General features: G+C 41.5%; 60 protein-coding genes (1 of these 60 running past the window's edge). 40 read left to right on the top strand and 20 right to left on the bottom strand.

The genetic code is table 11. From position 1 onward, the window contains the following. Positions 1-184, bottom strand: partial view of a polysaccharide deacetylase family protein gene (locus tag CWC14_RS03780; protein ID WP_076922641.1) — the start only. The gene continues 842 nt to the left of window position 1, outside the view; only the first 184 of its 1,026 coding nucleotides appear in the window; its start codon is at positions 182-184; the stop codon falls past the left edge of the window. On the opposite strand from CWC14_RS03780, the gene dinF reads away from it, so the two are divergent. Continuing rightward, on the top strand, positions 164-1,498 hold the full coding sequence (gene dinF / locus CWC14_RS03775) for an MATE family efflux transporter DinF (protein ID WP_076916068.1): 1,335 nt from the start codon (positions 164-166) through the stop codon (positions 1,496-1,498). The genes CWC14_RS03780 and dinF overlap by 21 nt on opposite strands. A gap of 4 nt (positions 1,499-1,502) precedes the next feature. On the opposite strand, the gene CWC14_RS03770 is transcribed toward dinF, so the two are convergent. Continuing rightward, on the bottom strand, positions 1,503-1,772 hold the full coding sequence (locus tag CWC14_RS03770) for a hypothetical protein (RefSeq protein ID WP_016900082.1): 270 nt from the start codon (positions 1,770-1,772) through the stop codon (positions 1,503-1,505). A gap of 13 nt (positions 1,773-1,785) precedes the next feature. After that, positions 1,786-2,361 carry a Fe-S biogenesis protein NfuA gene (nfuA, locus tag CWC14_RS03765; RefSeq protein WP_076922643.1) on the bottom strand — a complete coding sequence of 192 codons (576 nt, stop codon included), beginning with the start codon at positions 2,359-2,361 and terminating at the stop codon, positions 1,786-1,788. A 146-nt stretch (positions 2,362-2,507) separates the two neighbouring features. Here nfuA and CWC14_RS03760 point away from each other — a divergent pair, with 146 nt between their 5' ends. Further along, positions 2,508-5,057, top strand: a complete 2,550-nt coding sequence (locus CWC14_RS03760; protein ID WP_171036822.1) for a M14 metallopeptidase family protein — start codon at positions 2,508-2,510, stop codon at positions 5,055-5,057. Positions 5,058-5,059: 2 nt separating this feature from the next. Here CWC14_RS03760 and CWC14_RS03755 read toward each other — a convergent pair whose 3' ends face one another. Continuing rightward, positions 5,060-5,737 (bottom strand): ComF family protein, encoded by a 678-nt coding sequence (locus tag CWC14_RS03755; RefSeq protein ID WP_138561362.1) that lies wholly within the window; start codon positions 5,735-5,737, stop codon positions 5,060-5,062. A gap of 74 nt (positions 5,738-5,811) precedes the next feature. Here CWC14_RS03755 and bioH point away from each other — a divergent pair, with 74 nt between their 5' ends. The 3 genes from bioH (at position 5,812) to CWC14_RS03740 (ending at position 7,814) form a co-directional block, all read left to right on the top strand. After that, positions 5,812-6,549 (top strand): pimeloyl-ACP methyl ester esterase BioH, encoded by a 738-nt coding sequence (gene bioH, locus CWC14_RS03750; RefSeq protein WP_138561360.1) that lies wholly within the window; start codon positions 5,812-5,814, stop codon positions 6,547-6,549. Between the two features lie 92 nt (positions 6,550-6,641). After that, complete coding sequence (locus tag CWC14_RS03745) at positions 6,642-6,950, top strand: hypothetical protein (RefSeq protein ID WP_008112879.1); 309 nt, start codon at positions 6,642-6,644, stop codon at positions 6,948-6,950. Between the two features lie 6 nt (positions 6,951-6,956). Further along, positions 6,957-7,814: a putative metalloprotease CJM1_0395 family protein gene (locus CWC14_RS03740; protein WP_138561358.1), complete on the top strand. Its 858-nt coding sequence runs from the start codon at positions 6,957-6,959 to the stop codon at positions 7,812-7,814. Between the two features lie 60 nt (positions 7,815-7,874). Here the strand turns inward: CWC14_RS03740 and CWC14_RS03735 are convergent, their stop codons facing one another. From CWC14_RS03735 to greB, 4 genes are all read right to left on the bottom strand, one after another. Further along, positions 7,875-10,199: a Tex family protein gene (locus tag CWC14_RS03735; protein ID WP_138561356.1), complete on the bottom strand. Its 2,325-nt coding sequence runs from the start codon at positions 10,197-10,199 to the stop codon at positions 7,875-7,877. A 156-nt stretch (positions 10,200-10,355) separates the two neighbouring features. Next, a complete protein-coding gene (locus tag CWC14_RS03730) occupies positions 10,356-10,934 on the bottom strand; it encodes a CBS domain-containing protein (protein WP_138561354.1) in 579 nt (192 codons plus the stop codon). A gap of 55 nt (positions 10,935-10,989) precedes the next feature. Then, the gene (locus CWC14_RS03725) at positions 10,990-11,295 is read right to left on the bottom strand and encodes a hypothetical protein (RefSeq protein WP_013466113.1); all 306 of its coding nucleotides are present in this window, start codon (positions 11,293-11,295) and stop codon (positions 10,990-10,992) included. Between the two features lie 124 nt (positions 11,296-11,419). Beyond that, a complete protein-coding gene (gene greB, locus CWC14_RS03720) occupies positions 11,420-11,893 on the bottom strand; it encodes a transcription elongation factor GreB (protein WP_024602196.1) in 474 nt (157 codons plus the stop codon). A gap of 183 nt (positions 11,894-12,076) precedes the next feature. On the opposite strand from greB, the gene ompR reads away from it, so the two are divergent. Continuing rightward, positions 12,077-12,796, top strand: coding sequence for an osmolarity response regulator transcription factor OmpR (gene ompR / locus CWC14_RS03715; RefSeq protein ID WP_016899332.1), 720 nt, complete (start codon positions 12,077-12,079; stop codon positions 12,794-12,796). 5 nt (positions 12,797-12,801) lie between these two features. After that, entirely contained in the window at positions 12,802-14,115 is a 1,314-nt protein-coding gene (gene envZ, locus CWC14_RS03710) for a two-component system sensor histidine kinase EnvZ (protein ID WP_138561352.1), read from the top strand. Between the two features lie 41 nt (positions 14,116-14,156). On the opposite strand, the gene CWC14_RS03705 is transcribed toward envZ, so the two are convergent. Together CWC14_RS03705 and speE are read right to left on the bottom strand one after the other, a co-directional pair. After that, complete coding sequence (locus CWC14_RS03705) at positions 14,157-16,199, bottom strand: glycoside hydrolase family 97 protein (RefSeq protein ID WP_138561350.1); 2,043 nt, start codon at positions 16,197-16,199, stop codon at positions 14,157-14,159. A 139-nt stretch (positions 16,200-16,338) separates the two neighbouring features. Then, the gene (gene speE, locus CWC14_RS03700; RefSeq protein WP_076922748.1) at positions 16,339-17,202 is read right to left on the bottom strand and encodes a polyamine aminopropyltransferase; all 864 of its coding nucleotides are present in this window, start codon (positions 17,200-17,202) and stop codon (positions 16,339-16,341) included. Between the two features lie 199 nt (positions 17,203-17,401). Between speE and speA the strand changes: the two genes are divergently transcribed. From speA to CWC14_RS03680, 4 genes are read left to right on the top strand one after another with little or no spacing between them, the layout of a single operon-like run. Next, a complete protein-coding gene (gene speA / locus CWC14_RS03695) occupies positions 17,402-19,282 on the top strand; it encodes a biosynthetic arginine decarboxylase (protein WP_028834838.1) in 1,881 nt (626 codons plus the stop codon). Between the two features lie 60 nt (positions 19,283-19,342). Next, on the top strand, positions 19,343-20,215 hold the full coding sequence (yihG, locus tag CWC14_RS03690; RefSeq protein WP_138561348.1) for a 1-acylglycerol-3-phosphate O-acyltransferase, YihG family: 873 nt from the start codon (positions 19,343-19,345) through the stop codon (positions 20,213-20,215). Between the two features lie 18 nt (positions 20,216-20,233). After that, the gene (yihG, locus tag CWC14_RS03685) at positions 20,234-21,154 is read left to right on the top strand and encodes a 1-acylglycerol-3-phosphate O-acyltransferase, YihG family (protein WP_138561346.1); all 921 of its coding nucleotides are present in this window, start codon (positions 20,234-20,236) and stop codon (positions 21,152-21,154) included. Next, entirely contained in the window at positions 21,151-22,410 is a 1,260-nt protein-coding gene (locus CWC14_RS03680) for a mechanosensitive ion channel family protein (protein WP_138561344.1), read from the top strand. The genes yihG (CWC14_RS03685) and CWC14_RS03680 overlap by 4 nt, the downstream gene beginning before the upstream one ends. Here CWC14_RS03680 and chrA read toward each other — a convergent pair. Continuing rightward, on the bottom strand, positions 22,370-23,521 hold the full coding sequence (gene chrA / locus CWC14_RS03675; protein WP_138561342.1) for a chromate efflux transporter: 1,152 nt from the start codon (positions 23,519-23,521) through the stop codon (positions 22,370-22,372). The two genes, CWC14_RS03680 and chrA, sit on opposite strands and share 41 nt — an antisense overlap. Positions 23,522-23,705: 184 nt before the next feature. Between chrA and CWC14_RS03670 the strand changes: the two genes are divergently transcribed. Continuing rightward, positions 23,706-24,338, top strand: coding sequence for a YiaD family glycine zipper/OmpA-like lipoprotein (locus CWC14_RS03670; RefSeq protein ID WP_138561340.1), 633 nt, complete (start codon positions 23,706-23,708; stop codon positions 24,336-24,338). A gap of 95 nt (positions 24,339-24,433) precedes the next feature. Then, positions 24,434-25,099 carry a hypothetical protein gene (locus tag CWC14_RS03665; RefSeq protein ID WP_138561338.1) on the top strand — a complete coding sequence of 222 codons (666 nt, stop codon included), beginning with the start codon at positions 24,434-24,436 and terminating at the stop codon, positions 25,097-25,099. A 14-nt stretch (positions 25,100-25,113) separates the two neighbouring features. On the opposite strand, the gene CWC14_RS03660 is transcribed toward CWC14_RS03665, so the two are convergent. Continuing rightward, positions 25,114-26,892: an ABC transporter transmembrane domain-containing protein gene (locus CWC14_RS03660; RefSeq protein WP_138561336.1), complete on the bottom strand. Its 1,779-nt coding sequence runs from the start codon at positions 26,890-26,892 to the stop codon at positions 25,114-25,116. An 88-nt stretch (positions 26,893-26,980) separates the two neighbouring features. Between CWC14_RS03660 and CWC14_RS03655 the strand changes: the two genes are divergently transcribed. The 6 genes from CWC14_RS03655 (at position 26,981) to CWC14_RS03630 (ending at position 36,063) form a co-directional block, all read left to right on the top strand. Then, positions 26,981-27,379, top strand: coding sequence for a DUF3224 domain-containing protein (locus tag CWC14_RS03655; RefSeq protein ID WP_064662881.1), 399 nt, complete (start codon positions 26,981-26,983; stop codon positions 27,377-27,379). Positions 27,380-27,393: 14 nt separating this feature from the next. Beyond that, positions 27,394-27,576: a hypothetical protein gene (locus CWC14_RS03650; protein WP_008467291.1), complete on the top strand. Its 183-nt coding sequence runs from the start codon at positions 27,394-27,396 to the stop codon at positions 27,574-27,576. Positions 27,577-27,585: 9 nt separating this feature from the next. Continuing rightward, complete coding sequence (locus CWC14_RS03645) at positions 27,586-28,203, top strand: LysE family translocator (RefSeq protein ID WP_008467290.1); 618 nt, start codon at positions 27,586-27,588, stop codon at positions 28,201-28,203. 302 nt (positions 28,204-28,505) lie between these two features. Continuing rightward, entirely contained in the window at positions 28,506-31,385 is a 2,880-nt protein-coding gene (locus tag CWC14_RS03640; RefSeq protein WP_008467286.1) for a TonB-dependent receptor, read from the top strand. Between the two features lie 20 nt (positions 31,386-31,405). Continuing rightward, positions 31,406-35,410, top strand: a complete 4,005-nt coding sequence (locus CWC14_RS03635; protein WP_138561334.1) for an alpha-1,6-glucosidase domain-containing protein — start codon at positions 31,406-31,408, stop codon at positions 35,408-35,410. 110 nt (positions 35,411-35,520) lie between these two features. After that, positions 35,521-36,063, top strand: coding sequence for a PH domain-containing protein (locus CWC14_RS03630; RefSeq protein ID WP_008467282.1), 543 nt, complete (start codon positions 35,521-35,523; stop codon positions 36,061-36,063). 101 nt (positions 36,064-36,164) lie between these two features. Here the strand turns inward: CWC14_RS03630 and CWC14_RS03625 are convergent, their stop codons facing one another. From CWC14_RS03625 to CWC14_RS03615, 3 genes are all read right to left on the bottom strand, one after another. Further along, entirely contained in the window at positions 36,165-37,064 is a 900-nt protein-coding gene (locus CWC14_RS03625) for a hypothetical protein (protein ID WP_138561332.1), read from the bottom strand. Between the two features lie 159 nt (positions 37,065-37,223). Next, positions 37,224-37,568, bottom strand: coding sequence for a rhodanese-like domain-containing protein (locus CWC14_RS03620; protein ID WP_008467278.1), 345 nt, complete (start codon positions 37,566-37,568; stop codon positions 37,224-37,226). A 5-nt stretch (positions 37,569-37,573) separates the two neighbouring features. Beyond that, positions 37,574-37,762: a YgaP family membrane protein gene (locus tag CWC14_RS03615; RefSeq protein WP_008467276.1), complete on the bottom strand. Its 189-nt coding sequence runs from the start codon at positions 37,760-37,762 to the stop codon at positions 37,574-37,576. Positions 37,763-37,893: 131 nt separating this feature from the next. Between CWC14_RS03615 and CWC14_RS03610 the strand changes: the two genes are divergently transcribed. The 3 genes from CWC14_RS03610 to CWC14_RS03600 are packed head-to-tail and all read left to right on the top strand — an operon-like array spanning position 37,894 to position 42,537. Beyond that, positions 37,894-38,196, top strand: coding sequence for an ArsR/SmtB family transcription factor (locus CWC14_RS03610; RefSeq protein ID WP_008467273.1), 303 nt, complete (start codon positions 37,894-37,896; stop codon positions 38,194-38,196). A 5-nt stretch (positions 38,197-38,201) separates the two neighbouring features. After that, positions 38,202-41,477, top strand: coding sequence for an efflux RND transporter permease subunit (locus CWC14_RS03605; protein ID WP_138561330.1), 3,276 nt, complete (start codon positions 38,202-38,204; stop codon positions 41,475-41,477). Continuing rightward, a complete protein-coding gene (locus tag CWC14_RS03600; protein ID WP_008115415.1) occupies positions 41,467-42,537 on the top strand; it encodes an efflux RND transporter periplasmic adaptor subunit in 1,071 nt (356 codons plus the stop codon). The genes CWC14_RS03605 and CWC14_RS03600 overlap by 11 nt, the downstream gene beginning before the upstream one ends. Here the strand turns inward: CWC14_RS03600 and CWC14_RS03595 are convergent. The 5 genes from CWC14_RS03595 to CWC14_RS03575 form a co-directional block, all read right to left on the bottom strand. Beyond that, the gene (locus CWC14_RS03595; protein WP_138561328.1) at positions 42,534-43,211 is read right to left on the bottom strand and encodes a nitroreductase family protein; all 678 of its coding nucleotides are present in this window, start codon (positions 43,209-43,211) and stop codon (positions 42,534-42,536) included. The two genes, CWC14_RS03600 and CWC14_RS03595, sit on opposite strands and share 4 nt — an antisense overlap. A 258-nt stretch (positions 43,212-43,469) precedes the next feature. Next, the gene (locus CWC14_RS03590; RefSeq protein ID WP_138561326.1) at positions 43,470-44,147 is read right to left on the bottom strand and encodes a TorF family putative porin; all 678 of its coding nucleotides are present in this window, start codon (positions 44,145-44,147) and stop codon (positions 43,470-43,472) included. 371 nt (positions 44,148-44,518) lie between these two features. Further along, a complete protein-coding gene (locus tag CWC14_RS03585; protein WP_138561324.1) occupies positions 44,519-45,682 on the bottom strand; it encodes a hypothetical protein in 1,164 nt (387 codons plus the stop codon). A gap of 150 nt (positions 45,683-45,832) precedes the next feature. Continuing rightward, complete coding sequence (locus CWC14_RS03580; RefSeq protein WP_016710191.1) at positions 45,833-46,033, bottom strand: helix-turn-helix transcriptional regulator; 201 nt, start codon at positions 46,031-46,033, stop codon at positions 45,833-45,835. A gap of 8 nt (positions 46,034-46,041) precedes the next feature. Beyond that, positions 46,042-46,461 carry a hypothetical protein gene (locus CWC14_RS03575; RefSeq protein WP_016710192.1) on the bottom strand — a complete coding sequence of 140 codons (420 nt, stop codon included), beginning with the start codon at positions 46,459-46,461 and terminating at the stop codon, positions 46,042-46,044. A 237-nt stretch (positions 46,462-46,698) separates the two neighbouring features. Here CWC14_RS03575 and CWC14_RS03570 point away from each other — a divergent pair, with 237 nt between their 5' ends. The 18 genes from CWC14_RS03570 (at position 46,699) to rplQ (ending at position 57,408) form a co-directional block, all read left to right on the top strand. After that, positions 46,699-48,657: an AsmA family protein gene (locus tag CWC14_RS03570; RefSeq protein ID WP_138561322.1), complete on the top strand. Its 1,959-nt coding sequence runs from the start codon at positions 46,699-46,701 to the stop codon at positions 48,655-48,657. 273 nt (positions 48,658-48,930) lie between these two features. Next, positions 48,931-49,299 carry a 50S ribosomal protein L14 gene (rplN, locus tag CWC14_RS03565; RefSeq protein WP_008115397.1) on the top strand — a complete coding sequence of 123 codons (369 nt, stop codon included), beginning with the start codon at positions 48,931-48,933 and terminating at the stop codon, positions 49,297-49,299. Between the two features lie 10 nt (positions 49,300-49,309). Beyond that, entirely contained in the window at positions 49,310-49,624 is a 315-nt protein-coding gene (gene rplX, locus CWC14_RS03560; RefSeq protein WP_004589210.1) for a 50S ribosomal protein L24, read from the top strand. Positions 49,625-49,640: 16 nt separating this feature from the next. Continuing rightward, complete coding sequence (gene rplE, locus CWC14_RS03555) at positions 49,641-50,180, top strand: 50S ribosomal protein L5 (protein WP_010392500.1); 540 nt, start codon at positions 49,641-49,643, stop codon at positions 50,178-50,180. A gap of 10 nt (positions 50,181-50,190) precedes the next feature. Next, positions 50,191-50,496, top strand: a complete 306-nt coding sequence (gene rpsN / locus CWC14_RS03550) for a 30S ribosomal protein S14 (protein ID WP_006794245.1) — start codon at positions 50,191-50,193, stop codon at positions 50,494-50,496. Between the two features lie 21 nt (positions 50,497-50,517). Beyond that, on the top strand, positions 50,518-50,910 hold the full coding sequence (rpsH, locus tag CWC14_RS03545) for a 30S ribosomal protein S8 (RefSeq protein ID WP_016899320.1): 393 nt from the start codon (positions 50,518-50,520) through the stop codon (positions 50,908-50,910). 13 nt (positions 50,911-50,923) lie between these two features. After that, entirely contained in the window at positions 50,924-51,457 is a 534-nt protein-coding gene (gene rplF / locus CWC14_RS03540; protein WP_138561320.1) for a 50S ribosomal protein L6, read from the top strand. A 9-nt stretch (positions 51,458-51,466) separates the two neighbouring features. Further along, a complete protein-coding gene (gene rplR / locus CWC14_RS03535; protein WP_008115388.1) occupies positions 51,467-51,817 on the top strand; it encodes a 50S ribosomal protein L18 in 351 nt (116 codons plus the stop codon). Positions 51,818-51,826: 9 nt separating this feature from the next. Beyond that, entirely contained in the window at positions 51,827-52,333 is a 507-nt protein-coding gene (gene rpsE, locus CWC14_RS03530) for a 30S ribosomal protein S5 (RefSeq protein WP_008115387.1), read from the top strand. A 3-nt stretch (positions 52,334-52,336) separates the two neighbouring features. Further along, entirely contained in the window at positions 52,337-52,519 is a 183-nt protein-coding gene (gene rpmD / locus CWC14_RS03525; RefSeq protein ID WP_008115384.1) for a 50S ribosomal protein L30, read from the top strand. Between the two features lie 4 nt (positions 52,520-52,523). Next, entirely contained in the window at positions 52,524-52,958 is a 435-nt protein-coding gene (gene rplO / locus CWC14_RS03520; RefSeq protein ID WP_013466073.1) for a 50S ribosomal protein L15, read from the top strand. A gap of 10 nt (positions 52,959-52,968) precedes the next feature. After that, positions 52,969-54,297: a preprotein translocase subunit SecY gene (gene secY, locus CWC14_RS03515; protein ID WP_008115380.1), complete on the top strand. Its 1,329-nt coding sequence runs from the start codon at positions 52,969-52,971 to the stop codon at positions 54,295-54,297. Positions 54,298-54,319: 22 nt separating this feature from the next. Then, a complete protein-coding gene (rpmJ, locus tag CWC14_RS03510; protein ID WP_002959476.1) occupies positions 54,320-54,433 on the top strand; it encodes a 50S ribosomal protein L36 in 114 nt (37 codons plus the stop codon). Between the two features lie 125 nt (positions 54,434-54,558). Beyond that, positions 54,559-54,915: a 30S ribosomal protein S13 gene (gene rpsM, locus CWC14_RS03505; RefSeq protein WP_008115377.1), complete on the top strand. Its 357-nt coding sequence runs from the start codon at positions 54,559-54,561 to the stop codon at positions 54,913-54,915. Between the two features lie 12 nt (positions 54,916-54,927). Further along, positions 54,928-55,314, top strand: a complete 387-nt coding sequence (gene rpsK / locus CWC14_RS03500; RefSeq protein ID WP_002959471.1) for a 30S ribosomal protein S11 — start codon at positions 54,928-54,930, stop codon at positions 55,312-55,314. Positions 55,315-55,335: 21 nt separating this feature from the next. Then, positions 55,336-55,956: a 30S ribosomal protein S4 gene (gene rpsD / locus CWC14_RS03495; RefSeq protein WP_002959461.1), complete on the top strand. Its 621-nt coding sequence runs from the start codon at positions 55,336-55,338 to the stop codon at positions 55,954-55,956. A gap of 24 nt (positions 55,957-55,980) precedes the next feature. Beyond that, complete coding sequence (locus tag CWC14_RS03490; RefSeq protein WP_008115371.1) at positions 55,981-56,967, top strand: DNA-directed RNA polymerase subunit alpha; 987 nt, start codon at positions 55,981-55,983, stop codon at positions 56,965-56,967. Between the two features lie 39 nt (positions 56,968-57,006). Continuing rightward, positions 57,007-57,408 carry a 50S ribosomal protein L17 gene (gene rplQ, locus CWC14_RS03485; protein WP_013466072.1) on the top strand — a complete coding sequence of 134 codons (402 nt, stop codon included), beginning with the start codon at positions 57,007-57,009 and terminating at the stop codon, positions 57,406-57,408. Positions 57,409-57,671: the final 263 nt, after the last annotated feature.

The following is a 57,671-nucleotide window of genomic DNA, read 5'->3' as shown; positions in this document are numbered from 1 at the left end:
GAATAACGTTAAAGTTATGCTCTTTTAAATAATTTAAGTGTTTAGTAAAAGTGTTGGCGCTTACACTGGTCACCGCGGGAAGGGTTTCACTGACGTGATGATACTGTAGAATAACCGCTGCTTGCGCACGTAAAGAACCACAAATCAGGAACAATAATACTAAATGAAACAATTTCTTATACATAATAAAGCACACCATAAAAGCTTGTTGTTGTTAGCCGGTCCAATGATATTATCAAATATTACTGTGCCGTTGTTAGGAATTGTTGATACGGCAGTGATTGGTCACCTGGGGAGTGCGCATTATTTAGCGGGAATTGCCTTAGGTTCTACCGTGATCTCCATTTTATTTTGGCTTGCTGGTTTTTTAAGAATGAGCACCACTGGGCTGGTGGCACAGGCTTACGGTAAAAATGATTTAACTCAGCTGGCAGCTTTACTCAAACGCAGTTTGTTATTGGCCAGCAGCGTAGCTCTAATTCTGATTTTATTATCCCCCCTTATAAAACACGCCATTGCGTATTTATCTGCTGCCAATAGTGATGTGCTCAATGAGGCCTATCGGTATTTTAGTATTCGTATTTTTAGCGCCCCAGCAGCGCTATGTAACTTAGTATTATTAGGCTGGATGCTCGGCGTTCATTATGGGCGAGGGCCATTTTATTTATTGTTAGTCACTAATATTACCAATATTGTACTCGACATTTATTTTGTAGTTTATCTTGATTGGGCGGTTGCAGGGGCGGCTTGGGCATCATTAATAGCGGATTACACGGCTTTAATTTTTGCTTTGCTGTTAGTGGTTCAGCTAGCTAAAAAACAGGGCATAAGTTTAGCGGTTGCAAATTGGTTTAGCATAGAAAAAATGGCAGGATTATTAAGTTTAAATCGCGATATTTTTATTCGCTCTTTAGTGTTGCAGTTATGCTTTAGCTTTATGACCTTTTATGCTGCACGTATAGGTGAAACTACATTAGCAGCCAATGCGGTACTACTCAACTTTTTAATGTTGGTCAGCTTTGCGCTTGATGGAATTGCCTATGCAAGCGAGGCAAAAGTAGGCCAAGCGAAAGGTCAACAAAGTGTTGAAAAGATAAGGCTATGGGTAAAAATAAGCGTATTTTGGGGCATGTTGTTTGGCATTTTGTATAGTGTATTTTTTATATTATTTGGCAGCTCCATTATAAAGCTGTTGACTAATGTACCTGAGGTTATTGAAGAAGCTACTCATTACTTACCGTGGGTAATTGTGCTGCCAATTTTAGCGATGAGTTGTTTTTTGTTTGATGGTATATTCGTTGGTTTAACACGTGCTAAAGCAATGCGAAATAGTATGCTGTTATCGGCGACAATAGGTTTTTTTGGGGTGTTTTGGCTATTTAAGGAATGGCAAAATAATGGCTTATGGTTGGCAATGAGTTGCTTTATGTTAATGCGGGGTGTAACACTTATAATTAAATATCAGCAGCTAAAAACTAATAATCAATTACTTGATTAAACCGTTATTTCCACAGATCGGGGTCGTTATTTTTGGCAGGGATGTTTTTCAATACTTGTGAAAAACGATTGGCAAAAATACCCGCGTAGCCCCAAAATGCAAAAAACAATGCCGGCGCTAAAATTACTATGCCAATGACTTGTAAACTATAATGACTGTAATAACCCAAAGTGATAAATATCACGGCCAGCACAAACAGTGCTAGGCCGCGAAAAAAGCGCTTTAGACTCAACTTAGGGTCGCTCCCTAAGCGGTAAATGAGTGGCTTTAGCATATTGGGTTAATACTTAGTAATAAGAGTGCTCGCCAGCTTCGTGATCGGTTATGTCAGCCACACCGGTGATCTCATCAAACTTAGCAATCATTTCTTTTTCAATGCCTTCTTTTAGTGTGACATCAATCATAGAGCAACCATTACAACCACCACCAAATTGAAGCACAGCAACACCAGCAGCGGTGATCTCTACTAAGCTTACTTGACCGCCATGATTTGCAAGTTGTGGGTTAACTTCTGTTTCTAACATGTGTTGAACGCGTTCACTTAAACTAGCGTCTTCACCTAACTTACGTGCTTTAGCATTAGGCGCTTTTAGAGTTAGCTGCGTGCCCATTTTGTCAGTAACAAAATCAATTTCAGCTTCGGCTAAAAAAGGCGCGCTTTCGGCATCAACAACAGCGTCAAAACCGTTAAAGTTTAGGCGAATATCGCTCTCTTCTACCGCGTCTTCTGGACAATAAGAAACACCACATTCAGCTTGTGATGTACCAGGATTAACAACAAACACACGAATATTCGTTTGTTGAGATTGATCTGCTAATAGCTTAGCAAAATGCGCTTGCGCTGTTTCGGAAATTGAAATCATAAAACCGTCTATACTTGACTAAATTACTCGGATACTGCATATCATACTCCGCTCATCGTGTTGCGGCTAGTGTTGAGCGTAAAAAGTTGGCATCTATTTTAAGCAATGGTAGCGTGCAATTAATAAACATTTTTAGAGTTATTTATATGCGGTTTATATTTACAGTAATGGTGATACTAGCCAGTTTTTCAAGTGCGGCAAAGCCCCTGTCATATTATTTTGAGCAACAGGTTGAATTTGATCCCAGCATTCCAACACCTGAAAAAGTACTTGGTTATCAAGTGGGTGAATGGCATGTAAGGCATGATCAGCTTGTACGCTATATGGAAATTTTAGCTCAAAAAAGCGATCGAGTTAATTTTGAAGTAATAGGTCGTACCCACGAGCAGCGCCCACTAGTTATGCTCACTATTACCGCAGCTAACAAACTAAAAAATATAGAACAAACTCGCCAAGCACACTTAGCTCGTCTAAATAACTCAAACAATAAATTAGCAGAGCAGCCAAGCGTTGTGTGGATGGGTTATAGCGTTCATGGTAACGAATCGTCAGGGAGTAATGCAGCTTTACTAGTGGCTTATTATTTAGCAGCTGCGCAAGGTGATGAAATAAATGAGCTACTTAACAACACGGTGATTTTACTCGACCCGTCGCTTAACCCAGACGGCTTAGCACGTTTTGCTAATTGGGCTAATAGTAATCGTGGAATGAACTTATCGTCAGATCCGCAAACGCGTGAGCATGTAGAGAGCTGGCCAAGTAGCCGTACCAATCATTACTGGTTTGATTTAAATCGTGATTGGCTTTTACTGCAGCACCCTGAGTCGCGAGCGCGTATAGCCAAGTTTCATTATTGGAAACCTAATATTTTAACTGACTTTCATGAAATGGGACCAAACAGTAGCTACTTTTTTCAACCAGGGATCCCAAGTCGTAAACACCCCATTACCCCTGAAGAAAATGTGAGCCTAACCAAAGCAATTGCAAATTATCATGCAAAAACTTTAGATGAAAACAACGCACTGTATTTTACAGAAGAAAGCTTTGATGACTTTTATTATGGCAAAGGTTCAACTTACCCTGATGTAAATGGTGGTGTCGGTATTTTATTTGAACAAGCAAGTTCTCGTGGCCATATTCAAGAAACGATCAATGGCCCGCTAACTTTTGCGTTTACGATTAAAAACCAACTTTTAACGACTTTATCAACGTTTAAAGCAGCGATTGATAACCGCCAAGCTCTACTTGAGTATCAGGCTAACTTTTATAACAAAGCGGTTGAGCTTGCCAAAGATGAAGACTATCAAGGTTATATTGTTCAAGGTGGGGAAGACAAAACACGTACTAACGATTTTTTAAGCATACTTAAACAGCACCAAATTAATGCTTATCCAGTTAAAGAGGGACTAAAAGCTGAAGGTAAAAACTTTACCGCTAATAGCTATTTTGTGCCGCTTGCGCAACCACAATACCGATTAGTTAAAGCTATTTTTAGTGAACAGCAAAACTTTGCCGATAACACTTTTTACGATGTATCAGGTTGGACATTAGCGCATGCGTTTAATTTACCATTTGCTAAAGTAAACAGCCGCTGGGGATTAGAGGTTGATACTACGGCTTGGCAAAAAGCAAAACAGCCTGTTTTAACGCCGCTAACTAAAAGCTATGCCTATGGATTTGCTTGGGACGACATGCTTGCCCCAAAAATGCTCAATAGTCTGTTACAGCAAGGTATTAAAGCACGTGTTGCATTAAAACCATTAACCGCAACATCAACGAGTAATGAGATAAATTTTGATGCTGGCAGTATTATTATCCCTGCAGGACTGCAAACAGAGACTGATTGGGTGGCAAAGCTAAATCAAGCACAAAGCCAATTTGATATTGAAATTAAGCCAATTACCACAGGCTTAACCAGTAAAGGTGCCGACTTAGGCTCGCGCTCTATGGCGGTTGTTTCTGCGCCTAAGGTGTTATTAGTTGGCGGTAAAGGGGTTAGCCAATATGAAGCAGGTGAAGTGTGGTATTACCTAGATCGCTTTGTAGGCGTAGCGCCTACCATTGTTGAAATGAACCGTTTAGCGTCTTTAGAGCTCAGTAATTACAGCCATATTGTTTTGGCGCATGGCGATTATTCGACGTTATCTGATACCGACAAAGTGGCAATTAAAAGCTGGGTGAGAAAAGGCGGCGTTATTTGGGGTCATAAAGGCGGGGCAAAGTTCTTAGCTGATCAGCAGTTATTAAAAGCAAACTACTTATCACGTAAAGATGTTGCCAGCGCATTTGATACTCAAGGTTTAAAATATGCAGACAAAGACCATCTAGCGGGTCGCCAGCGTATTGCAGGCGCTATATTTAATACTGATGTAGATACAACGCACCCACTGACGTTTTCATTTAAGCGTGACACACTACCCGTATTTAAAAACAGTACCTGGTTACTTGAAGCCTCTCAAGCGCCGTTTGTAAATATACTCACCTATACACAACAGCCGTTACTTGCTGGTTTTACTGATGCAGTTAATGTAGAGCAAGTGGCCGGCGGTGCTGCGCTAGTGGCTCACTCTTATGGTCGAGGTAGTGTGATTGCGATGACAGACAACCCTGTATTTAGAGGTTACTGGTATGGCACCAGCCGATTATTAAGTAACGCTTTATTTTTCGGTCATACCTTTCGTGTCAGTGGTAACTAAATCTAAAGTGGCGTTAAACAGGTCGTAAAAGCCCAGACTTGTTTAGCGCCCGCTTCTTTTAGCGACAAGGTGGCTGCATTGAGTGTTGCACCTGTGGTCATAATATCATCAATAATGACCACCGTTTTACCCTCTAAATTGGTAGTACATGAAAAAGCCTGCTGTAAATTTTTTATCCGCTTTGTTTTGCTCAGTTGTGACTGTGCCGAGGTGTTTTTATTGCGTATTAAAACATTATTCAAGACCTTAAAGGATGACAAACAAGGCTGCCATACTTGGGTAACCTGATTAAATCCTCGACTAAAAAAACGCGACTTGTGCAAAGGTAAAATAATAAATACAGCAGCAGCTAAATGCTGTTTATTAGTAAAAATAGTAAGTTGTTTTTTGATGACTTGCTGCAGTGCTTTTTTATAATGGATTTGATTATTAAATTTAAGCTGCTTTAACCATAAATCAAAAGGGGGCTGGTAAAAAGCACAGGCAAACAGCTTTTCAAAGTTGCAGTTAGGAAACATTTCTACAATATCAGGGCGGTAAAATAAATTGTCATGCTCGGCCAAATCTAGCAATGGCAAGTCATCTAAACAAAATTGACACAGTCCCAGTGAGCTGTGTATCTGATTCTGACACAACACGCAATACGAGGGAAACAGCCAATCAGTTAGGCTAAGTTTCATTCGCTGATTCTCCTCATTACAAACTCCCCCTAAAACGCTATCATAGATTTAAGTTTGGTTAAGGTTAGGCAAATATGCAAAATGAATGTGTGTTGTTACATGGTTGGGGAATGAGCCGAGGTGTGTGGCAGTTAATAAAACCAGAATTAGAGTTTTTATATTCAGGTAAAGTGCGTTGTTTGGATTTACCCGGTTATGGTGATCATAACGCCTCTTTAAGTCCATATACATTACACGATGCTGCAAAGCAGGTGAGTGAGCAGTTAACACCGCAATCGGTACTAATGGGGTGGTCTTTAGGTGGGTTGTTTGCTATTTATATTGCCAAACATTGGCCAGAAAAAGTATCAAAAGTCATTTTAGTTGCCTCAACGCCCTTTTTTGCAGAGCAATTGCCATGGGCTGGCATTAAGCCTAAAGTATTAAAACAGTTCAAAGAGCAGTTGTTGCAAGAGCGTTCAAAAACGATAGAGCGCTTTTTGGCAATTCAGGCAATGGGCAGTGAGTCGGCTCGCGATGATGTAAAACAGTTAAAGCAGTTATTGAGTCAGTCACCGCCTCCGAATAACGAGGCTTTAAGTGCAGGGCTAGACATACTGCAAAATGAAGATTTACGCGAATTATTTGCTCAATGTCCAGTGACTATTCGCGGCATTTTTGGACGCTTAGACTCTCTCGTTCCTTATCGGGCCATTGAGAAAATGGTGGTACTTAATGCTGACTTTGAGTACGAAGTGATAGACAAAGCATCGCATGCGCCTTTTATTTCTCATAAAAGTGAATTTTTATCTGCCGTTAAATCAATGCTTTGAAGCAAAGCCATGAATACAGCGGTTTAAAGCTTTATTTTGCGTGATTTTTGAGCGATAATTAGACAATATTTATTTGGTGGAGGTTTATTATTATGCCGATTGGATCTGTATTTAATAGCGGTGTTGAAGGGTTTAATAGAGCCAGCCAAGGTATTGAAAAGGCCAGCGCTGAGATTAACCGTGCCAGCATAGAGCAGCAAGATGATTCTCAATTAGCGCAGCAACGTCAATTAACGGCTGCTCGCCCTGAAGAAGCCGTAACCGCGCCGGTATCTCAACCTGCACGAATTGATGATGCATTAGTAAACTTAAAAGTTGAAGAGTTTAATGCCAAGGCTAACACGCAATCAATTCAAACTGCAGATGATGTACTAGGCACTTTAGTTGATATTAAAGTGTAATTCCTCATGAATATCGTCACGCCGTTTCCGTCTATCAATATAAACACTGCAAATGTTTATACGGAGACTGCTCGGCGTGACAACCAGCTACGTGAAGTCATTCCCCCAGCCGCTGCAAACACCGCCGGTAGTACTGAAAACAAAGCTCAAAGTGATGCAGAAAAAGCCAAACTACCTGGTAACAGCGATAGTTCAACTTATACTGCAAGCGGCAAAATTGCAGACAACAAAACTATTGAACAACGCGAAGGCAATGCTGATAGTGATCAAGATGATGCCGAGCAAGAAAAACAGCAAGCTGCCGAAGAAGTTAGTGAGCAAGAAGAGCTTCAACTTGAGCAAGAACAGCAACAAATTAAAGAGCTCAAAGCTCGCGATACCGAAGTGCGAACCCACGAGCAAGCGCATGCCGCTGTTGGTGGACAATATGCCGGTTCACCCAGTTACGAATACCAAAGAGGCCCCGATGGCACTAATTATGCCGTAGGTGGTGAAGTACCGATTGATGTTGGGGTTATCAATGGCGATCCGCAAGCAACCATCGATAAAATGCAAACGGTACTTGCTGCTGCACTAGCGCCAGCAGAACCCTCAGGTGCCGACAGAGCGATTGCGGCAGACGCCACACAGAAAATGGCTGCCGCACAAGCTGAGTTAGCTTCAGCTGATGACGAAGACAGCAGCGAAGATAAAAGCAGAGTCAGTGCCTCGTTTTCTAATAGTGAAAGTTCAGAAGTAAAAACCGCTAAAAGCGAAGAACAATCGCGTGATATTGAAGTTGAAGCGCGTGCAGGACGCATTGCTAGCTTTTATCAACTGGCCACATCCCCCGCGATTCAGAGCGAATTTTCATCGCAAATTTAGCTGATTAAAAATAAAAAAACCGCCTAGGCGGTTTTTTTATTTTTAAATATATCGTTTAAATTACTTTTTCACTTTTGCGTTAGCAAAGGCGTCAGCAAAGGCATTCCCCATCATCGCATTGCCTGTATCGCGTTTAGGTTTAGGCGCTCGTGCTTGGTTGGTATTATTGCTGCGAGGCTTTTGCGGTGCCGCAGCAGCTGCTTTATTGCTGGTGTCTATGTCGTCATCTAGGCGCATAGTAAAACTAATGCGTTTACGGGCAGCATCGACTTCAACCACTTTTACTTTAACAATGTCACCTGCTTTAACCACTTCTCGTGGGTCTGAAATAAACTTATTAGTAATAGCTGAAATATGTACGAGTCCATCTTGATGAACACCCACATCAACAAATGCACCAAAATTAGCAACGTTAGAAACCACACCTTCTAAAATCATACCAGGCTTAAGGTCACTAATTTTTTCAACACCGGCTTTAAACTCCGCGGTTTTGAATTCAGGACGTGGATCGCGACCTGGTTTATCAAGCTCGCTAATAATGTCAGTCACGGTTGGTAAGCCAAATTTATCGTCAATATAGTCGTTTGCAGCGAGTTTACTTAAAAATTCACTGTTACCAATTAAGTTATTTACGTCTACCTGATTATGTTCACAAATACGCTTAACGATAGGGTATGCTTCAGGGTGAACTGATGAGTTATCTAGCGGATCGCTGCCATTATTAATGCGTAAAAACCCAGCCGCTTGTTCGAATGCTTTTGGCCCTAAGCGTTCTACTTTTTTCAACTGACTACGTTTTGTAAATGACCCATTCGTGTCACGGTAGTTTACAATGTTTTGAGCCAACGTTTTGTTTAAGCCAGAAACACGTGCAAGCAAAGGCACTGAGGCCATATTTAAATCAACCCCCACACTGTTTACACAGTCTTCTACTACAGAAATTAGGCTTTGCCCAAGTTGGCTTTGTGATACATCGTGTTGATATTGGCCTACACCGATAGACTTAGGCTCTATTTTAACTAGTTCAGCTAATGGATCTTGGAGGCGACGTGCAATAGATACTGCACCGCGTAAAGATACATCTAAATCTGGGAACTCATTAGCGGCAAATTCAGACGCAGAATACACCGAAGCGCCGGCTTCACTGACCATAATTTTATTCAGTTTAAGCTCGGCATTGGCTTTGATAAGTTCGCCAACCAGTTTATCTGATTCGCGAGAAGCAGTGCCGTTACCAATCGCAATAAGCTCAACTTTATGTTGGCGACATAATTGCTCGAGCGTACGCAGTGATTTATCCCAATGATTTTGGGGTGCATGTGGGAAGATTGTTTGTGTAGCGAGCAGTTTTCCTGTGCTATCGACTACCGCAATTTTACAACCAGTACGCAAGCCAGGATCTAAACCAAGTGTCGTGCGAGGGCCTGCAGGCGCTGCCATTAATAAATCTTTTAAATTTTTAGCAAATACGTCAATGGCACCGGTTTCGGCTTTTTCACGCATTGCGGCTAAAAACTCGTTTTCTAAGTGTAGCCCAAGCTTAATTTTCCATGCCCACTGCACCACAGTTAATAACCATGCACTAGCAGGTTTGTTTTTAATATCTAGGCGGTAATGATCACTGATCATTTGGGCACATAACTGGGCTGGATTTTCAGCACTTGGCTCAGGATTAATCGTTAACTGTAAAATGCCTTCATTACGTGCTCTTAGCATGGCTAACGCACGGTGCGAGGGCACTTTTTTTAACGGTTCTTGATGCTCAAAGTAGTCTCGGTATTTAGCCCCCGCTTGCTCTTGGCCATCAATAAGTTTACTTTCAATCGCTCCATTTTGACTAATATGACTTCTAAATTTAGCGAGTAATTTAGCGTCTTCAGCAAAGCGCTCCATCAAAATAAACTTAGCACCATCAAGCGCTGCTTTAGTATCAATAATGGCTTTTTCGGCATTAATAAATTTTGCAGCCTCAGCGTCTGGGTCAAGCATTGGATCGTTAAATAACGCATCAGCTAGTGGTTCTAAACCAGCTTCAATAGCTATTTGACCTTTAGTGCGGCGCTTTGCTTTATAAGGCAAATATAAGTCTTCTAGTTCGGTTTTACTTTGTGCAGCTTTAATATCAGCCGCTAATTCAGCACTAAGCTTATTTTGTGATTCTATCGTCGACAGGATAAAGCCACGACGCTCTTCAAGTTCACGTAAATAAGATAAACGTTGTTCTAGAAGGCGTAGTTGGGTGTCATCTAATCCACCGGTCACTTCTTTTCTGTAACGGGCAATAAAGGGGACGGTTGCGCCTTCATCAAGTAACTTTGTTGCTGCAACCACTTGTTGCTGCTGTGCATTTAGCTCCGTTGCTAAACGTGCAGAGATATCGCTCATGCAAAAACCTTTTAATACAAAAAATAAGACCAGCTAAAAAGTTAACTGATGCGTCAATGTCTTGAATAATATCACAGGGGAGGGTAATAAAAAGCTCTTAAAGCAAGCTATTTTACTTGCTTTAAGATGCCATTGCTGGGGCAATAAAAAGCGGATTTAGTGAGGGTGCTCTACACTTTCGAGTACTTCACTAAATGTGTGCGCTATTGGGCTAATATGAACAGGAATTTGCAGCTTACGTGCTATATCACGTGCTGAAATTAAACCACTTATTTCATTATTAGCCGCAGTGACTAATAAAAACATAGCGCCATGATGTTCCATAGTTTGCAGTGCATCACCAATGCATGAGTAGCTTAAGCTTTTCATACTTACACCCATTAAATTACTTAGCGGTGTCATTAAATAGCGCAAGCTAATTTCACTACGAGGCAAGCCTAAACGCTGTGCTAAAATCATGATTTTTGAGCTTTGTAAATCAGCACTCGCCACTATACCTACTAGCTTTTGCTGCTCATCAGTTACCAAAATAAAATCAGAGCGTTGAGTCGTTAACTGTTTTGACGCTTGTTCAATTGTTGTATCAAACGATGCACGCATCGGGCTTGTATCAGTAAAACTAGTCACCACTTGTGTAGCAGGTGAAGTTAAATCAACGACAGCTTCATTAGTAAATGTATTCGCAATAGTACCATGCGAAATATCTTGGGTACGGAGTTCTTTAAAGTTAGACATAATATCCACCTAATTAGTTATAAAATTTAATAATGTTTAAAAGCAAGTTATTAAACTAAATAACGGGTGGCGCTCGCGGGTGTGCATGGCTGTAAGGTGTGACTAAAAGGCTGCTTTCATAATGAAAGTAAAACGCTAAAGGAAGTGGTTGAATTTCTCTAAGCGCAATAACACCGACATGAGAATCTATATCGGTGTCGAGGTTTGCTTGGTCAGGAGAGTCGCAAACAATAAATTCTGCAGGTGTAAAACCAGCATCAATTTGCGTATTTTTGGGTGTTGCATGCAATGTCAAACTTACACTCATAAAGAGTGTAAACAATAGGGCATGTTGTAATATGCGCGCTGTAATGTTTGACATAGTGACGACCTTAATTAACTACTCTCAAATTAATACATCATAACTTGAGTTACTTTAGTTATAGCTTACTCAGATAATATAAACAATAAAAAGTTAATATGATCTGAATCAAAACTAAGCCGTTTTATTTTTGGTAGGAAATATTATTTACATACCATTGCTTAGCACCTTGAGGGGTCATGACCTCAAAATCATCGTCTACTTGTTTTTTTAATAATGCTCGCGCCATCGGTGAGTCAATAGAAATGTAATCGTTGCGATCATAAATTTCATCGGGACCGACAATTCTAAACTTCTTACACTCCCCAGCCTCGTTTTCTATTTCAACCCAAGCACCAAAAAAAACTTTGCCGTCTTGCACGGGTGAGTAATCAACAATTTTTAAATCGGGGATGCGCTTACGTAGATAGCGCACTCGGCGGTCTATTTGGCGTAATAGACGCTTGTTATACTGATAGTCTGCATTTTCAGAGCGGTCACCAAGGCTTGCAGCCCAACTCACAATTTTAGTGACTTCTGGGCGTTTTACATTCCAAAGATGGTCATGTTCTTGCTGAAGTTGTAAATAACCTTCGCGAGTAATTAAGTTTGTTTTCACGCCGTGTTCTTGTTTAATTTTCATGTGTGGCACGGTATTAAAATAAAGGCAGCTTGTCGAGATAAAATAGCCACCAATGGGTTTGAAATGTTCAGTAACAATCTAAGCACTTAATTAGTTTTTTATTATTAAGTTTTTCATTTATATTAACTATTAATAAATTATAAAAATAAGCAACAGATTATGGGACAAGAGACAGTAAAAGTATTAGTGGTTGATGACGATAAACGTTTGCGCAGTTTGCTTGAGCGCTATTTAGTAGAGCAAGGATTTATTGTTAGAACAGCCGCCGATTCACAGCAAATGGATAGGCTTATTGAGCGTGAAAACTTTCACTTAATGGTGCTTGATTTAATGCTGCCCGGAGAAGACGGGCTCTCTATTTGCAGACGGTTACGTCAAAAAGAAAACCAAATCCCAATTGTGATGTTGACCGCTAAAGGTGATGAAGTAGACCGCATTATTGGTTTGGAGCTCGGTGCTGACGATTATATTCCTAAACCGTTTAATCCACGTGAGTTACTTGCCCGCATAAAAGCAATTTTACGTCGCCAATCAAAAGAAGTACCAGGGGCACCTTCAGCAGAAGAGAATTTAATTGAGTTTGGTAAATTTACTTTAAATTTAGCCACACGAGAAATGAGCGAAGGGGATAATACCGTATCGCTCACAAGTGGTGAATTTGCGGTGTTAAAAGCGTTAGTGTCTCACCCGCGTGAGCCATTAAGTCGTGATAAATTAATGAACTTAGCTAGAGGGCGAGACTACAGTGCGCTTGAGCGCAGTATTGATGTTCAAGTATCACGCCTTCGCCGTATGATTGAAGTGGATGCGGCTAACCCGCGTTATATTCAAACTGTATGGGGATTAGGTTATGTGTTTGTTCCTGATGGTGAAAAGTAATAATTATGGGGATGTTTCCACGTAGTGCGTTTGGGCAAACTGTTTTTTTAGTGGCAGCACTGTTGCTGATTAACCAAATTGTATCCTACGTCACAGTAAGTTTATATGTCGTTAAACCCACCATTGAGCAAGTTAATTTGATGCTCGCTAAGCAAATTAAAACCGTGTTTATTGACTGGGAAGATGGCGTTGAAGTAACCGATGAAGTTTCAGAAAAGTTTTTTGAAATAACCGGTATTGAGGTGATGACTCAGCGTGAAGCGATGCGCAATGGCTTAGGGCAAAGTCGTGAGTATTCGGGGCTATCGCGAAGTATGTCAGAGCAGTTGAATGGGTTTTCTCGGGTACGCATTAGTCAAACTGATCCACTTATTTATTGGGTGGAAGCCCCGCAAGCACCGGGCTATTGGGTTAAAGTTCCCTTAACCGGATTTAAAGAAAGTAATCTTGAATTTTTAACTTTTTACTTATCCAGTATAGGCTTTTTAAGTGTATTAGGCGGGTGGCTATTTGCAAGACATTTGAACCGACCATTAAAAGCACTGCAACAAGCGGCAATAAAAGTAGGCGTTGGTGATTTTAGTACTAAGTTACAAGAACAAGGCTCAAGTGAAGTTATTGAGGTAACGCGGGCTTTTAATCAAATGTCGCGAGGTATAGCAGCCCTTGAAAATGATCGTCGATTACTCATGGCCGGTGTCTCTCACGACTTACGCACACCGCTTACCCGTATTCGGTTAGCCACAGAAATGATGGTTGATGAAGATGATTATTTACGCGAAGGTATTATTTACGACATTGAAGATATGAATGGCATTATTGATCAGTTTATTGAATATTTACGCCATCATAAACGTGAAGAACAAAGCTATGAAGATATCAATGCGTTAGTAGCCGAAGTCGTACAAAGTGAATTAAAGCATCAACGTGTTATTACGTTTGAAAGCAATCCTAACCTAGGTAATATTCCCATAAGCTCAGTGGCTATTAAGCGAGTAGTGACGAATATGATTGAAAATGCACTGCGTTACTCGCACGGGGATATTGAGGTGCAAAGTTATTTTAATAGCAATAAAAAGTACGTCATTATTGCGGTTAACGATAATGGCCCAGGTATTCCTGAGAGTGAATTAGAATCAGTGTTCGAACCATTTAAGCAAGGTGACGCTGCACGAGGCAGTGAAGGCAGTGGTTTAGGCTTAGCTATTATTAAACGCATTATAGACATGCATAATGGCAAGGTTGTGCTCTCTAATCGCCCTGAAGGTGGTTTAAGTGCGCAAATATATTTACCGGTTAAAGTGGTTAATCAAAACTAAATAAAGCTATCCGCCGTTATATGCGGATAGCTTTAACCATTTTATAGTGCTTTAAAACGAATGGCTGTACCACCACTGGTGGCCAATTTTAGTGTGAGTTTATCATTTGCGGTAACAGTGCGTTTTTCGATTTTTAAATCGTAAGGATTGTTCTTCCACTCTGCCTTATCACCATCTTTGTAGATTTGCGCTTCAAACTGTTTATCTTTATCTAAGAAGTCGAGTTTAACCTCAATGGTGCGGGCGTTTTCATCAGTTACAGCGCCTAAGTACCAGTCATTACCAGTGTACTGATCGCGTTTACGTTCTTTACGTGCAAATACAATAAAGTCGCCTACTTCTCCATCAAGCGCAATACTTTGTTGCCAATCGGTCGGTACGTCTTGAATAAATTGAAAAGCATCGGGCTTAGCTAAATAATTTTTAGGTAAATCAGCCGCCATTTGAATTGGGCTGTACATTACAACATAAAGTGCTAATTGCTTTGCAAGTGTTGTTTGCGGACGGTTTGTATCGCCACCTAAGCCATTAAAACTCATGTCAAAAATACCCGGTGTAAAGTCCATTGGGCCTGCAAGCATACGCGTAAAAGCAAGCATTGGAATGTGCTCTGGTGGATTGGGTGGCGTGCCCCATGCGTTAAATTCTTGGCCGCGAGCGCCTTCACGAGCAATCCAATTAGGGTAAGTTCGGCGAAGGCCGGTGTCTTTTATTGGCTCATGAGTATTAATACTTATTTTATGTTTTGCAGCTAGCTTAACGTTGTATAAGTACTCATTAACCATAAATTGGCCGTCATGCCACTCAAAACGGGCAATGCCGTTTTCATCAATGCGTTTAATATTGCCACCATCGGCCACATAACCGGTTTTAATTTGGCTTACATTTGATTGCTCGTAAAGCGCAAAAGCGTCTTCCATTTGATTACGATAATTTGTTACGTTACCTGAGGTTTCATGGTGGCCAATTAACTGCACCCCTTTTTGCTTACCGTAGCGGGTAAGCTCCTCAATATCAAAGTCATCATATGCTTGGGTAAAGCTAAATACATCGCCATTAAAAAACCAGTCGCCATCCCAACCGGTGTTCCAACCTTCCACTAATACACCATCAAAGCCGTATTTTGCGGCAAAGTCCATGTAGTATTTAGTATTTTTTGTGGTGGCACCGTGTTTTTCGCCACTACCCCAAGTATTCTCATTAATGTGCATGCCCCACCAAATACCTACGTATTTGCCTGGTTTAACCCAGGACACATCACCGAGCTTATTTGGCTCATTTAGATTTAAAATAATATCTGAATTAACTAAGTCTACCGCATGTTCGCCAATTTGAATGGTGCGCCAAGGCGTATTAAATGCACCGTGCTTTTTGACTGCTATACCATCTGACCATGGCGTTAAATCGGCGCTAAAAGTGCCTGGGCGACGTTGGTTAAGCACCATGCCCGCATAATCGACTAGGGCTGCTTCATGAATGCTGACATGCACGCCGTTGCCATTTTTAAAGGTAAAAGGGGTGTGAGCGAGTGCAGCATCTTGTAAGGCTGTGGTGTTGTAGACATATTCGTAACGATTCCAACCGCGAGCAGGTATCCACCATGCGGTGGCTTTATCGGCACCGGCGATGGCAAACTCGGTCAGCTCTTTAGTAATTTCTGTTTTTTCAAAACCGGCTTGTTTAGGGACTTCATAGCGAAATCCCACACCGCTATCAAAGGCTTTAAATCGCACTGTGTATGTGCCACCGTGGGGTGCGGGTTTATCAAAGGTAACGGCAATTTCATTGTGCTTGTCGACAACGGTTTGACGCTCTCCCCAAGGTTGCTGCCATTGACTATCGGTTTGTGAGCGAGTTACTTCACTAATAACAAAACCTTCATCAAATGGCGCTTGGCTTTTAAATCTAAAACCTAAATGTGACTGCGTAATAACAGGTTTACCATTAAAGCTAATAGAATAGTAAGGAGATGAAGATTGATCAGATATGGTGATTTTAATTTTTTGATCAGGCGATTCCAGCATGGCTTCTTTTGCAAAAGCGCTGCTTGAAAGTAAAGCAACTAGCAGTAAAGGTAATCTCATTGTGTGTCCTTTATGTCAAATTGTAGACTATGAGCATAAAGTGAAGGTGGGGTTATTACGAGATGACTGCAAACGTATTCAATGTAATTAAACACATAAAAAAAGGCTCTAGCGAGCCCTGTTTTGTATTTATAACTTATTATTTTTTATCAAAAGCGCGTTTCATGTAATTAGGTGTTGCGAGTGCACCGTGATGAATGCCGCCATTGTAGTATTCACTATGCTCAGCAATTATGGCTGCGCCGTCTTCTCTAAAGCCATTAAATGCTTCAGATTTGCGAGCTAGCGTCACTGACCATAACCCACTTGGGTAAATAGGTTGTGGGAATGGAAGAGTTTGTAAATCGTTAAAACCAACACTTAGCATAGCTTCGCGCATTTCAACCAACAGTGGCATATGCATTAATGGCGATTCACTTTGTTGTACCAGTATTCCACCAGGGCGAAGTGCGTTTAAACAGCTAGTATAAAACGCATGGTTAAATAAACCTTCACCTGGGCCTACCGGATCAGTACCATCAACAATTACTACATCAATAGACTCACCAGCTGCTTCGCGCATGTATTTAATGCCATCGTCAAACATCACAGTAGCACGTGGGTCGTTATTTGATTCACATAACTCAGGGAAGTACTTTAACGACATTTGGGTAACCACTTCGTCAATATCTATTTGTGTAACAGTTTCTACACTTGGGTGCTTGAGCACTTCACGTAATGTACCGCAATCGCCGCCACCAATAATAACTACGTTTTTTGGGTTTGGATGCGCCAGTAATGCTGGGTGGCTGATCATTTCGTGGTAAAAAAAGTTTTCACGGCTACTTACCATAGTACAACCATCAATGATCATTAAATTACCAAAGTCTGTGGTTTCAAACATTTCTACTTTTTGAAAAGGAGACTGTTTTTCATCTAACTTTTTGTTAATACGTAATGAAAATGCGCTGCCATCTCGGTCGCTAATTTCAGTAAACCACTTACTTTGATCTAAATTTGCCATAGTTGTTGTTACACTTTTGGTTGAGTATGAAAAAAAGGAGGCAATTCTGCCAGTGCTTGGCCTATTGCTCAATCAAATTTTACTCTCTTTAGCGAATAAAGTTAGCTATAAAGAGGGGAAAGTTCAATTTTTGTTAGCTTAGCAGATAGTGACGTATTAAAATGCCCCTTTACACCTAATTTAATAAAGAAGAGTTGCCATGACTTGGGGTTTAGAAACAGCACGTGCTACATACAATGTTGCTCATTGGAGCGATGGTTATTTTGATATTAACGCACAAGGTGAGTTGATAGCCTATCCTGATGGCGACCAAACAAAACCTGCCATTTCTTTAAGTCAGCTTACTGAGCAATTTAAGCAGCAAGGGTTAACATTGCCCGTACTGGTGCGCTTTACTGATATTTTAAAAAATCGTGTCGATACGCTCACCAATGCCTTCACTCAAGCGCGCACTAACCGCGAATATAACGGCAAATACACCTGTGTTTATCCTATCAAAGTAAACCAACAGCGCTCTGTTGTGAGTAAGTTATTAGCTCACCCAAGTGGCTTAGTGGGACTTGAAGCCGGTTCTAAGCCTGAACTAATGGCCATTTTAGGGGTGGCGAAAGAGCCTATTACAATTGTATGCAACGGCTACAAAGACAGTGAGTTTTTACGTTTAGCCTGTATTGGTCAAGCAATGGGACACAGCGTTAAAATTGTGGTTGAAAAACTCTCAGAGCTAACCACATTGCTTGAAGAAATTGATAATTTAGGCATTGAACCGGCTATTGGAATTCGTATTCGCTTAAATTCGGTTGGCAAAGGTAAATGGCAAAATACCGGTGGTGAAAAAGGTAAGTTTGGTTTAACTGCAGGGCAAGTACTCAGTGCAGTGGAAGTACTTAAGCAACATAACAAATTGCATTTAATGCAAATGGTGCATTTTCATATTGGTTCTCAAATCGCCAATATTCGTGATATTCATCGTGCCTTGCGCGAATGTGCTCGCCATTTTGCTGAATTAACTCAATACGGTGTACCGCTAAATACGGTTGATGTGGGTGGCGGGCTTGGCGTTGACTACGAAGGCTCAGGCTCACGCAGTGCCTGCTCAATGAACTACACAGTCGAAGAATACGCGCGTAACGTAGTGAATGCATTTGCCGATGTGTGCGATCAGCATAACTTAACGCACCCTGCTATTATTACCGAATCTGGCCGTGCATTAACGGCTCATCATGCAGTGTTGATCACTGATGTCATTGATGTAGAAAAAGCACCGAATCATTTAAACCCAGAACCGCCATTGGAAAACAGCGCATTAGTGCTAGATGAAATGTGGCAATGCTTACAACGTTTGAACCCACGTATGGCACTTGAAATATATCATGATGCTATGCACTTATTTAGCGAAGCACACGATCAATACGTGCATGGTTTAGTGAGCATGCTAGAGTGGGCGAAAATAGAGCAGCTTTACTTTACGATTTTACACCGAGTTCGTGCATCGTTAAGCGTTAACGCACGTGCTCATCGCGAAGTGCTAGATGATTTAAACGAAAAACTAGCCGATAAACTGTTTGTGAATTTTTCATTGTTTCAGTCATTACCTGATGTATGGGGTATTCAGCAGTTATTTCCGGTCATGCCCATCGAAAACCTAACGCAGCCGCTTACTCAGCGCGCGATTATCCAAGACATTACTTGTGATTCTGACGGGCAAATACGTGAGTACGTTGAAGGTGCAGGTATTGAAACTAGTTTACCTATCCCTGAATATACACAAGGTCAGCAGTATCATATTGCCATGTTTATGGTGGGGGCATACCAAGAGATTTTAGGTGACTTACATAACCTATTTGGTGATACCGACTCAGTCCATGTTGAGCTTAATGAGCAAGGATATGTATTAACCAATGCCATTAAAGGTGACAGCGTTAAGGATGTATTAAAATTTGTTGATTATGATAGCGAGTTATTAGCTGATAACTTTGCCACTCAAATTAATAAACTTGATGTATCAGAACACTGTAAAGAAGGGTACCTAGCCGAGCTCAATGCAGGGCTTGAGGGCTACACCTATTTTGAAGATTAATTTAGTTGCATAGTTAAGCGCGGTCTTAGTGGCTGCGCGATGTTTAAAGGAATAGAAGTAATGTCAGTTATTCGCAGTGTATTTAGTATTTTCTTTTATACAATAAACACTCTTTTTTGGTTTGTGCCTATTTTTATTTGTGGCATCGTTAAGTTAATCCCAATCAAACCACTACAAAAATTAATGAGCTGGACGGCCAAGCAATGTGCCTCTATTTGGGTGACCTTCAACACGTTAAATCAGACGTTATTAACGCCAACTAAACTTAATGTTATTGGCCTTGAAGAGCTTAAATCAAAAGATTGGTACCTAGTCATTGCTAACCACCAAAGCTGGGTGGATATTTTAGTGTTACAGCGGGTGTTTAACCGAAAAATACCTTTTTTGAACTTCTTTTTGAAAAAAGAGCTTATTTACGTACCTGTTTTAGGTTTGTGTTGGTGGGCACTCGACTTTCCTTTTATGACCCGTACCAGTAAAAGCCAATTAAAAAAGAATCCTAAATTGCGTGGTAAAGATTTAGAAACCACCCGTAAAGCCTGTGAAAAATTTAAAGAAATGCCAGTCAGTGTGGTTAACTTTGTTGAAGGGACGCGTTTTACAGCGCAAAAGCATGCGCGTCAAAATAGCCCGTTTCCTCACTTACTTAAACCGAAAGCGGGTGGTGTGGCGTTTGTGATGCAAGCCATGGGTGAGCAAATTTCTAAAGTGGTAAATGTCACTATTCATTACCCTGAGGGCATTCCTACCTTTATGGATTTTGCAGCCGGTAAAGTAAAACACATTGATGTACATGTTGAAGTAAAAGGCGTTAGTGACGACTTAATTGGTGATTACACTAATGATCCTGACTTTAGAGTACGTTTTCAAAGTGAATTAAATCGCGTGTGGGAAGAAAAAAACCAGACGTTGGTCAATCTCAAACAAAAATAACAAAATGAGCTGACAGTTATGCTAAAAAAATGGTTACCTAATTGGTTAAATGGCTTAATTGTTGGCTGTGTTTTATTTGCTAATTTAATAATATTTGGCGCATTAGTGCTTACCCTAGGGTTAGTTAAATTAGTGCTGCCCATACCCGTAGTGAGTAAATTATTACACAGTGCGTATAAAGGGTGGTGCAAAGGTAACCGCTTAGGGCTGTGGTTAGGCTGTAATAATATTAAAGTTAATATTAGTGGGGAGGTAAACGCCAACAGTTGGTATTTGCTAATCAGTAATCATATTAGCTGGCTTGATATTGCAGTATTGAGCTCGTTGGATGCATTGCCAGCCCCTAAGTTTTTTTTAAAAGATGAGCTTAAATACGTGCCATTTATTGGCACTGGTGCGTGGGCGATGGGTATGCCCTTTATGAAACGGGTGACCAAAGCGCAATTGGCTAAAAATCCGAATTTAAAAGGCTTAGATGTCGAGCGTACTAAGCGCAGTTGCCGTAACTTTCGTCATCATCCTACAACCATAGTTAATTTTGTAGAAGGTACGCGTTTTACTGCGCAAAAGCACCAGCATCAACAAAGTCCTTTTCAGTATTTATTAAAACCTAAGGCTGGTGGAACTGCTTTTGCCTTAGAGGTTTTAAACGAGCAGTTTGACGCTATGCTTAACACCAGTTTAGTGTATAGCGGTCAGTCAGATCATGTGTGTCGTAATATTTTAAAAGGCGAGTTGGAGTCTATTCATATTACTATTGAGGTTATGCCAATAAATACACAGATGATTGGCAGTTACCAAACCGATAAGGCATTCAGGGTCCAGTTTCAGCAATACTTAAATAACTTATGGACAGTAAAAGATAAGCAATTAAGCGCTATTCATATTCAACAAGCTAGTACTGAATTAACACCCAGTAAGGAAATTGAAATACCATGAACAAAACACACCTACAGGAGCTAATTACTCCTTGGTTTGAAAAAGTCCCCGATGCTTTTTTTCTCAGTGCAATCACCGCCTCATCAATTGGCATTCTTTCATTATTATTTGTTTACTTATTTACTCGTCGCTTAATGTTACCGGGTATTCAAAAGGTGGTGACTAAACTCTCTCCTGAGCGTATTGGTTCATTGTCACCTATGTTAACTAAGCTGAATAAACGAATTGCTTGCTTGTTATGTTGTGTACTTTTTTTAGCCACATTTGATAGTGTTTATCCGGTTAATGCAATTGCTCAAGAGATCCTTAAAACCATTGGCCAAGCATTATTAATTATTTATATTGGTTTTATTATTAGCAGCATAGTGAGCATTGCTGGCGCTATTTATAACCAATTAGATTTTGCTCGCGAAGTACCTATTCAAGGCTTAATTCAAGTGGTTAAGCTGATCACCTTTATTGTGTGTTCAATATTAATTGTTAGTATTGTGCTTGAAAAATCGCCGACTTATATTCTTTCTGGTTTTGGTGCGATCGCCGCTGTTACTTTATTAGTATTTAAAGACACCATATTAGGTTTTGTCGCCAGCATTCAAATTGCCGCTAATCGTTTAGTGACCTATGGGGACTGGATCCAAGTAGATAACTACGGCGCCGATGGCGAAGTAATTGATTTAGGACTTAATACTGTAAAAGTGCGTAACTGGGATAACACCATAACGACCATCCCTACTTATATGCTGGTGGCCGGTTCATTTAAAAATTGGCGCGGTATGCAAGAATCTGGTGGGCGACGCATCAAGCGTTCTTTAAACATTGATATGAACAGCATCTTTTTAGTTGATGACGATTTTAAAGCGCAAATAGAAGCGGCTATACCACTGCAAGAATATATTCGACTAGGCACCCTTCCCGATCCGGTGTCGAACTTAGGGCTATTTCGTCGCTATGCAGAGGGTTACTTAAAACAACACAGTAAAATCAATACCTCGCTCACACTTATGGTGCGTGAACTACAACCGCTTAATCATGGCTTACCGATTGAGTTTTACTGCTTCAGTGAAGACAAACGTTGGATATCGTACGAGCACTTACAAGCTGAAATTATGGACCATTTACTGGCTGTATTACCAGTGTTTGGGCTGCGCGCTTATCAAAGTGTCAGTGGGCAATTAAGCCCAGCTGACGGGGCCAATATGGCAGGTAAACCCAGCATTAAAGTGCCCAATAATGCTGTCCAAGGCCAACACCAATAAACAATAACAATAGCCACCAAATAGGTGGCTTTTTAATACGTAACCATGCAAACGCAGCAATCACTAATGCAATTTGCCAAATATTGCTTACGGCAGAAGTCCAAATGGGTGAATATAATGCAGCTGCCAAAAAGCCAACTACAGCAGCATTAAGCGCTGCAATTGAGCTGGCAAAGCGAGGATTACTGGCCAAGTTTATCCAGCTTTTTTGAAATGCCAGCATCAGTAAAAAACCGGGTAAAAATATCAATAATGTTGCGATTAGCGCACCCACTAATGGTTGTGCAGAGTTCAATTGTGCCCCCAAGTAGGTGGCGATAGTAAACATTGGGCCAGGAACGGCTTGGGCACTGGCGTACGCAGTTAAGAATTGATCATTACTCAGCGTTGGAACTCCCGCTTGCAAAACAGGTAATACAACGTGTCCACCACCAAATACCATGGCACCTGCTTGGTAAAAAGGCGCGAATAACGCAGCGTTTTCGCCAAGTGGGATAAAGCTGATGGCAAGTAGTAGTGCAAATAAGCCAAGAGCGATCCAATTGATGTTGGTTTTTTCTCTGCTAACATTTTCTGTAGATTTAGCTAAGTTAAGTAAAGGCCATAAAGCACCGATAATGGCAGCGGTTACTAAAATGGCGATTTGAGTGCCCAACATAGGAAATAAAATCAGTGCTAAAGTACTCATTATTGCCAGAAGTTTAAGTACCGCACTGGTGCAAAAGCTTTTCGCCATACTAAAGGTCGCATCAGCAACAATAACCACGGCAAATAGTTTCAAACCTGCAATAATAGCAAAATAAACAGCATCAAACTGATGTGCACTTATTGCAATTAGCACCATGATCAAAAACGAAGGCAGGGTAAAGCCTATAAACGCAGCGATACCACCGAGTACACCAGCACGTTCTACGCCAATAGCAAAGCTAACCTGACTTGAACCAGGGCCAGGCAGAGCTTGACTTAAGCTAATTAGCTGCGCGTAACGCGCTGTACTTAACCAGTGAAGCGAATCAACAAAGTGGTGCTTAAAGTAACCTAAATGGGCGGCAGGGCCGCCAAAACTCATGCAGCCAAGCAAAAAAAACTGCCTAAAAATCGCAATTAACATAGTGTCCATCGCCTTTTGATAAATCATAAAATTGTCACAAATAAGTATGACATTTTTATGAAACGCTATCACTACTTCCTTATTTTATAGGCAATATCAACGCTTATACATTGTTCTTCATTGTTGGTTCATACATATATTTGCATAATCGCAATAATAAATTCTAAATGAATAGGAAATTACCATGATGTTAACTAAATCACTTTTAAGTGTCACTGTCGTTGTTGTATTACTTTCTGGCTGTGAAATGAATAACACAGGTAAAGGTGCCGCTATTGGTGCAGCCGCGGGTGGTATTTTAGGTAAAGCTACAGGTAATCATAAAGATAAGCGTATTTTTATTGGTGCAGCTATTGGTGCGCTAGCGGGTGCTGCTGTAGGTGATTACATGGATAAACAAGAAGCTGCTTTTCGTGATGAGTTAGCGGGTTCGGGAGTTGAAGTGGTTCGTGAAGGCGATAATTTACGCTTAGTGATGCCCTCTAATATTACGTTTGCGACTGATCAATCTTATATTTCATCGGGCTTTCATGACACTCTAAATGCGATAGCAAGTGTAATGAATAAATACGAAAAAACCTACTTAAGTGTTGAAGGTCACACCGACAGCACGGGCAAAGATAGTTACAACATGACTCTTTCAGAGCAGCGTGCACAAAGTGTAAAAAATTACTTAGTGAACCAGCAAATTATGGCGGCACGAGTAAGCACGAGCGGCTATGGCGAATCACGCCCAATAGCGATTAACGATACCGCGAATGGTCGCGCGCAAAACCGCCGCGTCGAAATTCAAATAGTGCCTAATACACAAGGTTAATAGCTAAAACCGCGCAAATGCGTGGTTTTGTATATTTTAATGGCACTTTTGCCTGCGTTAGCTGTCACAAATAGTTCTTCGATAAGGACATATTTATGGCAGCGTGGCGCACGGCAATTATTTTATCGGTATGTTTACATGGATTAGTTTTGTTTTTTGTTGCCTCATTAAAAGCACCTAAAATAAAGCCGCCACAATCAATCCCCATTAAAGCTTATATGGTAAGTGTGCCAGCTAAAATTAAAGCAACACAACAAGTCCCTCAACAACGCGTTCATACAAATAAAAATACAGAAATTAAATCTATTGAGCCTATTAATGCAACCCAATCAAAACCACTAAATATTAATTATAAAAAAACAGAGAAAACGACTAAGCCGCTAAATACCATCACGAAAAATACTCAGCCTGTAATTTTAAAGCCTTACAAAAAGATCGATTTAAACAAAGGACTCAACAGTATTTTAAAGCAACAAACTGGCTATTCTGATACTGCAAAGAATGACCCTCAGAAAAAGCGCATCACAGTCCCAAAAGAGCATGCAGGTAAGGTAAAGCCACTGTTAAAAATCGAGCAGCAAAATATGCAATTTACCACTTACCGACGAGGTGATAGCTGTTTTAAAAAGGTATCTATTGGTGCTGGGGTTATGCCCAAAAAGGACTTGCCAGAGAGTTATATCGTTGGTGTAAAGTGCGATAAAACCAAGCTAACAAAGGCTTACGATACCGCAATGAATAAATGGCTTCATAAAAAGTAACTACTAAAGCGCAATTAATCTAGATTAAACTGTAATTCACATAGTTTTTGATACAAAGGGTTACTTGCCATTAATTGCTGATGAGTGCCTGTAGCTTTTATTTCGCCATTTTCCATTACCACAATCATATCGGCATGTTTTACCGTGGCCAGTCTATGGGCAATAATCAGCGTTGTTCTATTTTGCATTAAGTGTTCAAGTGCGGCCTGAACATGATGCTCGCTTTGCGCATCAAGCGCGCTGGTAGCCTCATCAAGTAGCAGTATTTCTGGGTCTTTTAAAATGGCGCGAGCAAGAACAATACGCTGCTTTTGCCCACCCGATAGCCTTACACCTTGTTCACCTAAGAAGCTGTTATAGCCTTGTGGTAACTGTTTTATAAATTCATCAGCATGGGCATGTTTGGCGGCCGTATAAACTTGCTCGTCACTGGCGCTTGGGTTTCCATAGCGAATGTTATGCATAACATCAGAGCTAAATAAAATCGGGTTTTGTGCCACCATCCCCATTTTGTTACGCAAGGTGTTTAATGACAACTGTTTAATATTTATATTATGAAACTTAATCGCTCCGCTGGCTGGATCGTAAAAGCGCTGCAATAGTTCAAATAAGGTAGTTTTACCCGCACCGGAAGGGCCAACAATAGCCACAGTTTTACCTGTTTCAATATTTAAGCTGATATTATTTAATGCGCTTACATCTGGGCGAGAAGGGTAATTAAAACTAATACCTTCAAGTGAAATTGCACTGTTGCTGGTTGTTGTATGTAACTGATCATCTTGTGGAATTTCGGGGTTTTGTATTTTACTTTCAACCGCAAGTAGCTCGAGTAACCTTGCTGCTGCTCCTGCTGCGCGCTGTAGTTCACCATAAACCTCTGCAACGGTCGCTACCGACATGGCCACCATAATGGCATAGAACACAAACGCGCCAAGTTCACCGCCCGTCATAGTGCCTGCTAACACATCACTACCGCCTACCCAGAGCATGGCACTAATAGCACTAAAGGTAAGAAAAATAACAGCTGCAATTAAAAACGAACGTTGTTTAATTCGGCTTTTAGCCATATTAAATGCCTTTTCGGTTTCAAGCGCAAAAGCAGATTGTTCTTGTTGTTCGTGGCTATAACTTTGTACCACTTTTATGTTTTGAATGATCTCACCCGCGTAGGTGCTTATATCGGCAATCGCATCTTGGCTGGAGCTTGCTAGTTTGCGTACTTTTTTTCCAAAAACCAACATAGGCACCAGTACTAAAGGGACGCAGGCCACAACGACCAAGGTAAGCTTTAAATTAGTAACAAGCAGCATAATTAAACCACCAACTAACATTAGCGCGCTTCGCAGTGCCATAGAAAATGACGATCCAATAATAGATTGTAGTAATGTGGTGTCGGCGGTTAAACGCGACATCAGCTCGCCGCTACGATTTTCTTCAAAGTAACTCGGGTGCAAGGTAACAATACGATTAAACACGGCTTTTCGAATGTCGTTACTGACTCGTTCGCCAATCCACGACATTAAATAAAATCGGCTGAATGTACCCACTGCCAATAAACTGATCAAAGCAATTAATACCAACACAGCTTGTTGTAATTGCGCTTGCGAGCCGGCAATAAAGCCATGATCAATCACAAATTTAACGCCTTGGCCTAGCGATAAATTAACCCCTGCGGTGGCCAGTAACGCCACTAAAGCCCCTAAAACTACCCATTTATAAGGCTTAATAAAATTGAATATAGGGAATAAAGCGCTAAAGGCGGCTTTATCTGAAGCAGGCTTGTCTGTAGGCATAGTAGATTCTTATTGATGATTAAGGTATAGATATGGCATCAATAGATTAAAAATCAATAGTATTAAAAATCATCAATAAGGAAAAATTATGACAACTAAACAGGTAACAGGCGAGTTTACCGTTACATTAGCGCCTATAGAGGGGTATGCACACGGGCAGCAAGGCGTTAATTTAGGTCGTATGTCGATTGATAAACAATTTACTGGTGGCCTAACCGCAACTAGCCAAGGTGAAATGCTCAGCGCCATGACCCCCACTCAAGGCAGTGCCGGTTACGTGGCTATTGAGCAAGTAATAGGCGAACTTGATGGTTTGCAAGGTGGTTTTGTATTACAGCACTTTGGGCTGATGGACAAAGGCCAAGATAGCTTGATTTTAAAAGTTGTCCCCGACTCTGGTACCAATGAGCTCGCAGGATTAACAGGCAGTATGGCGATACGAATAGAGCAGGGTATTCACCATTATGATTTTGAATACAGCCTATAAAGCAGGTATTTATAATGCAAAAAGTAATCGAATTCAGAAAGGCCCGTTTTTTGGGTGGGGTAGATATAGTCGCACTAAATGATCGCATACTGGAATTAAACCAAGATGGCTGGAAAGTAATAAACGCAGTGCCATTGACAGGCTTTTATGGGCAAGTGCATGGTTATGCATTACTTATTGAAAATGAAGAAATATAAGGGTTACTAATGGCATTATCATTATGGTTTAGCTTAGCACTGGTGTGCATGATGGGGGCGATGTCTCCCGGGCCCAGTTTAGCTGTGGTATTAAAACATAGCTTAAGCGGTGGCATGAAAAATGGCATGCTGGCAGCGTTAAGTCATGGTTTTGGAGTGGGCTTATATGCCGCAGCTTCACTGTTGGGGTTAGGCGCATTGATGTTGCAGTTTCCTACTGTGTACCAATTTTTAGTGTACTTAGGGGCAGCCTATTTAGCATATTTAGGTTTGAAAATACTATTTTCAAAGCCCAACGACAGCGAGCTAAACATTCAGCAAAGCGACATGAGCAGCTCTAAGGCGTTACAAGATGGCTTTGCCATTGCATTTTTAAACCCCAAACTAGCAATTTTCTTTTTGGCGTTATTTTCACAATTTATCGACCCAGAGAACCTTACTTTAAATATTGGCGTTATTATGTGCTTAACGGTTTTTGTGATAGATACAGGCTGGTATTTATTGGTGGCTTTACTTACTGAGGTGTCTAAAAAGCGCTTTGGTTTTACTAAATCATCCCCTTGGCTTGATAAAATATTAGCGGTGGTTTTTATAGGGTTGGCAATAAGAGTGGTGCTTATGGTGTAGTTTATTCAATTTTAGCAATCCTTACCGCTTACCTTAAAAACTGTTTTAGTAATTTTTAATGCTCCTGTGAAATAACGACGTGTGGCTGACTTTTCCTTTTAGTTGGTCGATATATTTTACGTTATCCACATGATCGCAGCACTTCATGACTAAGTTCCTTTCCTTGCTAGCTATTGCCCTTGCTGGTGCATACGTATTCATTACACTTGATTTACTTTTTGGTTACACTTTATTGGTTTTATTTTATCCACAAATTAAAAATAAACAGCACACAATTATAAAATCAATAGGGTAGGAAGCTCATGGGGAAATTTAAACTGAGTGCATTAATGCTCGCAATGTTTGCAGCCAGCAGTGCATTGGCCGCAGCTGAAAGTGAGGCACAAGCAACAGTCAATCCACAGTTAGATGAGGATTTAGAAGTTATTGAAGTAACCGGCTTTAGCCGAAGCTTAATTCAATCACTTAACCAAAAACGTTTTACAGATACAGTGTCAGAGCAGCTATCTGCCGATGATTTAGGAGCGTTACCTGATGTATCAATGGCAGATGCACTAACGCGATTACCAGGTATTTCAGCTGTAAGAACCGGTGGTCAAGCCGCCGAAATAAACATTCGTGGTATGTCGGGTGGGTTTGTGTTTTCAACCCTAAATGGCCGTGAGCAAGTATCCACCAGTGGTAGCCGCAGTATTGAATTTGATCAGTACCCGTCTGAATTGATCAGCTCAGCAGCCGTGTATAAATCACCAAAAGCTTCGCTTATTGAAGGCGGTGTTGCGGGTACGGTAGAGCTGCAAACAGCCAGCCCGCTTGATAATGAACAGCAGCATAAGTTTGTGGTTAACGCCAGAGGTATGTACAACGACCGAGCGTCTGAGGTGAACGATGCCACTGAGTTTGGCGATCGCATTAGCTTTTCCTATCAAGGAAAATATTTAGATGACACGCTAGGTGTTGCGCTTGGCTATGCGCGCTTATTTCAACCTAGTGTAGCAACACAGTTTATTGGCCTCGCTTATAACGATAATAAAGATATAGATGGCTTGGCAAATGATACTAATGGCCCTGAAGTAAACCCAGAAAACGAATACATTAGTGAAGGTTTTGAGCTCCAGCATTTAGGTGGTGAAGAAACCCGTAACGGTTACATGGCAGCAATTGAATGGATACCTGTAGATAACTTTAAGCTAAAGGGTGATGTGTTTTTATCACGCTTTGACACTGAGTCATTTGCCCGTGGTTTACGAGTGAAGTTAGGCGGCCCAACGGCCACTTATACAAACGCTCAGCTAGAGGGCAATTCAGTGGTTGGCGCCTCTGTTAATCGCACCTCAAAAAGCTATACCCGAATTGAAATCGTTAACGATGATAACCAAGACTTTGACGAAGTAGACAGTTACGGCGTTAACGCGGACTGGCAAGTAACAGAGCGTTTAAACGTCAATATGGATGTGTCTTTGTCGCGAGCAAAGAGTAATTTTCGCAATGGTTTATTGTGGGCATTGGTTGCCGAAGATGCGACAGCGCAAGAGCCAGTGTTAGATAAAAACGTATCAATAAACTATCAGCTTAATGGTTTAAATTTACCGGATGTCGGCTTTAATCAAGCAGCTGCATTTAGCGATATCGACCGGGTAATGGTAAGTAAATACGGTATTTATCCATATCAAAATGAAGATGAAGTAAGTGCTTATCGACTTGATTTTAAATACGAGTTGGATAACAGCTGGTTTAGCTCTGTGGAATTTGGTGCGCGTTATTCAGATCGCGAATACAGCAACAATCGTTCGGTGTTTGAATACGGCAATGACGGTGATTTCTCAGCAACTGAGCCGCCACTGCGTTTAACCAATGACATGGTAAATGTTGTTGATTGGGAAGGCGAGTTTAGCTACTTTCCATCGTATTTAGCGATTGATGTAGATAAAGCGCTCAATGCGTGGTTCCCAGAAGGTGCGCCTACACCGGTTACCACCTGGGGTAACGCTGATGGGGTGGTTGACCCACAAGGTTACACCACAAACTATTCATGGACTATGTTACAAAGTGGCTCAGTGTATGAGGAAGTGCTGTCAGCGTACGCTATGCTTAATATTAATGCTGAGATTGGCAATATGCCCGTGCTGGGTAATATTGGTATTCGCCGTGTCGATACCGACCAATCGGCCACGATTTTAGAGAACGTCAACGGGGATTTAGCGCTGGGCGCACAAAATATTACCGATAGCATCGGCATTGTAAATCAAAACTATCTACCTAATGTGCTTGGCACTACTTACACCGACTACCTACCATCGCTTAACTTAAACTTTCAGTTAACTGATAACACGCAATTGCGTTTAGCGGCGGCTAAAGTGATGTCGCGTCCGCCAATAAACCGTTTAGCGGGGGACGCCAGTGCGCAGGCAGATAAAACCACCGGTAAAATAAATGGCTCAAGTACTAACAACCCGTTCTTAAAACCATTTTATGCTGACCAATACGATATCTCTTACGAGCATTATTTTGATGAATCAGATGGTGCGCTTGTTGTAGCCGGTTTTTATAAAAATATAGATTCGTTTATCGATACGATTGCAATTGAGGGATTTGATTTCAAAGGCAATGGTTTTAACGTCCCCGAGTATATTGAAAACCCAGTCAGTGGCGAGCAAGTAGCCACCACTAACGGCACTTACACAACGGCGGTAAATAACGCTAATGGCGGTTATATTCGCGGTATTGAACTTGCCTACACGCAAGTATTTTCGTTTTTACCCGCGCCGTTTGATGGTCTTGGGTTTAACGGTAGCTATTCATACACCGAAAGCGAAGTTGAATCTATCACCAGCTTAGGTGGTGAAACAGTTACACAAGGCTTACCTGGTTTGTCTAAAAATGTGTTAAACGGCACTTTATTTTATAGCTTAGATAATTTTGAAACCCGCCTTAACGTGCGCTATCGCTCAGACTTTGTGTCAGAGCAAGTGGCTATTAATGAACAAGTGGTAAATTTTGACGCCGAGACCGTAGTCGATTTTCAAACCTCTTACCAATTTACAGACTCATTTGGCATGTTGCTACAGGTTAATAACCTCACCGATGAACCCACTCAAAGCTACTTTGGAAATGAAAGTATTACTGGGACTACCCAGTACTTTGGACGTCAGGTTTATTTAGGTTTTACCTATAGCCATTAATGCAAATTGGAGCATACATAATGAATATAATAACTAAAATGACTCATTTGCTATTCGCAGTGAGCTTAACGTTACTGTTTGGCTGTGGTGGTTCAGGTAGTAGCGATGTAAAAGCAGGGCAAACTCTTTTAACGTGTGATGTACCACAAGTTCCTAACACCGAAGGGACTCAATGCGTTGATCCCGAACCTATCTCTTGCGACGCACCGTTATTTCCTGATGCGAACAATGAAAGCTGTATCAATGGCTATAATCCGGACTTACCTGATCCGGTTGTGTTCGCTGGGGAGAATGAAGCCGTATTATTTTATAAGCGCCCTGAAAATGAAGGGTACGAAGGCTACCGCTTACATTCATGGAATACCGACGGTTGTGATGCTTATGCGCCGCCGTTTGATGCTACTGATTGGGCTGATGGTCACGAATATGACGGTATTGATCCAAATTATGGTGCTTACTGGATTGTGGCACTCAAAGACGGTTACACCGAGTGCGCTAATTTCATCATACATATTGGCACAGAAGGCACCGGCAAAGCCCATGGTGATGTGGATTTAACTATGCCACTGATGCAAGACGATGAGCGTTTTGTGCGTATGAACTTTACCTTTGACGGTGAGCCATCTGTATTTGAGTTCCCAGTTGCAAGCTTAGGTGAACGCCCGGTTGCGATTGATGGCGCATCAGCACATTGGATTGATTTAAATACAGTATTGTATAAGCCAAGTAATGAGCTTACGCAAATCATTAAGTTACATTCTTCTGCAACTGCTGACTTGGTGGTTGATTTAGACACTGGGCTAAATGGTGAAACCGTTGAGCTTACAGCAACCGAGTTAAGTGATGAGCAAGCTGCAAAAGTACCACACTTAACGGATTGGACTGCTTATCAAGGCAGTTGGGATGCGGACGCTGCAAAGCAGCTTATAAAGCAACAGCTTGTTGTTGCAGGCTACGATGCGGACGGCAAGCTACTTGAAGCCAGTTTAGTGCAAACAGCAAAAGCCCTTGATGCACTGTACACCCAAGGTGAAAGTGACGCGAATGAAGCCATGTTAGGCGTGCATTATAATAACAATGCAATTGATGTTTCAGTTTGGGCACCCACCGCTAGCAATATGATGATCAATGTATTTGACGCTGATAAAGCACAAGTACATAGCACCGCCATGACGTTAGACAACAATACCGGTATTTGGTCAGTCAGTTTAGACAGCCAATACGACCGTCATTATTATCGCTTTGCGTTTGATGTCTATCACCCAACCACTAAAGCAATTGAAAGCTTATGGAGTACCGACCCTTACTCACTCAATGTATCGAGTAATGGGCTTTATTCACAGCTGATAAACTTGAGCGATGACGACACTAAACCAGAGGGCTGGGACGAGCGCATTGTGCCAACAGTGGCTAACCCAGAAGATGCGGTTATTTATGAAGGCCATGTACGTGATTTTAGTGTTCGCGATCAGTCAGTGAGCGAAGCAAATCGCGGTAAATACCTGGCATTCACTGAACTTGAAAGCGTGCCAATGCAGCACCTTAAGCAATTAGCTGATAAAGGCTTAACACACTTTCATTTACTCCCAGTGACTGATATTGGCACTATTGAAGAAGATGCTTCAGAGCGTGTTGAAATCACTGACACCTTAGGTAAATTATGTGAGCGTATAAACGATGAAGCAGATGCCTGTAAAATCGAAGATAAAAACAGCATCATTGTTGATATTATGCAAAGTTACCTACCTGGCTCAGATGATGCACAAGCACTAGCCAGTGCGATGCGTGATTTAGACGGCTTTAACTGGGGTTATGACCCTCATCACTTTATTGCGCCTGAAGGTTCATATGCATCAAGCAGTGAAGGTATTGCTCGTGTACTTGAAACACGCGCCATGGTGCAATCATTACAAGAAGTAGGACTTCGTGTGGTACTTGATGTGGTCTATAACCACACAACATCATCAGGCGTCTGGGAAAAATCAGTCTTCGACAAACTAGTGCCTGGTTATTACCACCGTTACAACGAAGTATCTGGGGCGATTGAACGCTCAACGTGCTGTGAAAACACAGCAACTGAACATGTGATGATGGACAAATTCGTTACAGATTCAATGGTTATTCTTGCTCGCGACTTTGGTTATGACAGCTTCCGTTTTGATGTAATGGGGCATATGCCTAAGTCATCCATTTTAGCTGCGCGCGAAGCGGTGCAAGCGGTTGACCCAGATAACTACTTCTACGGTGAAGGTTGGGACTTTGGTGAAGTGGCTAATAACCGTTTGTTCACTCAAGCTAAGCAAGCTGATATGGCAGGCTCCGAAGTGGGCACATTCAATGACCGTATTCGTGAAGCCGTGCGCGGTGGTGCAATGTTTAGTAATAACCCGACAGATGGCAATCTAGCGGAGCAAGATACCTTACGTTTATCGCTGGCGGGCAACTTACAAAATTACATTCTTAAAGATTTTAAAGGTAATTCGGCAAAAGGTAATAGCTTTAGCTGGAACACGCAACCAACAGCTTATGCGTTAGACCCAGCAGATAGCATTAACTACGTATCAAAGCATGACAACGAAACACTGTGGGATCAGTTGCAATATAAGCATGCATCAAGCATGAGTATTGAGCAACGTGTGCGTGCGCACAACATGGCGTTGTCTATTCCACTTATGAGCCAAGGCATTCCGTTTATGCAACTGGGTGCTGATTTACTGCGTTCTAAGTCAATGGATCGTGATAGTTATAATGCCGGTGATTGGTTTAATGCTGTTGATTTAACCAAAGAGAATAATAACTGGAACATTGGTCTACCTAACGCAGAGAAGAACCAAGAAAAATGGCCTGAGATCATGCCTATTTCTGCTAACTCTGATGCACAGGCAATGCCACAAGATATTGCTTATGCAGGCGATGTGTTCCAAGAGTTTTTAGCAATTCGCAGTAGCAGCCCATTATTTAGATTAACCACCGAACAAGATGTAATTGACCGTGTGGGCTTTCATAATGTAGGTGAAAACCAGCAGCATGGTTTGATAGTAATGAGTATTGACGATGGTGAAGGTCTCGTTGATTTAGATATCGCAGTAGATGCTGTTGTTGTTGTTATTAATGCGACGCAGCAAGCACTTTCACACACGGTACTCACGGCTACTGGGTTTGAATTACACCCAACTCTTAAAAACAGTGTAGATAGTAGCATGACGGAAGTGAGTTTTACGGCCAGTGAAACCGACGGCACGTTCACTGTGCCTGCTTACACTATGGCTGTGTTTGTTAAACCACAAGGCGAGAGCCAAGGCGCTGGCTTGAGTGCTGATGCAACTGTTGGTGCGCCAGATATCGTCCCTTATGGCAGCACTGAGGTGTATCTTCGTGGTGATTTAAATGAGTGGGGGCTCTCTGATCAATTTGAATATGTTGGCAGTGGCGAGTATCAAATTATGAAGGCGCTGACAGCTGGGGAGAGCTTTGGTTTCAAAGTTGCTTCAGAGAGTTGGAACCTCGTGAATTTTGGTGCTAATTCAGAGCAAGAGGCTGTTGTTCAATTGGGAGTAGAAAAACAACTTAGTTTTAATGGAGCTAATATTAGCTTTACGGCAGACACCGCAGATAACTATTTGTTCTCGTTTAATGCTTCAGATAAAGAAAACCCAACTCTGACAGTGGTAAAAATAGGGCCATTTGGAAATGTGTCGTTATATTTACGTGGCAGTTTAAATGACGCTGGTAGTTTGTGGGGGACAGACGATCAATTCACATACAGTGGTGATGGTTTATATACTTTTTCCAAACAGCTAAGTGCACAAAGTGATGCATATGAGTTTAAAGTTGCTACCAGTGATTGGAGTACTGTCAATTTAGGAGCTGGTGGAGATAGTTCAGAAGTAATATTAGGGAGTGAAACACCTTTAGCGGCTTCTAATAATAACTTGAGCTTGTTAATTGAAACCGAAGGAGAATATCGCTTTGTGGTTAATGCAAATGATCTCGAAGCGCCTTTTATTATTGTTAACTTACAATAAGCTTTCACTAAGATAGCCGAAGCCGAGTTTTATACTCGGCTTTTTTATTATAGTTGCATTCAGCCACAATATTCCCTAGGTTAATAGAATAAATATCAAGGAGGTTATGAATGTCTGAGTTAGCCCTGAAAACCGCAAGTTTTAACCCTAAAGTAAAATCTTACTGGATCACGCTAGGGGTTATTACCTGCTTAGTGTGTTTGGTTGGTATCCCATTGATTCCAATCGTAGCCTTAATAATTTGGATCGTGGCAGGGCGTATGCTTAAAGCAATGTCAGCTAACTTATTAGAGCGTAAGCTAGTAGTAAAACGCGGTGTGTTTTTTAAAGAAGAAAAATCGATTCCGCTTGAAAAAATCACTGATGTGGGATTAAGTCAGGGGCCATTAATGCGACTATTTGGTTTATACCGCTTAAGCTTTGAAACTGCAGGGCAGTCTGGTCACGGTGCATTAGTATCGTTACTTGGGGTAGTTAATGCCAGTGAATTTCGTGAAGCCATTTTAACTCAAAAAGATAACCTCACTTCAGATCAGCCAGCCCAATCTAATAACGATGAACCACAAAGCCAAGTAGAGCTCATCCGCTCGCTTACCTACAGCGTAAAAAACATCGAGCAAATGCTAGTTACACTTCTGGAAGAGAAAAAATGATTAGGTCATATAGGGAGCTAAAGGGAATATGGTTAAGTAAGGATTGCTTTTGGCTTGTTTATTTGTAGGCGCCATCCGATGACGCCTACAACATGCTAACCCTAAGTATCTCCATTATTAGTGCTCGAAATATACGAGGACATTGATGATGACAGATTTCTATCTAAAGCATTTTTTAAGCATTGGGAGACTGATGGCGCTGATATTTTATAGTGATTTAATGCAATACCGTCTAAATAAGTTAAATAAGGGTTTACCGATAAACTGAACGCACCTAACTCTTTTATCCACTTCGCTAAAAAAATAACACGGTATTGCCCGTCGCTTCCATTGTTAAGATTAACTTCTAAATTTAAATTCTTACTCACCTCACTCCACGGACTCTGATACAAGGTCTCACCAACTATGATCGGTTTTGATGTAAAAAAGCTATCAGGATTTTTAATATTATTTTCAACTTTATGATTTACCCAGTTTTGAATTCGAGATGATGTATATTCTTCAAATACAGCCTTTACTGCATTATTTACATGGGAGGGGCAGTTGTTTTGTCTATCTAGATGAGAAGACTGACTTATTTGATAAAGTGGCATTAGGCTTAGTTCAGTTTGAAGTGTGTGTTTAAATGTTGAGAAATGCTCATCAATTGCTTTTTGTTTAGATATAGCAATAAGATCATTTTTATTTAATATCGTAGCTTCTATATATTTATCTGACTCATTTTTACTATGATTTCCCACAAAAAATGCAAAGTGGTTGTTACCAGAGACATCCATCATAATAACTTTATGCGGATTTGAATCACATGTTTGATCAGCAATAGCAGCTTTTTGATCAGAGGGTGTAGTGTGGCATTGAGCTAATGGTACATTGCTTTTTGCTAGTTCAGAGGCTCTGTTATAATTACAATCTTCACATACCATTAAGGTAATGCTGTCATCAGCATTTACAGAGTGAGTAATACCGAGTAAAAATAGTAATAAAGCGGCAACTTTTTTCATAAAGTCTTCCTTAGACGGGTGTTCCTTTTTTATACACTAGCGTTGAAGTTTATTAATTTCAATCTTTGATTTTAATTAAACATAGTGTTCCTTTAAATTTGGATTATGTTATTTAAGCTCGGCGATCGGTTGATCGCCGAGTGATTTAATTTTTGGCCTTTAAAATGCCTGACAAACAGCTTCTGCTTTACAGGTAATAACTGTGACGTTTTCATAACCTACGCGTGTCAGTGCTTCAGCACTTAATGTTGCACGCGCACCACTAGCGCAATGTAAGTAAATAGGGCGTGCTGCGTCTTTTTCTATTTCCATTAACTTCATTTCAAGTAAGCCGCGCGGAATATTAATTGCGCCGGTAGCGGCTTTGGTTGCATGTTCAGCCGGTTCACGCACATCAATGAGTAATCCTTTGTTTTCACTGATCTCCTGTTTAGCTTGTTCGGCGTCGATACGACGTTGATTAGGCGTAATAATTTTTAGTAAATCGGGGATAGATGTAAGCATGGTGATTATTCCTTAAAGCCAAGTTTGCGTAATAGAGTGATCATTGGGCACCAGCTAGTAAAAGCTGATTGAATTAAGTTTACAGCGATAAAAGCGGTAAAGTATATCCACTTCGGATCGTGATACGTTTGCAAAAGGATTGATACAACAATCATGATGCCAGCGATAAGACGAAGTGCGTTATTGAGTTTCATAATAGTAGGTCACTTATTTGATTGAGTACAGAGCTACTATATTAGATATTGTTAAATTAGTAAATTCTAATGTTAGACATTTCTTATCTAGCAATTTATACTAAGTGCATATTTTAGAATAAGAGCATAGTATGAAAATTGACTTTACAGCGATGGCGACTAATGTAGATCAAGCTGAGCAGCTATTAAAAATATTAGCGAATAAAAATCGACTAATGATTTTATGCTCATTACAAGATACCGAAATGAGTGTGTCGCAGCTTAACGAAGCCGTACCGCTAGCGCAGTCTGCGTTATCGCAGCACCTAGCGGCACTGCGCAAAGCCAATGTAGTGGCTACTCGCCGCGAAAGCCAAACTATTTATTACCGCGTGATTGATCAAAATGCCGTGCATTTGTTAGGCACATTATATGGACTGTTTTGCAAGGGCTAAAAGTTATGAGCATGATTGATAACGCAGTAAAAAGCAGCTTAAGTGGCCGTATTCCGGTTATTATTTTTGTGTTGTCGATTTTGTTTGGCTTATTTGCTTTACAACAAACAGCGCGAGAAGAAGAACCACAAATAGTGGTGCCTATGCTCGATATATACGTATCGGCGCCCAACGTAGAAGCTCCAGAGGTAGCCAGATTGGTTACCCAGCCACTTGAAAAGCTACTTGCCCAACTTGGCGGTGTGGAACATATTTATTCCACTACACAAACGAATGCCGCAGTGGTTACACTTCGCTTTGAGGTTGGCCATGACCGCGAACAAGCTATTTTAGATACCTATGCAAAACTTAACAGTTATCAACATACTATGGCTTCTGTTATCAAAAGTTGGCAAATACGGCCCGTTGAAGTGGATGATGTACCTATTGTTATGCTGGGGCTATACAGTAAAGACCCACAACTTTATGGTGATTACGAGTTAACCCGCTTTGCTAACGAAATAGCCAACAGTTTACAGCGTATTGAACACACCAGTGAAGTAAAAGTCATTGCTGGTCGTAAACGAACCCTCACCATTAATTTAAATGCCAGCGCATTGGCTGCCCACCAAACAACCGTAAATGACGTTTTTTATGCATTAAGCGTGTCTAATCAACTAACGCAAGTAGGCAGTGTGGTTGATGGTCAGCAGCAAATTGAATTGCAAGCAGGTGATGTTCTACGAAGTCAATCTGCTGTAGAGCAGCTGGTAGTGAATGTTGTTAATGGCAAAAGTGTTTACTTGCTTGATGTTGCAAACGTTATTGATGGCCCAAGTGAAGCTAAGCATTACCAATGGCTTGCTCAATCGGCAAACCAGCAGCATTTACCAATGGTAACACTAAGCGTTGCAAAACAAACCGGCACGAACGCTGTTGCCGTCGCCAACGATGTTCATCAAATGATGACGCAGCTAACACGCACGCTATTACCCACTGAGGTGAGCTATGCGGTATTAAGAGATTATGGCCAAACTGCCGATGAAAAAGTAAATAACCTCACTTCAAGTTTAGTCTTTGCGGTCTTTACTGTGGTGATATTTGTGGGGGTGTTTTTAGGTTGGCGTCCGGCGGTTGTGGTTGGGCTGGCGGTTCCTATTTGTTATGGCATTACACTCTCATTAGATTTTGCATTTGGTTACACCATTAACCGGGTGACCTTATTTGCGCTTATTTTATCTTTGGGTTTACTGGTAGATGACCCAATCACAGGTATTGATAATATTAGCCGCTTTTTGAATAAAAAAGGCGATAAAAAACAGCAGATTGTTGGTGCAATGAGCGAAATTCGAAATGCCTTACTTATGTCGACACTCACTATAATGGTGGCGTTTATTCCACTGGCGTTTATCACCGGAATGATGGGGCCGTACATGGCACCTATGGCATTTAATGTGCCGGTTAGCGTGATGGTTTCTACCATTGTTGCATTTTTTGTAACCCCTTGGCTTGCGATGAAGTTACTCAAGCCTGATAACGAACAACCCTCCGAGCTTGCTCCTAAAATTGGTGCATATCAAAGAATATTAAGCCCATTATTGGCTTCTAAGGGGCGAGCTAAACTTGTTTTGTGGCTAACCCTAGCATTATTTATTATTAGCGCCATGTTACCCGTGATGCGTTTGGTGCCTTTAAAGCTACTCCCTTTTGATAATAAAAATGAGCTGCAAGTGCTGATAGATATGCCAGAGGGGACTAATCTGGAGCACACAGTTGCATTTACTAAACAAATCCAAACACTCACATGGCAATTAAACGAAGTAAGTGAAATAGCGGCCTATGTTGGTCAACCTTCAAGTATGGACTTTAACGGTATGGTGCGCGGCTATTATCGCCGTGAGGCAGCGAATCTCGCCGAGCTGAGAGTATTGTTAGTGGATAAGTCTGAGCGCGATCATCAATCTCATGGAGTGGTTATGCGCCTTCGCGAACAGCTCGCGATGCTAGCAACCGATGGCATTGTAATAAAAGTGGTTGAAGTACCTCCAGGGCCGCCGGTACTGAGTACCTTAGTTGCTGAGGTTTACCGAGATGCTTTTGTTGATGAGCAAACACATTCTCAAGCTGCCTTGCAGTTAGCTGCGCGTTTACAACAAGAGCCTCATGTAGTTGAAGTCGATACCTCAATGGTGGCACCCTCGCCATTACAGCGCTTTGTTACCAATAAAACCAAGGCCGCACTTAGTGCGGTTTCAACTCAAAATATTGCACAAACACTCAGTATTGCCTCTCAAGGTGAAAACGTAGGTGTACTTTATGTGAGCAATGAAACAGAGCCCGTTGATATTAAATTACAGCTACCGTACAGCGAGCGAAATCAGCTTTCGCAATTACTTGCACTTCAGGTAAGGGGCGACAGAGATTTAGCTAAAACCAGTAACGAGTTTGGTTTAAGCAGTGCGCCAAGGCCGTTAGTATCGCTTTCAGAACTCGGTGAATTTACACAACATCATGTTGCTAAAACGATTGTTCGTAAAGATCAGCGCGACGTGATTTATGTTATGGCTGAGCTTAATGGGCGCACACCAGCGGAAGTGATTGCTGATGTGAATGTTGATTTAAATGTATCAAACGATGAGTTTGTTAAAACATCGTGGGTAGGTCGTCACTTTTTTAATAATGGCGGAACAGCCCCATGGCAACTACCACAAGGAACCCATGTCAGCTTTAGCGGCGAGGGGGAATGGCGCATAACCATTGATGTATTTAGAGATATGGGCATTGCCTTTGCGTTTGCGCTCAGTGCTATATTTATAATTTTACGGGTACAAACACAGTCGGCGAGTTTATCGCTGATTATCATGTCAGCTATTCCGTTAACAGTAATAGGCATAATGCCAGGTTTTTGGCTGTTAAATCAGTTTGGTGAGCGCTCTATAGCTGGAGCCCCAGAGCCGGTATTATTTACTGCCACAGCGATGATAGGCATGATTGCCCTTGCAGGTATCGTGGTGCGTAACTCACTTATTTTGGTTGAGTTTATTAATCAAGCTCGCGGCCAAGGCATGGCAATTAAAGAGGCGCTTGTTGCAGCGGGTACGGTGCGAATGCGCCCTGTGCTCCTAACCGCAGGTACCACTTTATTAGGTAACTTAGTGATCACACTCGATCCGGTATTTAGCGGGCTCGCGATTGCGATTATTTTTGGCATTGTGGCGTCTACATTATTTTCATTATTTGTAGTACCGCTTGTTTATTATTTAGTGTTTGCAAGCACAGAGGATAAAGCGCATGCAGGGTAAATCAAAATTTATAGGCACATTGGCCGCGTTATTTGTCATTATTATGGCTGTGCTTTATATGGCGGGCAGCTTTTCTGACAAGCAAACTGCAGGCTTAAAAGAATCACAAATAACGAACTATCAAGGTGAGCGAGTAACGGTAACGCTGCAAAGTATTGCAGGCACTGAGCAGGTACCAGGTAGTGTAATAGCAAAACAAAATACGCAAATTTCATCGCATGTTATGGCGCAAGTTGAGCAGTTAAAAGTACGTGCTGGCGATAAAGTCGCTAAGGGCGATTTACTTATTATGCTCAAGCAAGATGATTTTAAGGCGGCATTAGCGCAAAGCAGTGCAAATATTAATGCGGTGCAAGCGTCGTTAACGCAAGCTAAAAAGCAACTAGCCAGAATGATTGATCTAAATGCGCAAGGATTAGTATCTGTTAGTGAATTAGATGACGCCAAAGCAAAGTTTGAAAACTTAACCGCTAATTTAGCGGTTGCTAAGCAACAGCAAACGCAAGCTCAGGTATCGCTTAATTATACGCGCATTACTGCCCCTATTTCGGGCGTGGTCGTTGAGCGCCTAACTGAACCTGGCGATACTGCAACACCCGGTAAACCGCTGATTACTTTGTATAACCCATTACAGTTACAGCTTGAATTTAATGTACGTGAACAACAAGCAGTAAAATTAAGAGTCGGGGACAGTTTAAATGTGGTATTACCTTCTCTAGATATAACAACACCCGCAACGGTGAGCGAAATTGTACCAGTGGCAGATAACGCGGCGCGCAGCTTGCTTATTCGTTTAGAAGCCGATGCGCAACTTGGTTTAATGCCAGGCCTTTATGCTCAACTACAGTTACCAATAAAAAGTACCCAAGGTGTATTAATTGATCCACGTTGGGTGCATGAGTTTGGTCAGCTCAATATGGTGTATGTACTTGAAAACGAAACGCTGGTTAAACGTTTCGTGCGTTTAGGCAGTATTATAAATAACCAGCAACACGTAATAGCAGGCCTAAAAGAGGGTGATGTACTTGCTGTTGATTACATGCCAAGTCAAAGCGATTAAATAAAACTCGCAATTTCATCAATCGACTTTTTATCTAGGGCGTGCAGCGGCACTGTTGCATGCTCATCTGGGTAACCAGTAATAAGTAACATATAAGGGCGTTCGTTGTCTTTATCACGTCCACAAATATCGGTTAGAAAACTCATCGGTTTTGGTGTGTGGGTAAGTGTTGCAAGGCCTGCGTGGTGCAAGGCTTGAATTAAAAAGCCAGTGGCAAGGCCTACCGATTCATGCACATAGTAATTCGTGTTTTTATCGTCCGTATTTACACCCCCCTTTTTTTGACTAAACACCGCGATTAACCATGGCGCGTGCTCTAAATAGGGTTTGTTAGCATCGGTGCCTAAGGGTTTTAGTGCATCTAACCATTCTTCACCCGCTCTGCCTTCATAAAAAGAGCGTTCTAATTTCTCGGCTGCTTCACGAATTTTCTTTTTAACATCACTGCTATTAATGGCTACAAAATGCCAAGGCTGGTGGTTTGCACCACTAGGTGCTGTACCTGCTGCTTTAATGCAGGTTTCGATGATTTCTTTTGGCACCTGGCGGTTACTAAAGCTGCGAATACTATGACGGCGCTGGCTCGTTTGTAAAAACTCATTCGCACGCGTCAGCATTTCCTCTGGCGGGTATTCTATAAAATCGGCTAATAGTTGGCTTTTATGATTTTGCATGGCTGTTCGCTTCTTATTTTTAGAGTGTTTGGTTTAAAAGAGCAGCAAAGGCTTTATCTGCTAAGGTTTATAAAACCCGCGCTACGCATAAAATATTTATATCATATTATAAGGCTTAGCCAATAGATAAGAGCCTTGATTGAACCTATTAGGTATTTGTTAACGAGGTGTTTTGCAATCTAATTAGAATAGTAACGGTGAATTAAAACGAGAAAGGGCCTTTCGGCCCTTAGTGTTGCAGCAAGTAACACATTCTTTTTATAGGTTAAAGTCGACAGCGTAGGCTACATAAGCTTTAACATCTGAGCCGTCCATGTCGTTATCAGATAGGCCAAAGGTAAAACCATCTTTAGACACTGATACACCATAATCAATAATATTGTCATCACCGATGAAATCGCCTGAGTAATGCCCTATGTGTAGCGCCATTTCAGTGCCATTGCTACCAACAGCGAAGCTGTATTCGGCGTTTAAATACAGTGAATCACCAAAATCAGTACCGTCACCATTGGCAGCAGATGTTGCAAGTACGGCTGCACCAAATGTAAAACCTTGCACACTAATGCTACCGTAAACTTCTGAAAAATCAGCATCTGCACCTGATGCCGCATCTGGGTAAGCGTAATAAATATAACCTACGTCATAACTTACGTTTTCATTAATAGCGCCGCCAAAACCGGCGTATAAATCTAGTTCGTAGGTCATTTCATCGGCCCAAGACGCATTTGACGCCCAGGTACCCGCATAAAAGCCAGATTCATTAGCGTAATCAATACCACCAGATACAGCTGCATCGCCCCCAGTTTGCTCTTGTCCGCGCCATAAGTAGTTAGAAGTAGCTGCTGCATTGGCTGTTACTTCGGCAAAGGCCGTTGTTGATGCCATTCCTGTTAATGCCAATGCACTGATGAGTATTGTTTTTTGTAGTTTTAGCATGTTTCATTTCCCATTGTATGATTTTGCACGCCAAGGTTTTTATTATAAACGACTACAACCTTTTGAATGGCGGCGTATTATTAGGTTACTGCAGGGGGAATTGCACTGTATGTGCCAGCTTCCATTTATTTAATAAAAAATAAATTTTATATTATAAAACAAAGTGTTGAAATTATGCGCAAAGACGCTTTGTGAAAAGTATGTAAGGAAAGAACACACTGCTGGTGCAAAAAAAAGCCTGGCTGCACCATTAGAGCGCTACCAGGCTACCTATATTAGGATCTATTGACCTTTGAAAATTTAACCTTGAAAGGTCTACAGACCCTAACGTTAAGCTAGTTTATTAAAGCTAATTGCGTTTGATATACGTTTTAACCAAAAATGGTACGCATAAGTGTAATTGTTTCGTTTACACCACGGCCTTTTTGTACTTCGCTAATAATAGAGTCACGTTTAGCACGAATATGCTCTGGGATGTCATCAGCAGCAAGTGCGCGGTCCACTAATATTTCAGCCGATTCTTTGCCGCGGCGTGGCGCTTTACTGCTGCTCGAAGTGCTACGTGTAGGTTTATTTAGTAGCTTAATGTAGTTAGAGTTATCTGCAGTATTCGTATCTGCGTAATAAAAAAAGCAAGGTATTAGCGCTTTTATATCCACTAACTTAGTTTCTAGTTCATTACCTGCATTGGCCATTTTAAACCAAGACATAGCATGAATCGCTTGCACAATATCTTGCCAATAGCGTGCAAAATCACGATTGTTTAATTTGGTTATCGCTAACGCTGCACATAAGGCATCTAAGCGTGAGTTGTTTAGCGGTGTAAATACATCAGGGCGACGCATTGCCAATAAACGAGTTGCCGGTGCTAAAGTTGGCTTTTCATTGTTGTCAGTAAAAGCGTGTACGTATTTGAGTACAAACTCTTGGTAATCAGCTTCTGTTACTTCGCCTTCAAGAGGGATGTGTGCTAATGCTTCATCAAATAAAGCGGGAAGGTCAGCAAGCATTTGATGGAAAGCCTTGGCGCTCTTTGTTGAACTAAACCATTCAACATCAAAGTTATAGCTGCTTGGATCAAGCGATGAAGTATGTTTACCAGTAAAGGTTAATAAATCTTCAGGGATCATTTCTTTCAATGATTGCTCACGAATACCTGCAATATACTGAGTCAGGCGCAATTGCTCATCAAGCGCTAATACGTCTTTGTGCTGCTCAATAAATACACTGACGACTGGCCAAGGCGCGACACGTAGTGTTTTTAACTGCAAAAAGCTAATTGCTGAAATTAATAAATCATGAAGTTTCTTTAAAGTTGGTAACTGATTGGTTTCAAGTAAATCATGATTGATACGGTCACGGCTAGCATGTAGTAATTCGTAACACCAACCTAAGAAGTCTTCAGGATGATTTTCTATTTTCACCGCCATCAGATTTAAGCTGATCTCAGAAGCCTGTTTTAAAATATTTTGATAAATCTGGCCTTCTTGTTCGCCTAATGCCATTTGTGAAGGTGAAATGAGCAGTTTTTTCATGCCTGATGGTACTCCGGTTAGATACATTTTTCATGTTGTTCAATTTTAGCGCAAAACGCCCTAAAACAACAGGGCTGTGCATCATACCGAAGAATAGAAGGGATGCAATCAAGATAGTTCTGAAAATCTCAAGATTGCATCATTGCTGTATTAATCGTGCTCATCGAGTATAAATAGACTCTCAACCGAGGTATTAAAGTGCAGTGCTATTTTCAACGCAATGATCACCGACGGTGTAAAGCGCGATGTTTCGACCGTACTAATGGTTTTGCGCGAAACATTAATCGCATCGGCTAGTTCTTGCTGCGATAGCCCCGCGGCTTTGCGAAATTCTGCTATATGGTTTTGCACATTAACTCCTAATCACGACTTTGCCAAAGGATGGAAATACCGTACACCAAACTCATAACAGCTAAGTAAAAAGTAGCCATCATACTATGCGATACTTGTAACGCGAGACTGTCAGAGCATAAATATATTGTGCCCATGCTAAATAACAGTGCTAGTACAACATGTTTATAGGCAATCGTATCTATGGTGTTTAAATACTCATCTTTATAAGTCAGGCGGTAACTTAATTTCCATGTAAAACCGCCTCTGATCACAAACATAAAGAATGAGCCAAGAAAAGCTGCACTTCCTAAAAACAACAACGGTACTGATGTGTGATTAAGTATGGGGTAACCACTGATAATTAGTAAAGTTACACCCATGAATATGGAAAACCATGCGTTTTGCGCCATAAATTTTTCTTCGGTTTTAATATCTTGTTGTTTCATAATATCCATCCTGTGAAAGTTTTAATTTGTGTTTTTGTAACCTACAGGTATCAATGTAACCTTGAGGTATCATTTGGTCAAGTTATTTTTGTAACCTAAAGGTATCAAAATGTTTCAAGGTGAATTTATATTGCAGGTGTAACAGCGAGGAAATGGCTTTTTTATAGCTATAGCAATGATTTTAATGCTAACTCCCGCTATGATAAGAACATTATTTGCACGTTTGAAAGGATGATCATGAAGACCTTATTTAAAATTATTGGTGTCATATTATTGCTATGCATAGCGTTAATTGTTGCTGCACCATTTTTAATTCCTACCGATACCATTTTTAATAAAGTGTCTGAGCAGGTAGAAAAAACAACTGGTCGTACATTAACGATAAAGGGAGATAAAACCCTCAGTGTATTCCCTGCATTAAAATTAGAGCTTAATGATGTGCATTTTGCCAATATGTCCAGTGGCTCTCGCGCTGATATGGCAAGTATGCAGCAACTTGCCGTTCATATTCCTTGGCTTTCATTACTCGGTGGCGAGCTAAAGCTAGAAAAGTTTGTCATTAATGAGCCTGATATTTTGCTAGAAACCGATAAAAGCGGCAGAGCAAACTGGCAGTTATTTGATGCAGTGGCTAAACAGCCAGAGCAGCAAACTCAATCGGGTGAGCCAGTCAAACTACCTGAAAACTTTGATATTCAATTAGGTGAAGTCGCTATTTATGGCGGGTCGTTTACTTATTTAAATGGTCAAACGGGTGCTAAACAGCAAATTAGCGATTTAGAACTGGCTATATTATTGCCTTCACTGCGTAAACAGCTCGAAGTCAAAGGGGCTATTACTTACATGCAAGAGCGCTTTGAGCTTGATGTAAAACTCGATACACCAGCAAAAGCTATTGAAGGCGCCACATTTAATGTAAAGCAAACGCTTAACTCACGTTTAGTCGATTTAACGTTTGATGGCAGCATAGCCAAACCAGGCAAAGATATTAAAGGACTTTTAACGCTTAATGGTGATTCGGTTAAAAATATTGCTAACTGGCAGGGGGTTGACTTAAACGCTAAAGAGAATGCGTTTAATGCCTTTAGCATCAATGCCGAAATGCACTTGCTTGGTGAAGAGTTTATTCTAACAGAATTAGTTGCAACACTCGACGCACTTAAGATTAAAGGTAAAAGTAAGTTGAATTTAGGCAGTCGTTTAGCGGTTAATGCAGATATTGACCTAGGGATGCTTGATTTAAATCCTTACTTACCAGAAACCGTAGCTAAAAAAGAAGCCCCAGTAAAAGACGAGTCCAAGCCTGCAGAACCGATTGTATGGGATGATACTCAAATTGATTTAAGTGGCTTAAGTGCATTAGATGCAAATGTGATTGTTCGTTCAAGTGGTTTAAAAGCGAACGATATTAAACTCGGCGCTAACCAGTTTACTGTGGTACTAAAAAATAGCATTGCTAAATTAAGTTTAGACAGCTTTGCTGCTTATGAAGGAACAGGTAAAGGACTGGTTACTATCAATGCCCAAAATACCCCTTATAAAATAGCGACCAACTTCGACTTAGATAAAATAGAGGCACAACCATTACTTACTGATGCCGCCGGTTTTGATAAATTAATGGGAAAAGGCTCTTTAAACTGGAATTTAACTACAGCAGGGCAAAGCCAAAAAACGTTTATTAACGCGCTTAATGGCAAACTAGGGTTCAAGTTCGCTGATGGTGCAGTTAAAGGAGCAAACGTAGCAGAAATGGTACGTAAGGGGAAAGAGCTAGTTAAAGGTAACTTTAATGCCGCGTCTGAAGGATTAGATACAGGATTTGAAGAATCTGAAAAAACAGACTTCTCTGCACTTTCAGGTAGTTTTAACTTTACCAACGGCGTAGGTAAAAACACTGACTTATCGTTGATCAGCCCTTTAATACGCATATCAGGTGAAGGAGACGTTGATTTACCGCAAACGCTCGTTAACTATCGACTAGTAACAGGCGTCGTGGACTCTATTGAAGGTCAAGGTACTACCGATGACAGCACCGGTTTTAAAGTACCTTTGCGCATAAAAGGCCCGTTTCATGACGTAAATATAAAGCTTGATGTAAGCGATGCTTTAAAAGATGAAGCCAAGCAAAAGCTTGATGATGCAAAAGACAAAGCTAAAGATAAAATTAAAGATAAATTGAAAGGACTATTTGGTTAATTTTAATTTTAGATACAAACAAGGCACCGGCAAGGTGCCTTGTTTGTTTTATAACCACCTGTAATTTAGATAAATAGCATAAAAAACCTCGTTTTAATTTAGCATCCCTATTAAATTAATTAAAAAATAACCTACCACTCCCCCCCCAATGCTGATACAATTGCCCGCCCTTAAGAGACATCTAGTATGTTTTTTGAGTGGAATTCAATCGAAATGTCTTGATTTTAAACAAATTTAAGACAAGTTGTAATTACTACACCGGAGGTCATTAACATGATCCAAATGCAAACTCAGCTGGAAGTTGCTGATAACAGCGGCGCTCGCAAAGTGCAGTGTATAAAAGTCCTTGGTGGTTCACACCGTCGCTATGCAGCGATTGGCGATATCATTAAAGTTTCTGTAAAAGAAGCGATTCCTCGCGGTAAAGTGAAGAAAGGTGATGTTAAAAACGCGGTAGTTGTGCGTACCAAAAAAGGCGTTCGTCGTCCAGACGGTTCATTGATCCGTTTCGACAGCAATGCGGCTGTTATCTTAAATGATAACTTGCAGCCTATTGGTACTCGTATTTTCGGCCCTGTGACTCGCGAACTTCGTAATGAAAAGTTCATGAAAATCGTTTCACTAGCCCCAGAAGTACTGTAAGGAGTCTATCATGGCAGCAAAAATCCGTCGTGATGACGAAGTAATCGTACTAGCAGGTAAAGACAAAGGTAAGCGCGGCAAAGTGCTTTCAGTTGTAACCGAGTCTGGTCGAGTATTTGTCGAAGGCATTAACTTAATCAAGAAACACCAAAAGCCGGTTCCACAGTTGAACCAAGCTGGCGGTATTGTTGAGAAAGAAGCGTCTATCGACGTATCAAACGTTGCGATCTACAACTCGGAAACGAGCAAAGCAGATCGTGTAGGTTTCAAGATTGAAGATGGTAAGAAATTACGTATCTTTAAATCTACTGGTAAAACTATCTAATAGTTGGAGTAGAATGATGGCGAAACTGCATGAAGTATATAAAGACAAAGTAGTTGCTGAACTTCAAGAGAAGTTTGGTTTCAGCTCTGTCATGCAAGTCCCTCAGATCGAAAAGATCACATTAAACATGGGTGTGGGCGAAGCCTTAGCTGACAAGAAGATTTTAGATAACGCTGTTGCGGATCTAGAAGCTATCTCTGGTCAGAAACCTTTAATCACTAAAGCACGCAAATCTGTTGCTGGCTTCAAAGTGCGTGAAGGTTACCCGATTGGTTGTAAAGTAACCCTACGCGGCGAGCGTATGTGGGACTTTTTTGAGCGTTTGGTTTCAATCGCTATCCCACGTATCCGTGACTTCCGTGGTGTGAGTGCTAAGTCTTTTGATGGACGCGGTAACTACAGCATGGGCGTACGTGAACAAATCATCTTCCCAGAAATTGATTATGATAAAGTAGACCGTGTACGCGGTATGGATATCACAATCACTACATCTGCGAAATCAGATGAGGAAGGCCGTGCGTTGTTAGAAGCGTTTAACTTCCCATTCAAGAAATAAGGGTAGGGTTATGGCAAAGAATTCTATGAAAGCGCGCGAAGCAAAGCGCACTAAACTAGTTGCTCAGTACGCTGAAAAGCGTGCAGCACTAAAAGCTATCATCAGTGATGTTAATACATCTGAAGATGATCGTTGGGACGCGGTACTTAAGCTACAAGCTTTACCTCGTGATTCTAGCCCTGCACGTCAACGTAATCGTTGTAACATTACGGGCCGCCCACATGGTTTCCTTCGCAAATTCGGCATGAGCCGTATTAAAGTTCGCGAAGCAGCTATGCGCGGTGAAATTCCTGGCCTTAAAAAGGCTAGCTGGTAATAGAATCATGGGAGTAAGACTATGAGCTTGCAAGATCCTATCGCGGATTTATTTACACGAATCCGTAACGGTCAGTCAGCGAAGAAAGTATCTGTAACGATGCCTAATTCGAAACTGAAAGTAGCAGTAGCTAATGTATTAAAAAATGAAGGTTACATCGCAGACTTCTCAGTAAGTGGTGATGTAAAACCTGAGCTTTCTATCGAGTTAAAGTACTTCGAAGGCAAAGCTGTTATTGAAAATATCCAGCGTGTAAGTCGCCCTGGTCTACGTATCTATAAGAGACGTGACGAATTACCAAAGGTAATGGGTGGTTTAGGTATCGCTATCGTATCAACTTCTAAAGGCCTAATGACAGACCGCGCAGCACGTAGTGCAGGCGTTGGTGGTGAAATCATTGGTTTTGTAGCTTAATCGGAGGGGAACTATGTCTCGCATAGCAAAGGCACCAATAAACGTTCCTGCCGGTGTAGAAGTTACATTAAAAGGCCAGGAAGTCACAGTTAAAGGCAAAAACGGTGAACTTACTCGTACTATCAACGATGCAGTTGAAGTACAAGTTAACGACAACGTTATTACAACTTTACCTCGTGAAGGCGTAGCCAATGCATGGGCACAAGCAGGTACTGCTCGCGCTCTAATCAACAACATGGTTGTTGGTACGCATGAAGGTTACGAGAAGAAACTTCAGTTAGTAGGTGTTGGTTACCGTGCTGCAGCTAAGGGCAAAGTTTTAGACTTAACTCTTGGTTTCTCGCACCCAGTTAATTTCGCAGTTCCTGAAGGAATTACGATTGAAACTCCAAGCCAAACAGAAGTTCTAGTTAAGGGCGTAGATAAGCAGTTAGTTGGTCAAACAGCTGCTAACATTCGTGCATACCGTAAACCTGAGCCTTATAAAGGTAAAGGTGTTCGTTATTCAGATGAGAATGTACGCCGTAAAGAGGCTAAGAAGAAGTAAGGTAAGACGATGGATAAAAAAACAGCTCGTCTACGTCGTGCTAAACGCACTCGTAGAAATTATATTGAACAAGGCACAACGCGTCTTGTTATCCACCGCACGCCACGTCACATTTACGCTCAAGTTGTAAACGCTGAGGGTAATGTACTGGCTGCTGCTTCTACTGTTGAGAAAGCTATTAGCGAAACAGTTAAAGGCACAGGCAACGTTGCAGCTGCACAAGCAGTTGGTAAAGCGGTTGCTGAACGTGCGGCTGACAAAGGCATCGAAAAGATTGCTTTTGATCGCAGTGGCTTTAAATATCACGGCCGTGTGAAGGCGCTAGCTGATGCTGCGCGTGAAGCCGGTTTGCAATTCTAGGAGTAGACAATGGCTAACGTAGAAGCAAAGCAACAACAGCCTGATTTAGCTGAAAAGCTAATCGCGGTGAACCGTGTGTCTAAAGTAGTTAAAGGTGGTCGTATCTTTAGCTTTACTGCACTAACTGTAGTTGGTGATGGCGCAGGTAAAGTAGGTTTCGGTTATGGTAAAGCACGTGAAGTTCCAGCTGCTATTCAAAAAGCAATGGAAAAAGCACGTCGTAACATGATCAACGTAGACCTAAATGGCAACACATTACAGCATCCTGTTAAAGGACGTCATGCTGGCTCACAAGTGTTTATGAAACCAGCATCTGAAGGTACTGGTATCATTGCAGGTGGTGCTATGCGTGCAGTACTTGAAGTGACTGGTGTTCAGAACGTACTTTCTAAATGTTACGGTTCTACTAACCCGATCAACGTTGTACGTGCAACGATCTCAGCTCTTGAGAACATGAATTCTCCTCAGTCGATCGCTGCAAAACGTGGTCTTCGAGTAGATGAGATTTTGGGGTAAACCATGGCTAATAAAACTGTAAAAGTAACACAAGTAAAAAGCTCTATCGGTCGTTTACCGAAGCATAAAGCTACATTACGCGGTCTTGGTTTACGTCGTATCAATCACACTGTTGAGTTAGAAGACACTGCATGTGTACGTGGTATGATTAACCAGGTTTATTACATGGTTAAGGTAGAGGGGTAATTCGATGCATTTGAATACACTTTCACCTGCTGCAGGTTCAAAAACTGCTCCAAAACGTGTTGGTCGTGGTATCGGTTCTGGTCTTGGTAAGACTGGTGGCCGTGGTCACAAAGGTCAAAAATCACGTTCTGGCGGTAAAGTACGCGTTGGTTTCGAAGGCGGTCAAATGCCTATGCAACGTCGTCTACCTAAGTTCGGTTTCACTTCTCGCAAATCATTAGTATCTGCAGAAATTAACCTATACGAAATCGCTAAAGTTGAAGGCGATGTGGTAGACCTAAGCGCGTTACAAGCAGCTGGTCTAGTTAAAAAGAACGTTCAGTTCGTTAAAGTTGTTAAATCTGGCGAAGTTTCACGCGCTGTTACCGTTAAAGGCCTTAAGGCTACTAAAGGTGCACGCGAAGCTATCGAAGCTGCCGGAGGCAAGGTAGAAGACTAAGGAAGTACTAATGGCTAAACCAGGTCAAGATACACAAAGTGCACAAGGTGGACTTTCGGAATTGAAGCGCCGATTACTCTTCGTATTGGGTGCTATCATAATTTACCGTCTAGGTTCATTTGTGCCGATCCCTGGGATTGACGCCGCTGTACTTGCCGATTTCTTCGAGCAACAAAAGGGCACCATTGTTGAGATGTTCAACATGTTTAGCGGTGGTGCGCTTGAGCGAGCTTCAGTGTTAGCACTGGGTATCATGCCGTATATCTCGGCTTCGATTATTACGCAACTATTAACGCATATGTATCCGCCGTTTATAGAGCTTAAGAAAGAAGGTGAGCAAGGGCGTAAAAAGATAAGCCAGTACACACGCTACGGCACGCTTGTGCTTGCTACTATCCAATCAATCGGTATTGCCACAAGCTTACCGGGCATGATGAACGGGTTAGTTGTTAACCCAGGTATGGGATTCTACTTCACCGCTGTGGTGAGTTTAGTAACCGGTACTATGTTCCTTATGTGGTTGGGCGAACAGATAACAGAACGTGGTATCGGTAACGGTATCTCAGTTCTAATATTTGTTGGTATTGTAGCTAACCTGCCGTCTGCTATTGGTTCGACAGCCGAAATGGCGCGCCAAGGTGATTTGAATGTTTTTGTACTGTTGATGGTTGCGGTTATAGTATTCGCTGTTACTTATCTTGTTGTATTCTTTGAACGTGGTCAACGACGTATCGTTGTTAACTACGCGAAACGTCAACAAGGTCGTCAAGTATTTGCTGCTCAAAGCACGCATTTACCTCTGAAAGTAAATATGGCGGGTGTTATTCCACCAATCTTCGCTAGCAGTATAATTCTGTTCCCTGGTACAATTGCAAGCTGGTTCGGCCAGGGTGAAGGTCCGGTTGCTGATGTGCTACAAGCAATTGCTACAACGTTGACTCCAGGTCAGCCTTTGTATGCAATGGTTTTAGCTGCGGCTATCATCTTCTTCTGCTTTTTCTACACAGCGTTGGTTTTTAACCCGCGTGAAACGGCAGACAACCTGAAAAAATCTGGCGCATTTATCCCAGGTATTCGTCCAGGTGAGCAGACATCTAAATACATTGATAAAGTGATGACACGCCTGACATTGGCAGGTGCTTTGTATATAACCTTTATCTGTCTGGTGCCCGAATTCATGACTATGGCATGGCAAACGCCATTCTATTTCGGCGGTACATCAATTTTGATTATCGTTGTAGTAATCATGGACTTTATGGCACAAGTACAGACGCATCTGATGTCACATCAGTATGATTCTGTGCTGAAAAAAGCGAACCTTAAAGGCTACGGTCGATAAGGTCAGTTTACGGAGTTGAGCAATGAAAGTACGTGCTTCCGTTAAGAAAATATGCCGTAACTGTAAAGTTATTAAACGTGCTGGTGTAGTACGCGTAATTTGCAGTGAGCCTAAGCATAAGCAAAGGCAAGGCTAAGTAAACAGTCGTGCAGGCTGAGGTTTCTCGGCCTGTGTTTTTAGTTGTGATTTGGTCTTCGTTTGAGTATCCTTACGGGCTTTTCAAACAGATGATTACCAAATTCAAATATAGGAGATGTGTTAGTGGCCCGTATCGCTGGCATTAACGTCCCTGATCATAAACATGCAGTTATTGGTTTAACAGCTATTTATGGCATAGGTAAGACTCGCTCTAAGGCTATCTTAGAAGCGACTGGTATCGCCGAGACCACAAAAATCGGTGAACTTTCAGACGAAACACTTGACGTATTGCGTGAAGCAGTTGGCAAGTACACTGTAGAAGGTGACCTTCGTCGTGAAGTTACTTTGAATATCAAGCGCCTTATGGACCTTGGTTGTTTCCGTGGCCTACGTCACCGTCGCTCTTTACCACTTCGTGGTCAAAGAACAAAGACTAACGCGCGTACCCGTAAGGGTCCTCGTAAGCCTATTAAGCGATAAGGGGATAGTAAAATGGCTAAGACACCAATTCGTCGTAAAAAGGTTAAAAAGCAAGTTGCTGATGGTATGGCTCATGTTCATGCGTCTTTCAACAACACTATTGTAACGATTACCGACCGTCAAGGTAATGCACTATCATGGGCTACTGCCGGTGGTTCAGGTTTCCGTGGTTCACGTAAATCTACTCCATTTGCTGCTCAGGTTGCTGCAGAGCGTGCAGGTACTGCTGCTCAAGAATACGGTTTAAAAAATCTAGAAGTTTTCATCAAGGGTCCAGGTCCAGGTCGTGAATCTGCTGTACGTGCTTTGAATGCTGCTGGTTACCGTATCACCAACATTACTGACGTGACGCCAATACCACACAATGGTTGTCGTCCACCGAAGAAACGTCGCGTTTAACAATAGGTTAGGAGAAATAACATGGCAAGATATTTGGGCCCTAAGCTCAAGCTGAGTCGTCGTGAAGGTACTGACCTGTTCCTTAAGAGCGGCGTAAGAGCTATCGACTCTAAGTGTAAACTTGAGACTGCACCTGGTCAGCACGGCGCTCGTAAAGGACGCTTATCTGATTACGGTTTACAATTACGTGAAAAGCAAAAAGTACGTCGTATCTACGGTGTATTAGAAAAGCAATTCCGTAACTACTACAAAGAAGCTGCTCGCCTTAAAGGTAATACAGGTGAAAACTTGTTACAGCTTTTAGAGCAACGTTTAGACAATGTTGTATATCGCATGGGTTTTGCTAGCACACGCGCTGAAGCACGTCAGTTAGTAAGCCACAAAGCGATTCTAGTTAATGGTCGTGTTGTGAACATTCCTTCATACGTAATTACTCCAGAAGATACTGTTGTAATTCGTGAGAAGTCTAAGACACAAGCACGTATCATCGCTGCTCTAGAGTTGGCTGAGCAACGTGAAAAGCCGACTTGGGTTGAAGTTGACGGTAAGAAATTGGAAGGTAGCTTCAAGCGCCTACCTGAGCGTTCAGATCTGTCTGCGGACATTAATGAACAACTAATCGTCGAACTTTACTCTAAGTAAAGTTAAGAGTTAAGAGAGGATAAAATGCAGGGTTCTGTTACAGAATTTCTAAAACCAAGGTTAGTCGATATCGACGCTATAAACCCAACGCGTTCTAAAGTAGTTTTAGAACCACTCGAGCGTGGCTTTGGTCACACTTTGGGTAATGCCTTACGCCGTATACTGTTATCATCTATGCCTGGATGTGCAGTAACTGAAGTTGAAATCGACGGTGTATTGCATGAGTACAGCGCGAAAGAAGGCGTACAAGAAGACATCATTGAAATACTACTAAACCTTAAAGGTCTAGCGGTAACGTTAGAAGGCAAAGATGAAGTTTTTCTGACCCTGACTAAATCTGGTGTAGGCCCTGTGACTGCGGCAGATATTCAGCACGATGGCGATGTAACAATTGCTAACCCAGATCATGTTATTTGTAATTTAACTACAAATAACAGCGAGATCAGCATGCGTATTCGTGTTGAGCGTGGTCGTGGTTATGTGCCGGCATCTAGTCGTTTATCCTCTGATGACGATGAGCGTCCAATTGGTCGATTGCTGCTTGATGCATCATTCAGCCCAGTTGAACGTATTGCGTACTCGGTTGAATCAGCCCGTGTTGAGCAACGTACAGACTTAGACAAGTTAATCATTGATATGGAAACAAACGGTACTTTAGATCCTGAAGAAGCGATCCGCCGTGCGTCTACTATCTTAGCTGAGCAACTAGATGCATTCGTAGATTTACGCGATGTAACTGAGCCAGAAGAGAAAGAAGAGAAGCCAGAATTCGATCCTATTCTACTTCGTCCAGTTGATGATCTTGAACTAACAGTACGTTCAGCAAACTGTTTGAAAGCCGAGCAAATTCAATATATCGGTGATTTAGTTCAGCGCACTGAAGTTGAGCTTCTTAAAACGCCTAATTTAGGTAAGAAGTCTCTAACTGAAATAAAAGACGTGCTAGCTTCACGTGGTCTTTCTCTAGGTATGCGCCTAGAAAATTGGCCGCCTGCAAGCCTAGCTGAATAATCTAAATCACTATATTAGTTTAGTTAGAAGGATAGGGTCATGCGCCATCGTAAGAGTGGTCGTCAATTAAACCGTAACAGTAGCCATCGTAAAGCGATGTTCAGCAATATGGCAGGTTCTTTGGTGAAACATGAAATCATCAAAACTACTTTGCCTAAAGCGAAAGAGTTACGCCGTGTAATTGAACCTTTAATCACACTGGCTAAGACTGACAGCGTAGCAAATCGCCGTTTAGCATTTGCCCGCACGCGTGATAATGAAGTAGTTGGTAAATTGTTCAGCGAAATCGGTCCTCGTAATACAGACCGTCCAGGTGGTTACACTCGTATTCTTAAGTGTGGCTTCCGTGCTGGTGATAATGCACCAATGGCTTATATTGAACTAGTTGGTCGCCCAGCGGCGAGCGAAGAAGTTCAAGAAGACGCACAGTCTGCAGAGTAAGTCTTTAAAGAGACACCAAAAAGCCGAGCTTATGCTCGGCTTTTTAATATCTAAAATTTATCACACAGTAATAAGGTCGCGACAAGTCCTCCCCAATTTTTTATCAATAATAAACAACAGCCCCATATCAATAAAGGCAGTCTATTTGCTACTAACAGAAATATAGTTCGCTTATTTAAATACTTTCTTCATGTTACCCCTAACCTATATATTCTATTTAGCTATGATTGGTACAATTAAGCTAATTAACCTGAGCTGCACAT

Origin of the sequence: Pseudoalteromonas sp. S3260, from assembly GCF_005886925.1 — a bacterium.
In the GTDB taxonomy this organism is placed as follows: domain Bacteria; phylum Pseudomonadota; class Gammaproteobacteria; order Enterobacterales; family Alteromonadaceae; genus Pseudoalteromonas; species Pseudoalteromonas tetraodonis.
The sequence above is the reverse complement of the archived record's forward strand: the minus strand, read 5'-3'. Positions and strand labels throughout refer to the sequence as shown.

Coding starts and splice junctions, on each gene's coding strand:
- rplR (WP_008115388.1), top strand. CDS start 51,467: ATGGATAAAAAAACAGCTCGTCTACGTCGTGCTAAACGCACTCGTAGA.
- ompR (WP_016899332.1), top strand. CDS start 12,077: ATGGGACAAGAGACAGTAAAAGTATTAGTGGTTGATGACGATAAACGT.
- CWC14_RS03740 (WP_138561358.1), top strand. CDS start 6,957: ATGAATATCGTCACGCCGTTTCCGTCTATCAATATAAACACTGCAAAT.
- yihG (WP_138561348.1), top strand. CDS start 19,343: ATGTCAGTTATTCGCAGTGTATTTAGTATTTTCTTTTATACAATAAAC.
- chrA (WP_138561342.1), bottom strand. CDS start 23,521: ATGTTAATTGCGATTTTTAGGCAGTTTTTTTTGCTTGGCTGCATGAGT.
- CWC14_RS03730 (WP_138561354.1), bottom strand. CDS start 10,934: ATGTCTAACTTTAAAGAACTCCGTACCCAAGATATTTCGCATGGTACT.
- CWC14_RS03635 (WP_138561334.1), top strand. CDS start 31,406: ATGAATATAATAACTAAAATGACTCATTTGCTATTCGCAGTGAGCTTA.
- rpsH (WP_016899320.1), top strand. CDS start 50,518: ATGAGCTTGCAAGATCCTATCGCGGATTTATTTACACGAATCCGTAAC.
- CWC14_RS03585 (WP_138561324.1), bottom strand. CDS start 45,682: ATGAAAAAACTGCTCATTTCACCTTCACAAATGGCATTAGGCGAACAA.
- CWC14_RS03640 (WP_008467286.1), top strand. CDS start 28,506: ATGGGGAAATTTAAACTGAGTGCATTAATGCTCGCAATGTTTGCAGCC.
- CWC14_RS03665 (WP_138561338.1), top strand. CDS start 24,434: ATGGCAGCGTGGCGCACGGCAATTATTTTATCGGTATGTTTACATGGA.
- CWC14_RS03755 (WP_138561362.1), bottom strand. CDS start 5,737: ATGAAACTTAGCCTAACTGATTGGCTGTTTCCCTCGTATTGCGTGTTG.
- CWC14_RS03605 (WP_138561330.1), top strand. CDS start 38,202: ATGAGCATGATTGATAACGCAGTAAAAAGCAGCTTAAGTGGCCGTATT.
- rplE (WP_010392500.1), top strand. CDS start 49,641: ATGGCGAAACTGCATGAAGTATATAAAGACAAAGTAGTTGCTGAACTT.
- rplF (WP_138561320.1), top strand. CDS start 50,924: ATGTCTCGCATAGCAAAGGCACCAATAAACGTTCCTGCCGGTGTAGAA.
- bioH (WP_138561360.1), top strand. CDS start 5,812: ATGCAAAATGAATGTGTGTTGTTACATGGTTGGGGAATGAGCCGAGGT.
- rplQ (WP_013466072.1), top strand. CDS start 57,007: ATGCGCCATCGTAAGAGTGGTCGTCAATTAAACCGTAACAGTAGCCAT.
- rpsK (WP_002959471.1), top strand. CDS start 54,928: ATGGCTAAGACACCAATTCGTCGTAAAAAGGTTAAAAAGCAAGTTGCT.
- CWC14_RS03660 (WP_138561336.1), bottom strand. CDS start 26,892: ATGCCTACAGACAAGCCTGCTTCAGATAAAGCCGCCTTTAGCGCTTTA.
- CWC14_RS03645 (WP_008467290.1), top strand. CDS start 27,586: ATGGCATTATCATTATGGTTTAGCTTAGCACTGGTGTGCATGATGGGG.
- CWC14_RS03760 (WP_171036822.1), top strand. CDS start 2,508: ATGCGGTTTATATTTACAGTAATGGTGATACTAGCCAGTTTTTCAAGT.
- nfuA (WP_076922643.1), bottom strand. CDS start 2,361: ATGATTTCAATTTCCGAAACAGCGCAAGCGCATTTTGCTAAGCTATTA.
- CWC14_RS03725 (WP_013466113.1), bottom strand. CDS start 11,295: ATGTCAAACATTACAGCGCGCATATTACAACATGCCCTATTGTTTACA.
- CWC14_RS03615 (WP_008467276.1), bottom strand. CDS start 37,762: ATGAAACTCAATAACGCACTTCGTCTTATCGCTGGCATCATGATTGTT.
- envZ (WP_138561352.1), top strand. CDS start 12,802: ATGGGGATGTTTCCACGTAGTGCGTTTGGGCAAACTGTTTTTTTAGTG.
- CWC14_RS03735 (WP_138561356.1), bottom strand. CDS start 10,199: ATGAGCGATATCTCTGCACGTTTAGCAACGGAGCTAAATGCACAGCAG.
- CWC14_RS03620 (WP_008467278.1), bottom strand. CDS start 37,568: ATGCTTACATCTATCCCCGATTTACTAAAAATTATTACGCCTAATCAA.
- CWC14_RS03600 (WP_008115415.1), top strand. CDS start 41,467: ATGCAGGGTAAATCAAAATTTATAGGCACATTGGCCGCGTTATTTGTC.
- CWC14_RS03630 (WP_008467282.1), top strand. CDS start 35,521: ATGTCTGAGTTAGCCCTGAAAACCGCAAGTTTTAACCCTAAAGTAAAA.
- CWC14_RS03595 (WP_138561328.1), bottom strand. CDS start 43,211: ATGCAAAATCATAAAAGCCAACTATTAGCCGATTTTATAGAATACCCG.
- CWC14_RS03590 (WP_138561326.1), bottom strand. CDS start 44,147: ATGCTAAAACTACAAAAAACAATACTCATCAGTGCATTGGCATTAACA.
- speA (WP_028834838.1), top strand. CDS start 17,402: ATGACTTGGGGTTTAGAAACAGCACGTGCTACATACAATGTTGCTCAT.
- rplX (WP_004589210.1), top strand. CDS start 49,310: ATGGCAGCAAAAATCCGTCGTGATGACGAAGTAATCGTACTAGCAGGT.
- CWC14_RS03490 (WP_008115371.1), top strand. CDS start 55,981: ATGCAGGGTTCTGTTACAGAATTTCTAAAACCAAGGTTAGTCGATATC.
- CWC14_RS03570 (WP_138561322.1), top strand. CDS start 46,699: ATGAAGACCTTATTTAAAATTATTGGTGTCATATTATTGCTATGCATA.
- CWC14_RS03610 (WP_008467273.1), top strand. CDS start 37,894: ATGAAAATTGACTTTACAGCGATGGCGACTAATGTAGATCAAGCTGAG.
- CWC14_RS03670 (WP_138561340.1), top strand. CDS start 23,706: ATGATGTTAACTAAATCACTTTTAAGTGTCACTGTCGTTGTTGTATTA.
- secY (WP_008115380.1), top strand. CDS start 52,969: ATGGCTAAACCAGGTCAAGATACACAAAGTGCACAAGGTGGACTTTCG.
- CWC14_RS03625 (WP_138561332.1), bottom strand. CDS start 37,064: ATGAAAAAAGTTGCCGCTTTATTACTATTTTTACTCGGTATTACTCAC.
- CWC14_RS03770 (WP_016900082.1), bottom strand. CDS start 1,772: ATGCTAAAGCCACTCATTTACCGCTTAGGGAGCGACCCTAAGTTGAGT.
- rpmJ (WP_002959476.1), top strand. CDS start 54,320: ATGAAAGTACGTGCTTCCGTTAAGAAAATATGCCGTAACTGTAAAGTT.
- rpsD (WP_002959461.1), top strand. CDS start 55,336: ATGGCAAGATATTTGGGCCCTAAGCTCAAGCTGAGTCGTCGTGAAGGT.
- rplO (WP_013466073.1), top strand. CDS start 52,524: ATGCATTTGAATACACTTTCACCTGCTGCAGGTTCAAAAACTGCTCCA.
- CWC14_RS03575 (WP_016710192.1), bottom strand. CDS start 46,461: ATGAAACAACAAGATATTAAAACCGAAGAAAAATTTATGGCGCAAAAC.
- CWC14_RS03680 (WP_138561344.1), top strand. CDS start 21,151: ATGAACAAAACACACCTACAGGAGCTAATTACTCCTTGGTTTGAAAAA.
- rpmD (WP_008115384.1), top strand. CDS start 52,337: ATGGCTAATAAAACTGTAAAAGTAACACAAGTAAAAAGCTCTATCGGT.
- speE (WP_076922748.1), bottom strand. CDS start 17,202: ATGGCAAATTTAGATCAAAGTAAGTGGTTTACTGAAATTAGCGACCGA.
- dinF (WP_076916068.1), top strand. CDS start 164: ATGAAACAATTTCTTATACATAATAAAGCACACCATAAAAGCTTGTTG.
- yihG (WP_138561346.1), top strand. CDS start 20,234: ATGCTAAAAAAATGGTTACCTAATTGGTTAAATGGCTTAATTGTTGGC.
- rpsN (WP_006794245.1), top strand. CDS start 50,191: ATGGCAAAGAATTCTATGAAAGCGCGCGAAGCAAAGCGCACTAAACTA.
- rpsE (WP_008115387.1), top strand. CDS start 51,827: ATGGCTAACGTAGAAGCAAAGCAACAACAGCCTGATTTAGCTGAAAAG.
- rplN (WP_008115397.1), top strand. CDS start 48,931: ATGATCCAAATGCAAACTCAGCTGGAAGTTGCTGATAACAGCGGCGCT.
- CWC14_RS03745 (WP_008112879.1), top strand. CDS start 6,642: ATGCCGATTGGATCTGTATTTAATAGCGGTGTTGAAGGGTTTAATAGA.
- CWC14_RS03650 (WP_008467291.1), top strand. CDS start 27,394: ATGCAAAAAGTAATCGAATTCAGAAAGGCCCGTTTTTTGGGTGGGGTA.
- CWC14_RS03705 (WP_138561350.1), bottom strand. CDS start 16,199: ATGAGATTACCTTTACTGCTAGTTGCTTTACTTTCAAGCAGCGCTTTT.
- CWC14_RS03655 (WP_064662881.1), top strand. CDS start 26,981: ATGACAACTAAACAGGTAACAGGCGAGTTTACCGTTACATTAGCGCCT.